Source organism: Arenibacter lacus, from assembly GCF_008711145.1.
GTDB classification, from domain to species: Bacteria; Bacteroidota; Bacteroidia; order Flavobacteriales; family Flavobacteriaceae; genus Arenibacter; species Arenibacter amylolyticus.
The window spans coordinates 1-42,337 of sequence record NZ_VVIN01000032.1; the positions used below are offsets into that span (position 1 = coordinate 1).

Genomic DNA, 42,337 nt, shown 5'->3' on the forward strand with positions numbered 1-42,337 from the left:
AATGCAAAATTTATCCTCAAATTCCTTGAAGAAAAAACTCTTGGTGAATAATGCGGCTTTAAATGCAGCAGCTGTCTGTATTATTGGAGAAAAAGTAGAGAAGAAATTATTCCCTGGAGAGAGTGCACTTGGCAAACAAATTAAGGTGAAGGATGTTTGGCTTAAGGTAATCGGTATTATTGAAGAGAAACTAATCTCCGAAAAAGCACAGGAAAACTTAGGCATCAGAGATCTCAATCAGGATATCTACATCCCTATTAAAACTTTCCTGGTACGCTACCAGGATCGAAAGATACTTACAGACCAGCAACCAGATTTTAGTGGTGGGGGAATGATTATTATGAGCGGAGGTGACAGTGGTCCCAAAAAGAGAATTCCGAGGGGCAATTACCATCAATTGGACAAGCTAACGGTTCAGGTAAATAATTCTAACGAATTAAAATCTACTGCAGAGGTGCTCAGTAAACTTCTTAAGAAGCGACATAATGAGGTGCTCGACTTTGAAATTAGTATTCCAATACACTTATTAAAACAACAGCAGAAGACTAAACAAATCTTCAATATTGTGCTCAGTGTAATTGCAGGAATCTCCCTTCTAATAGGCGGAATTGGAATTATGAATATTATGCTGGCCTCGGTCTTGGAGCGCACCAAAGAAATAGGAATTATGACGGCCATAGGTGCCACAAAACAAGACGTGATTCTACAATTCCTCTCAGAATCTGTATTGATCAGTTTGGGCGGGGGAATAATAGGTATCCTACTGGGTATCGTCTCTTCGTATGCTTTACAATTGGCCACGGGAATAGAAACCATACTATCCTTAAATTCTATTGTATTGTCCTTTTTGGTGGCCACGTTTATAGGACTCATTTTTGGGGTACTACCTGCCAAATCGGCCGCAAACAAAAATCCCATCGAAGCTATAAGACGGGAATGAGACTCCTTAAAACGAATGAAACCATTTTTTCCCACCCATCAAACCATTTAATATTATGAAGAAAAGTATTGTTCTATTATTCCTTTGCTCCAATTTGATGGTCGTAGGACAGACAAAAAAATTGCAACTCTCGGAAGCCATAGACATGGCTAAAAAGAATTCCCCGGAATACAAGGCGGTCCTTAACCAGTCGCAAGCCAGCTATTGGAGGTATCGGACCTTTGTGGCAGAGTATTTACCGCAGTTCCGACTAATAGCCACCCTACCCGAGTATTCCAATTCCATTAGAAGAATAACCAATGACGAGGGCCAAGATATATTTGTAAACCAAAATCAATCTAGGATAGATGGAAGGCTTGCCATTACACAGGCAGTACCGTTTACTGGAGGCTCCCTATCCTTGAGTTCCCAAATGCAGCGAATAGATCGTTTTGGCACCAATAAGACTAGCAACTACTCCTTAATTCCTATTTCTATTAACTATTATCAAAACTCCCTGTTCTACAATCCCTATAAATGGGCCCGTATGATAGAACCTTTGCGTTATGAAGAATCCAAACGCGGCTTTATTGAGCGAATGGAGGATATAGCTGTAAGCAGTTGTCGTCGTTATTTTGATTTATTGAAGGCACAAATGCGATTGGAAAACTCCCAAAAAAACCTATTTACCCAGGATACCCTATTGCAAATAGCTAAAGGCAGGTTCGAAATTGGAAAGATTGCGGAGAATGAATTGTTACAAATGGAATTAGGACACCTCAACTCCAAAAACGAAGTAACTACTAATACCATCCTACTAAAGAGAACTTCCCAAAACCTTGCCCGTTATTTAGAGTTGGAAACAGAGGAAATTGAATTGGAAATTCCAGAAAGTTTGGTAGATTTTGAGGTGAATATAGAAACCGCCCTGGATGAAGCTTCCAACAATAGGAAGTCTGTAATTGAATTTAGAAGAAGAAGATTGGAAGCAGAGCAAAACCTGGCAAGAATTAAAGGGAGTAATAGGTTGGAGATAAACGTAAACGCCAATTTTGGATTAAACAAAAGGTCTGAGGAGTATGAGGAGCTGTTTCACGATTTTGACAAACAACAGAACGTTTCCGTTTCCTTGGGAATACCTATTTTTGATTGGGGGGTATCCAAATCTAAACGAAAAATGGGCAAGGCAGATCTTGGCTTGGTAGAAACCAATATAGAGCAAGAAAAACAAGCTTTTGAGCAAGAAATCTACCTCCACATATTAAACTGGTCTAGTAAACGAGATTTCCTGGCAACTTCAGAGAAGGCGAGAGAAATAGCTACAAAACGGTATCAAATTACTAAGGAAAGATACATTTTAGGTAAAATCACCATCACCGATCTAAATCTGGCCCAACAAGAAAAAGACAAGGCCGAATATGATTATCTAAACTCCTTGGAAGATTTCTGGATAGATTATTACACCCTGAGAAAACTAACCTTGTACGATTTTATAAATGACAGGAAGATTGTAGCCGAAAACATTGAATTTGATTGATGCACCCTAACCCAACTGAGTGGTCCTTCAAAACAAACCCCATACTGTGTGGCCCGCAACTAAAGCAAAAACATAATAGGTATTGTTGATAGTTTTCATAATTTTATTGTTTTAAATAATACCGTATGACCATTACACAATTACAATATGTCCTTGCCGTAGCAGAGCATCAGAATTTTACTCTTGCAGCAGAAAAAAGTTTCGTGACCCAGCCTACCTTAAGTATGCAGGTGCAAAAACTAGAGGAGGAATTGGACATATTAATCTTTGATAGAAGTAAAAAGCCAATCGCTATTACAGAGGTAGGCCAAAAAATAGTAGCCCAAGCAAAAAACATTGTTAACGAAGCCAATCGAATTCAGGATATCGTAGATCAAGAAAAGGGGTTTATTGGAGGTGAGTTTACCTTGGGAATCATCCCTACGGTGATGCCTACCCTTCTTCCCATGTTTTTAAAGATTTTTATTAATAAGTACCCGAAAGTCAACTTGATCATCAAGGAGAAAAGTACGGAAAACCTAATTAGAAATTTGCAGGACGGCCATTTGGACGCTGCTATTGCTGCCACCCCTTTAGAAATAGAATATATAAAGGAGCGTCCCCTATATTATGAACCCTTTGTTGGCTATGTACCATCGTCTCATAGATTAGGCGCTGCCACCCAGCTAGTTCCAGAAGATCTAGACATCAAGGATATCTTATTATTACGGGACGGTCATTGTTTTAGGGACAACGTTTTAAATTTGTGCAATACCCCTAAAAATTTCAAGGATGACCATTTTCAACTACAAAGTGGCAGTTTTGAAACCCTTATTAACCTCTCCAATGAAGGCTTAGGCATGACCCTCTTGCCGTATTTAAATACCTTGGAATTGGATGAAAGCAAAAAACAAAACTTAAAAACGTTTCAAAATCCATCCCCTGCCAGGGAAGTGAGCCTTATCTATCACAAAAGCGAACTAAAGGTACAGATTACCAATGCACTATACGATGTTATTTCCAGTGTGGTGCGTGGGGCCATCGCCTTTCAGGATGTAAAGATCATTAGCCCCCTTAGTAAATAGCTGTAATCTACTTTTGTAGTTGTTATGGATTATAAATTAGATTAGAGAGGTAATGGAGAAGCCTGAACAATTAGTAGCACTAAACTTCTTTCTTAATGAAGGTCATCGAGTCAATGAGAAGTATGCAGTAAAATAATCAAAGCCCATTTCAAGAATAATAAAATTATAAATAAAAATGACGGTTCCCTGCCCAAATAGCTTTGGGATAATTTATAAAGCCCCTCACAGAAACATAAAAAACCCCCCTATAAAGGGGGTCTTGAATTATGTCTTTAAATAAATTAAACTTTGCTGCAATTCTGGTTTGTCAAAAATATAACGCTGTAACCAGTGTTTTAGTTCTTCCAATTCATTTGGTTGTAATCTTGTTACTGCTTTCTTCAATTCTTTACTGAATAATCTAGTGTCAAAACTAACCTTTTGCAGTACTGTTTTGGTGTATTCCAACATAGCATTTGCCATATTTAAATTTTGTTTTTGGTTGATAGGTCTAATATAACCCACATAAGGTATATAATATTACTCACAAATCGTTAAATTATAGTCAAATTGATGTTAAAAAGGATGAACTTGCATTTTTTGATCCCGTTTTGCCTCCCAAAAACGCATTTTTGGACGTTGGCATTTCTCCTATCGGTCTTTCTATTTACCAGCTGTAAGTCACTGAAAAACAACAAGCTTACCACCACGCTAAATAATGAAGTGAGCTCCTACAGCAATCGGGATTACTTTCAGGGAATTTTAATTTACGACCCTATAAAAAGTGATACGATCTATAGCCATAACAGCAATAAATACTTTACTCCAGCAAGTAATACTAAGATCTTCACCTTATATACTTCCCTTAAAACCTTACCTCCGAAAATCCCATCCTTAAACTATGCGGTTAATAAGGACACCCTGTTTTTGGAGGGCACGGGAGACCCCACCTTACTACATCCCTATTTTAAGGACTCCACCGCTATAAAGTTGGCCTCGAAATATAATAATGTTGCACTCTACCTCAACAATTTTAAAGAAGATAGGTACGGTCCAGGTTGGGCGTGGGAAGATTATGATACTTATTATAGTCCTGAGCGCAGCGGGTTTCCCCTATACGGAAATGTAGTGAACATTCACCTGGTGGATAGCCTACGCGTAGTTCCTCATTATTTTAAAGAGCACGTAGTCCCCATCTCCTATATCAGAAATAGGGAAGAGGATAATAATACATTCTATTTCAACCCCAGCAGAAAAGACACCCTAACCGTCCCCTTCAAGGTAGATACCACCCTAACGAAGCAACTATTAGAGTCCGTTTTGAGGAAGAAAATAAAAATAGTTTCAAAGATGCCTGAAGCTGAAAAACAGACCTTATATAGCATACCGTCGGACTCCCTATACAAACGAATGATGCTAGAAAGCGATAACTTCCTAGCCGAACAATTACTGATCCTGGTTTCTTCCACCCTTTCCGATACCCTTAACAGTGCTAAAGCTAGAAACTACGTTTTGGAAAACTATTTGTCAGATTTAAAGCAGAAGCCCCGTTGGGTAGATGGATCCGGGCTCTCCCGATACAATTTATTCTCTCCAGAATCCATGGTAGCCGTTCTTTCCAAGATGGTAGAGGAGTATCCTAAAGAACGAATACTTAATCTTTTCCCAGTAGGCGGAGTTTCGGGCACCCTAAAAAATAGATTTCCCGGGAACCCTACTCCTTATATTTATGCTAAATCTGGGTCTTTGGGTAATAATTATAGCCTAAGCGGATATTTGATTACCAATTCTGGGAAAATTTTGGTTTTTAGTTTCATGAACAACCACTTTGTAAAAAGTGGCAGTGAAGTAAGAAAGACCATGCAACGTATCTTTGAGCATCTAAGAGACTCTTACTAAGTGGCTAAGCTATTGGCATCAACAAACTGAGGGAATTGCTTTAGCAATAGCGCTATTTTCGGCGCGATATAACGTTTACAAAAAGGCTTTTGTGTATCCGTTAGATAATAGTTATAAAACTGGGGATCAGCACTTCTAAAAGCTACAAATGGGAGCACCTGGGTAATCAGTTGCCCGTTAAAAGAAGCTTGTAATTGCTGTAAGTATTCTTTAGACCTTATTGTATCTACCTCATTAAAGGTATAAATGGCAGACCTATATTTGGTACGCATGCTATGGGAAGAAGTGGAATGATGGGTATGTAGATGAATCAAAATCAAATGAAACAATCCAATGTGATCCTGGTTATACTCCACCACAACCGCTTCGGAAAATGAACTGGCCGCTCCCTCGGACGACACAAACCCCATTTTTACATTTACTACCCCTTTTAAAGTCTGAAAAACAGCCTCTGTACACCAATGACATCCACCTCCAAAAGCAATTTCATTTGTTTTAGACATACATCATCATTCGCCCTTATGTTTAAGAATCACATAAGGAATTAATCTGTGCATATTGAAGCAACAAAATGGTTTTAGCATCTTTAATTTCTCCAGTTGCTACCATCTTTAGGGCCTCTTTAAAGGACACCTCCATCACCTCAATATTCTCGGTCTCATTTTTGGCCCCTCCGCCCTCACCTACTTTCATATGTTCGTCATAGGCTCCTATGAAGTAATGAAGGATTTCTGTTACTGAGCCTGGGGACATATAGGATTCAAAGACCTTTTCTACCTGCTCTAATCGATACCCAGTCTCTTCCTCCGCTTCTTTTTTTATACACACTTCTGGGGAGTCACCATCCAATACGCCTGCGCACACTTCAATCATCATCCCATCCTTATTGCCATTTAAATAGGTGGGCATTCTAAACTGTTTGGTTAGAATTACCGTCCCCTTTTTCTTATTGTACAATAAGATGGCGGCGCCATTTCCCCTATCGTACGCTTCCCGTATTTGTTTTTCCCAAGTACCGTTCGCTTTCTTATACTCAAAGTCAACCTTCGTTAGCGTATACCAGTTATCGGAAAGCACTTCCGTTTGTATGTTTCTTACCTTTTCGTTTTTCAAACTCGTTATTTAATGGTGTCCTTTACAAAGCTATAAAATGTTAGGGTATAAAAGCCTTTAAACCTCCCAGATAGAAATCATAGGCTTAAAATCTATTATCCCCATCCAAAATATCTCCTAATCCCCCAAGAATACTACCTTCGCCCTTCTGCTTCCCTTTTCCGGGCACGGATGCCAGTACACGACCTGCAAGCCTACTAAAGGGTAAGGATTGAATATAGACAGTTCCAGGCCCTTTGAGAGTTGCGTAAAAAAGTCCCTCCCCGCCGAAAACGGTATTTCTAATGCCCCCCACAAATTCTATATCGTAATCTACGTCCTGAGTAAAACCGATGATACAACCAGTATCTACCTTTAAGGTTTCTCCCACCGCAAGTGTTTTCTTAGCCGTGGTACCCCCAGCGTGGACAAAAGCCATGCCGTCTCCTTCCAATTTTTGCATAATAAACCCCTCTCCTCCAAAGAGTCCACGTCCAAGTTTCTTTGAGAATTCGATACCCACAGAAACCCCTTTGGCGGCACATAAAAAAGCATCTTTTTGGCAAATAAACTTCCCTCCAAACGCGGTAAGGTCTATCGGAATGATTTTTCCTGGGTAGGGCGAAGCAAAACTAACTTGTTTTTTACCCTGACCAATATTTAGAAATACCGTCATAAACAAGCTCTCTCCGGTAAGTAAGCGTTTCCCAGCAGAGAATAATTTCCCTAAAACACCACTATCCTGATTGGAACCGTCCCCAAATATAGTGTCCATTTTAATTTCGCTGTCCATCATCATGAAGCTACCAGCCTCGGCAACAACAGCTTCTTGGGGATCTAGTTCAATTTCTACATATTGCATTTCTTCCCCGTAAATGTGATAATCTATTTCATGTGCATTCATTCGCTTTTAGATTTAAGGTTTTACAGTTATCAAGAGTGGCGCCTATACCCTTGTATTTTAGAATCCCAATTTACAATTTGAAAGATAAAAGATACGGGTGCCACCTTTATTTTTTTTGGTATAGGTAGCAGAAATGGAGATTTTGTTACACATTAAAGGGATTCACAAGCTTAGGAGTGAATCATAAAATAATGTATGGGCGTATGGGACAGGGATGGGAATAGCTAATTAGACAGATAAATAGCGTTAAACGACTAAGGGAATTTTAGTTTTTTGACAGGTAGTATTTTGGCACCGCCTAGCACTGGTAACTGCACCAGCTCCAAGTATCAAAATTGTGCTCCTCTAATTCCCTTAACCGTTACACATCTCTAAATATCTCCCAATGCTTTCGATAAAGTTAATGTGGAGTTCACTCTAAAGATCATAGGGAAGTGGTAATCCCTTTACAGTTTAAAAGTCATGACAGGGGTTTTCGCATGATTGGCTACATCCTCCCCGATACTCCCCATAAAAAATCGGTTAATACCTTTTCTTCCATGTGTTGGCAATCCTATAATATCTGCATTCCTACTTTCACCAAAGGCTAATATGCCGCGTTCTACCGTATAATCATTAAATATTTCCACTTCTAGGCTGACTTTGGCCTCGTGGAGAAAGTTATTGATTTTTTTAAAGGCATCCTTGGTACTCAGAAAATTATCTCCGGGAGTATTTACATTTACCAAAATCAACTCTGCAGCAAGTTTATCTGCAATAGCCTTTGCCTTATGGAAAGCGGGAAGATTCTCCAGTTCAAAATCGCAGGCGAAGACAAACCTTTTTACCTCAAAATCTACAATCTCATCCTTGATCACCAGAACGGGAATTTGGGCGTTCCTCACCATTTTTTCCGCATTAGAACCCACAAACAATCCTTTAAATCCCTCTGTTCCATGAGACCCCATCACAATTAAATCTGCATTGTGTTTTTCGGAAATGAGTTTTACCTCACTGTAAACCTTATAGCGTTTAACAATGGGCGTAACCTTTATTCCTTTTAAATAAGGCTTGTCTAAAAACTCCCTAAAGCGCGACTCTGCGAGTTTTATTAAGAATACGGCCTGTTGTTGCAGCACATCTTCATTAGTGGTCATCCAAGAATCGGACAATTCCAACATGTGTAATACAATAATCTCCGAGTCAAATTTTTTAGCAATGGAAGCTGCCGTTTTAAGGGCTATTTCGGAAGGTTCTGAAAAATCGACAGGTACAATAATGGTTTTCATAAGGCATTATTTAAAGGTTGATAATTAATATTATAGTTGTTGTTTTCTTAGACAGCTCTAAATAGTCATGGAAAACAGTCTGGTCTGGGGAGCTTTCCTATGCAACAAAAGATCAAAGGCCATGCAAATATTCCTGACAAAGGGTCGGCCTTTCTCCGTCACCAACATCCCGTCACTCTCTATTTTTAAAAGTCCGTCCCTCTCCATTTCATTCAATCTTTCCCGTACCTCTGCCAGCTCTGGGAACACCATATCCGGGGTATCCGTAGGAGTCTTTAGCCTACACATTAAATTTAGGATGTGTTGGCGAATTACCTTGTCTTCCTCTGTTAAAATATGTCCCTTAAAAATAGGGATGATATTGTTGTGCACAAGGTGTTCGTATTCTTCCAAACTCTTTACATTTTGAGCAAAACTCCCCCAACTATCACTAATACTAGACACTCCCAAGCCAATCATTACTTGGGTTTTTGAGGCCGTGTATCCCATAAAGTTTCTGTGAAGGTCTCCATTTTCCATAGCCTTGTATAAGTTATCGCTAGGTAAAGCGAAGTGATCCATTCCTATTTCGGTATAACCTACTTCTGCCAATAGGGCCTTTCCTTTTTCATATTGTCTCCGTTTTTCCTCTGGGGTGGGTAAATCTGCATCCTGGAATCCCCTTTGTCCGTTCCCTTTTATCCAAGGCACATGGGCATAGCTATAAAATGCCAATCGGTCTGGCATTAATTCCTTGGTACACATAATAGTTTCTTCTACGTGGGCCACTGTCTGAAAAGGCAAGCCAAAGATGATATCGTGACTTATTGAGGTATATCCAATTTCCCTAGCCCAATCCGTAACATTTTTCACATTTATAAATGGCTGAATACGATGAATGGCTAGCTGCACCTTCATATTATAGTCTTGCACCCCATAGCTCACGCGCCTAAATCCTACATCGTAAAGAGCTTGCAAATGTTCCTTTGTAGTGTTATTAGGGTGCCCCTCAAAACTGAATTCGTACACTTCTGCTTTTTTAGCCGTCTTAAAAAGCCCATTAATCAATTGGGTTAAATTATCAGGTGAAAAAAAGGTGGGGGTTCCCCCTCCTAGATGGAGTTCTTTAATAATAGGTTTCTCGGGTAGTAAATCACAGTAAAGCTCCCATTCCCTTAATACATTGCTGATATATGGGTTTTCTACTTCATGGCGTTTTGTAATTCGTTTGTGACATCCACAAAATGTACATAGGCTTTCACAAAATGGAAGGTGGATATAAAGACTAATTCCTTCGGAAGTATTGCTCGCAACAAAACTATCTACTAGGGTAGATTTCCATTGTGCACCAGAAAAGGTTTCCATATCCCAATACGGAACAGTTGGATAACTAGTATAACGGGGTCCAGGAATATTATATTTTTGAATTAAAGGGTTCATAAAGTTATTGTTGTGAATGATTAGGCAAAGTTAAGTGCGCCTCCCCACTTAAAACATGACGCTTATCAGGTAATGCACCGCCCAACCCATCAATAAGAAAGGAGTTTCCCTTATACTTTAAGGAATATATTAGCCCCAATCGTTATAAAAATGGATTTTTACCCCATTTTTCTTAAATACATAAATCTACTCCGTCATTAATTTTATAATCCATATTTTTGCAATCCTAAAAACAGCAAATTATGACATTACTTTTGATGGCCGCGGGAAGTGGCAGCCGATATGGAAAACTTAAGCAATTTGATACCTTGGGTCCTAAGGATGAATTCTTAATGGAGTTCAGTCTATACGACGCCATAAAAAATGGTTTTGAGCATGTTGTTGCCATTACAAAAAAAGAGAATGTAGAAGATCTTAAGGAGCATCTTTCCCAAAGGTTACCAAAGAACATAAAGCTAGATGTACTTGCACAGGAAATAGACGATTTACCAGAGGGAGTAACCTATACCGGTGACCGTGTAAAACCTTGGGGTACGGCACATGCCGTTTGGACCGCAAGAAATGTGATTGACGGCCCATTCGCCATTATAAATGCCGATGATTATTACGGGAAAAACGCCTATAAAAGTGCTTCCGATTTTATAAGATCCAATAATAATGAGTCTACCTACGGATTGGTTGCTTATACGCTAAAAAATACGTTGTCCGAGCACGGTTCCGTATCTAGGGGCGTGTGTAAATCTGAAAACAACAAATTAACCTCTATCCATGAACACATCCAGATTGAGAAAAACGGAGATGTTATTAAAGATTTGGATACTGGAACCGAATTTAACGGTGAGGAATTGGTGAGCATGAACTTCTGGGTATGTCAGCCTTCCATATTCCCCTTTATCACAGGTTATTTAACAGATTTCATCAATAATAACGACAACATTGCGAAGGGCGAAATATACCTTCCATTTGCCATTAAGGAAATGATAGATCAGGAGCTGATAGATGTAGATGTCCTTGCTTCGGACAGTCAGTGGTTTGGAGTAACCTATGCCAGTGATAAAGAGACTGCGGTTACAGAATTACAGAAAATGACGGACAATAACGAATATCCATCTCCAGTGTGGGATACCCTATAGAATTACCCATTGATGATTGAAGAAAAAACCGGCATGCTCAATAAGGTATTGGGCAATTTTAAGATAGATCAAAAGACCTATCAGTTCCAAGAAATAACCCAGGGGTATATCAATGACACCTATCTGGTACTGGACCAGAGCGGGCCGTTGTATATTTTACAGCGAGTAAACCGCAATGTCTTTAAGGATATTAAGGGGCTAATGGGAAATATTTCCAATGCCTTTAATCACCTTATAGATCAGGATTATACCCCTATTGCGTTATTAAGAACCCAGGAGGATGCTCCCTATTTTGAAGAGGAGGAAAAGGGGTATTGGAGGTTGATGACCTATATCAACAATACCGTTGCCTATGATAATGCTACCAACATCCATATAGCCCATGAGGCTGGAAGGGTGGTTGGAAAATTTCATCAACTTTTGGCGAAGGCCTCTTTGGACGACTATGTGGATACCATTCCACAATTCCACGATCTTGCTTTAAGGGAGCAGCAGTTTAATGATGCCATAAAATCTGCTGAGGCAGAAAAGTTGGAGGTTTCCAAAGCTTCCATCGAATTTGCCAAAGCCACCTTGGAAAAATTAAAAGTGATTAACAACTCCAAGCTCCCCCTACGTATCTGTCATAACGATACAAAATTGAATAATATTCTCTTCTCCAAGGAAAGTCAGAAGGCCTTATGCCTCATCGATTTGGATACTTTGATGAAAGGATATTTTTACTACGATTTTGGGGATGCCATAAGAACCGTTGCCAATACGGCCATTGAAGATGAGCAAGACCATAGTAAAATCACCTTTAAGCGCGACTTATTTGAGGCGTTTATAGATGGGCTAGAGGCCAACGGTCCCTTTTTACAAAAGGAGGAACTAGATACTTTGGCATGGGGAGCTGTTTTTATGCCCTTTATCCATGGTCTTAGGGCACTGACAGATTACCTGAACAACAACATATATTACAAGGTATCTTATGAAAATCAGAACCTAGACCGTTGCCTAAGTTTGTTCCATTTTACCAATAAAGCCCTACAGGAGATAGATTTTATGCAAGAGGTAATTAAGCAAAAGCTAACCCCCTTAACCAACAGCTAATAGCTCCATAGTAGATTATATTTTTTGGGTAGAGTCCCGCACTACCAAACTTGTTTTAATAGTTTGTGTAGCGAATTCCTTTGTGGTATTTTCTTCCATCCGTTCTATCAAGATATTTGCCGCTGTTTCGCCGAGGAATGTTCCATGTTGGCTAACAGCGGTTAAGGACGGGGTTACATACTGCGATAATTTCCCATTGGTAAAACCAATTATAGAAATATCCTGCGGAACTTTATACCCCCTACTCTTTACAATTCTTAAAACTTCTACCGCGGTAATTTCGTCTAACGCCATGATTCCGTCTATTTTTTGGTGACTTAACAAAAGGGACATCATCAATTCTAGATCGGTATTTTTAGAGAGGCGTACTACCAACTGATCATTATAGGGGATGCTAGCCTCCTCCAGTGCCTTTTTATAACCCGAGACCCGCAGTTTCCCTACGCTAGATTGATCGATAGCGGTTACTACGGCAATGCTGGCACAGCCCGTATCTAGGAAATACTTGGTGGTTCTAAATCCTGCTTCATAATCATCTACCACCACCTTATCACATTCAATTTCATGGGAGACCCTATCGAACATTACCATGGGAATTTGCTGCTCTAACAAATTGTGAATATGGTCTAACTTATTGTTAAACTGCGTTTCCTCTGCCATGGAGATGATGATACCATCTACCGTACCACCCCCTAAAAACCCGAGTGTTTTCACCTCCTTTTCATAAGACTCGTCACTAATACAACTCAACAGATTATACCCCCTATCATTGGCTACTTTTTCGATTCCAGAAAAAACCTGGGTAAAAAAGTAATTGAGGATATTAGGCACTACCACACCTATGGTTTTTGTCTTCTTCTGACGTAGGTTTAAAGCCAATTTATTGGGCCGATAGTTATTTTCTTTGGCAAACTGCTGAATCTTACTCTTTAGTTCCGCGCTAATTTCATGGCTATCATTAATTGCTTTGGATACGGTTGATACGGAAACATTAAAAGCTTGGGCTATCTTTTTTAAGGTCATTTTTTTCATGGACTACAAGATAGCCCTAATAAAAGTTAACAGTAATGGAGGTAATTACTATAAATTAAAGTTTCAGTCACAAATCCCTCCGTCTTCACTAAAGCGAAGCCACCTCCCTTTTCTAGGGGGAAGGTGCTTTTATTTATTGATTGCTTTTTCCTTAAAATTCATTCTAATTTCTTTTAATACCGATTCTAAGTTATCAAAAACCATCTTATTCTCGGATCGAATGACTGTGAAACCTAATCCACTTAAGTAAGCAGTTCGTCTTTCATCGTATTCCCATGCTGTAGAATTCTGATGTACTTCTCCGTCAAGCTCTATTATCAATTTATCCGATGCCAAATAAAAATCCACAATATAATTTCCAATACTATGCTGCTTTACAAAATTCTTTCCATCAAGTTTTTTTGCCCTTAGATACTTCCATAAAAATGCTTCCGCAGGCGTTAAGTTCATTCTTAAATCCTTTCTAGATTTTATTAACTCTTTTCTATTATGGATAACAATCTTCTTCATGGTTAATCACTTTAAAAGCTCCCCTCTTTTTAAAAGAGGGGTGTCCAACGCGTTGGACGGGGAGATTAGACTCGCCAATGTTTGAACTTAAAAAAATATTGGATCATCCGTAACAGTCTGCACCACCAATCCCTCCGTCTTCGCTATCACGAAGCCACCTCCCTTTAACCAAAGGGAGGAGCTTTAAACTATATTACCCAATTTCTTAACTCCCGTTCGATTGTCAAACCTTTACGTATTTAGATCCCATTTCTTCCTAGTTATTTTTCCACTCTATTCTAAAGAGGTGTATTCAATGCAATAGACGGGGAGATGAAGCAAGAACTGGTTTAATTTTCAATAAACCCTAGAACATCTCTTGTACCCTAGACCAAAACCCTAAATATACTGATTGATGATATTTTCATACAGCTCTTGTTTTCCACTGATCAAGGGCAATTCGCCGTTCTCCTTTGCCAATTCATACAAATCCGCTAGGGTGAGTTTTCCATTTTCAAATTCCCTTCCTTTTCCTGCGTCAAAGGAGCTATATCGTTCTTGGCGCATTTTTTCATAAGCGGAGGAGGACAAAATTTTATCGGCTGTTAATAAGGCCCGTGCAAAGGTGTCTGCTCCTCCTATGTGAGCGTGAAAAACATCATCCAGATCCGTGGAATTTCTTCTAATCTTAGCATCAAAATTTACACCTCCACCCTGTAGTCCTCCAGCTTTTAGGAATACCAACATGGCCTCGGTGGTTTCTTGGATATTATTGGGAAATTGATCCGTGTCCCATCCATTTTGATAATCCCCCCTATTGGCATCTATACTTCCCAACATGCCCGCTTTGGCAGCAACTGCCAACTCGTGCTGAAAGGTATGTTGGGCTAGGGTAGCGTGATTTACTTCCACATTAATTTTAAAATCTTTCTCTAGACCATACTCCCTTAAAAATCCGATGGCAGTTGCCGCATCAAAATCGTATTGGTGTTTGGTGGGTTCCATGGGTTTGGGCTCAATAAAAAAGCTGCCTTTAAATCCTTGGGAACGGGCATAATCCCTAGCCATCGTTAAAAACTGGGCCATATGATCCAATTCCCTCCCCATATCCGTATTTAACAGGGACATATATCCTTCCCTTCCTCCCCAAAAAACGTAATTTTCCCCATCTAGGGCGATGGTGGCATCCAAGGCTAATTTTATCTGTCCGCCTGCCCTAGCCACCACTCTAAAGTCTGGATTGGTGGCAGCCCCGTTCATATACCTAGGATGAGAAAAGCAATTGGCCGTTCCCCACAATAACTTAATACCCGAAGCGGCTTTCTTTTCCTTTATATATTCGGTAATAATATTTAATCGTTTTTCTGACTCTGCAAAGGTGTTTCCTTCTTGAATCAGGTCAAAATCGTGAAAACAGAAATAATCGAACCCCATTTTGCTAATAAACTCAAATGCGGCATCGGCTTTGTCCTTAGCAGCCTGTATGGGGTCTGAAGCCTGATCCCACTCAAAACGTTGTGTACCCGGTCCAAATGGGTCGCTCCCTTGTCCGCAGAAGGTGTGCCAATAAGCAATGGCAAACTTAAAGTGTTCTCGCATGGTTTTCCCAGCAACCACTTGTTCTGGGTTATAATATTTAAAAGCCAAGGGATTGTCTGACTCCCTGCCTTCAAATTTAATCTCTCCAATACCCTTAAAATATTCCTTGTTTCCTAGTAGTGCCATTTTCTTATTTATTGCTGTTCATAATTAATTCTAGTTCCTTTTTCCAAGCCTCATAGGCCTTGAGGTATTTACCGTTATCCTCACATGGTTTAAAAGTATGAAGGTGGTCATTATGGGTGATATAGGTACTAAACTTCTCAAATCCGCCTTCATATATACCTGCAGCACGCGCCGCGCCTATAGCCCCTGTGGTATCATAAATCTCGATTTCCTGATTAACCAAGCAGGCGAGGGTATTGGAGAATATTTCCGATCTAAATAGGTTATCGTTTCCGGCGCGCATGCTTTCAATATCAATTCCATCCTGTTTTAATATTTCCATCCCGTACGCAAAGGAAAATGCAATCCCCTCCAAAGCAGCTCTACATAAATGTCCTTTGTGGTGATTGTTTAGGTTTACATTTAATAAACGAGCACCTATATCCCTATTATTCAGCATTCTTTCTGCCCCATTTCCAAAAGGAATTAAACAAACGCCATCAGAGCCTACGGGAATTTCTTTAGCCAAGGCATTCATCTCGTCATAGGAGTCGACCTCCAAATTTTTTAACAACCACCGATACTGAATACCTGCGCCATTAATATTCAACAGTTTACCAATATGTGGGTTTTTCTTGGTATAATTAACATGCGCAAAATTATTCACCCGTGTACTTTCCTTTCCCGAAAGCGTATCGGTAACAGCATATACCACTCCTGAGGTTCCACCAGTTGCTGCCACTTCCCCAGGCTTAAATACGTTTAATGACAGGGCATTGTTAGGCTGGTCCCCTGCCCTATATAAGATTGGTGTACCCTGTGCCAATCCGCTTTCCTTGGCGCCCTGCGCATCTACTTTAGATTGAAGCCCAAAGGTATCTACGATGTCTGGGATTAGGGAGTTAGAAATTCCGTAGTGATCCAGTACTAAATGAGCCACCGAATCTTCCTTAAAATCCCATAGAATTCCCTCGGAAAGACCCGAGATAGTAGTATTCATCACGCTAGAGAAGCAATAAGCAATATAGTCTCCTGGCAACATAAGTTTATGGGCCTTTTGGTATGTTTCTGCTTCGTTCTCCTTTACCCATTTTAGTTTTGAGGCGGTAAAATTTGCTGGAGAGTTAAGTAGGTGTTTCTTACACTTCTCCTCTCCTATGGAGGCATAGGCGTTTCTACCGATTTCCACTGCCCGGCTATCACACCAAATAATGGCGTTGCGAACCGGATTCCCCTCTTTATCCAATAAGACTAAGCCATGCATTTGATAGGCAATCCCTATCCCCTTAATTTGATTTTGGGAAACCTTATATTTCTCTTTGATATTCTTTATTCCCTTACAGACATACCGCCACCAATCCCTTGGGTCCTGTTCTGCCCATCCATTTTTTAGGGCAATCATTTCCATTTCAGATGCTGGCTCCTGTACCACGCCTACCAATCTGCCATTGGCAATTCCAACTAAAGCAACTTTAATGGAAGAACTTCCTATATCCAATCCCAAATAATACATATATCAGTTTGTTTGAGGGACATACCTCCCTATTTGAAACGGCCCTTTGAGCCTCTCTCAAATATATTAAAAACAATCAGAATGAATTGGTTTTGCGGAAAAGGGAGTAAAACGCTGGGAGGGATGCTACTGGAATTGCCTTTACAAGATAAAGCGCAACAAACTCATCACTAGTAGATTACAGTCCACCCTCAGGAGGAAATTGTTTTTCGAAAACGGTATCGCAAATTGGAGTAATGAAATCCTTTGTTTATTCCTTCTTATTGATAAGTCCTTTGGTGAATTCGTTCAGTGTTTCTACTTTTTCCTCAAAATCACCTTTGATGGTTTTACGGAATTCGTTGAGATTTTTTACCAAATCATCTATATTATCCGGAATTACCTCTTCAAAAAACTGGCGTAGGCGTTTGGCGGTGGTAGGAGATTTTCCATTGGTAGAGATGGCTACTTTAACGTTGCCCTTGGTAACGATACTTCCCATATAGAAATCACAATATGGCGGATTATCGGCCACGTTTACTAGCGTGTGACGCTCCCTACAATCGTGATATACCTGCTGATTTACCTCGGTATTATTGGTTGCGGCAATAACTAATTGGCGTCCCTCTAAGTACCTACTATTATAAGAGTCTTTGGTTATTTTCACACTATGTTTACTAGCAAGGGCCAAGGTTTCGTCCAAAAAATGAGGCGCAAGCATTTCTACCTTTGCTTGGGGACTGGATTTTAACATAAAGCTCAATTTCTCCAAGCCTACATTTCCACCTCCAACAATGAGGATATTAAGCTGGGATACTTTTAAAAAAATAGGGTATAGTTCATTCCTTTCCATTGTACGCTCCTAATTTAAAATATGGGGTTGTCCATGAGGGTTAAAAAGCAATAATTACGGTTCCTAGTCAGTATTAAACCCATGTCTCACCACCCTACAAAGATAGGGCGTAATTAGAGAATATATGGCAAACCCCTTGTGCCTATCTAAAGGTTTATTACACCCACACTGCTTTTATAACCTTAAGGTAGCTCCTAAACTAAAATTGGCCACCCCCAATCCCAACTCGGCATAGGCTCCAAAATTATCCGTAAGGTACCACCTACCACCAACAAATGCACTTAGGGCCCATTCATTGTCATAGGTACCCGCGGCTACAAAAGTATTGTCATAAGACAAAATATTATAGGAAAGCATGGCGCCGCCGTAGAGGTCTAGATTATCTATTTCCAAGCCGCCATAATGATAGGCACCCCTAGCGCCCAATAGCGTATAATTCCATTTATCACCGTTATCGTATTTATAGGACTTATGTCCTAAATAACCTCCAACGCTCACCACACCGGGACCTGGAAGCTCCCACATTCCATATTCGTAACTAGCATTGATGGAGGCCTTTTGGTTTGGGGACCCTAAGGTGTTATAATGTCCTCCAAGTCCAAACCCTACGTTAAGGAGTTGTGTGCCCTGGTTAAACTCTTGCCCAATAGCAGCAAAGCCGACTAATAGTCCTGTAATTGTAAAAACAAAAATCTTCTTCATTAACCTAATCCAATTAAAATATAATAATCTCGAGAAATGTTGAACGAAGGTACTATATATTAAGGCAGACGTAAAACAACCAATCTTAAATCCTCCCCAATTTTTAAATCCGCAACGTTTCTAAATTTATATACCAAATTCTAAAAGGGTTCAAGGCAATTTAAACGGTTCATAATGCGAGTGCGCAAACACCACCTTTCCATTTTGTTTGGTATAGCAACAAAATAAAAACGGCAGTCTACAAACACTTATCCGTTTGTAAAACTGCCGTTATTATCTAGAGGCAATGAGAACTACCCAGTAATTACTCTCTTATCTGTCCATCGCCATAAACATAGTACTTATTGGTCACCAATTGCTCTAAGCCCAACGGCCCCCTATGGTGTAATTTATCGGTACTAATTGCCAATTCTGCACCTACACCCATTTGTCCCCCATCGGTAAACCTAGTGGAGGCGTTATGATATACTGCGGCGCTATCTACTTGATCCATAAACGCGCCAGCTACCTCCTTATCTTCGGTCATAATGGTTGCCGAATGGCCACCGGAGTATTTATTGATGCGATCTATGGCATCCTCCAGCCCTTCTACTGGAGCAACCACGCACTTCATCGCTAAAAACTCCTCGTACCAGACGGATTCCTCATTAACCAGTTTATTATCCTTTAGGATTTCTGCTGCAGATTGATCTACCAAAACATCAACTCCCTGCGAAGTAAGCACCTCATTTAGCTCCTTTAATTTATTAGGATAGTCTTGGATGCTAGCATTGATCAGAATTTTATCTAAAGCATTACAGGCCGAAATCTTATCGGTTTTTGCGTTTAGGATTACTTGTAAGCTTTGTGCCCAATCTGCCGATTCGTCTACATATAGAAAGTTGTTCCCTCTACCACTTACTAGGACCGCACATTTTGCGTGCTCCTTAACAAAATCGATTAAACGCTCACCTCCACGGGGAACAATCAAATCCAATTTTTCGGAAGGGTTCCTAAGGAACTCTTGGGTTTCCTGCCTATTCATATGAAGCAATTTAATCCAGTCCTTAGATAAACCATTTTCTTCTAGGGCCTCATGCCAACAAGCTTCCAATGCCAAATTACTATTTATAGCTTCCTTTCCACCTTTCAACAATATTTTATTATTGGCTTTAAATGCCAATACGGCAGCTTCTATAGTTACATCTGGCCTGGATTCATATATGATTAAAATGGTACCGAAGGGTGCTGTTTTATTTTGGATCTTAAGTCCATTTTCCAGATTTCGCTCCGATTTTATTTTCCCCACAGGATCGTCCTGACTCAGGATTTCCTCTATGGCACCGATCATACCATCCACTTTTTTTTCATCTACGATCAGTCGGTCGTACATTGCCCTATCGGATGCATCAAAAAGATTCAGGTCTTTTTTATTAGCTTCAATAATTTTATTTCTATTACGATCCAGGAGCTGCATCATGGACTGTAATACTTTATTTTTTATATCTGTATTTAATAATTTCATCTTCTTCTTTACTATTTAAAATAATTTCTAACCGTACTTATGCGGTAAACTTGGTTCCCACACTTTTTCCTTCTACAATATCCAAGATCACTCTTTTATGCTTTCCATTGGCTATAAAGGTCGGAATATTTTTGGAAGCAGTCTGTTTGGCGATATTCAATTTGGAACCCATGCCTCCTCTTCCTTCCGCTTCACCTTTTTCTATGGTCTGCACGTATTTTTCCACGTTTTGATCTACGCTAACGTTTTTAATCACCTCGGTTCCCTTTTCATCCGGGTGCCCAGTGTAGAGTCCGTTGGTATCGGTAAGGATAATCAACTTATCTGCATTAATGAGTTCGGCAACCAGACTGGCCAGTTCATCGTTATCGGAGAACATAGATTTCGTAAGCGAAACTGCATCATCCTCATTAGCGATGGGTATTACACCCTCGGACATTAATCCTTCATAGCAATTTACCATATTATCCCGATGGTTCCCAGGATTAAAATCTCGTTTTGTGGCCAAAACTTGGGCACATTTCATTCCATAATCCTGGAAAAGATTGTAGTAATGGCGCATCATTCTGGGTTGACCAATAGCGGAGAATACCTGACGCCGGGTCACCTTATCATCTATATGGCTCTCCCCCATTACTTCCATCCCCGCTATAACGGAGCCGGAAGACACCAATACGGTCATAATATTGCGTTCGTACAGTTCTGCGATTTGTTGCACCAAATGATCTAGAACAGGCTTTACAATCCTATTGTCCTTATTGGTAATAACATTGGTACCTACTTTTATAACTACTCTTTCTTTATACATATCCTATTGCTCTTTACCTAGTTCTACAGCCCTATTAAATGCAGAATAAGCTGCTTCTTTAATAAGTTCCTTCACATTATTGTCTTCCATGCTGTCTAATGCAGCCCTTGTAGTACCCCCTTTAGAGGCTACCCTTTCCATCCACGAATTGGGAGAAAGGTCCGACTGGTTAAAGAGATCTACGGCACCTTCAAAAGTTTTGCTCACCAACACCTTACTGTCATTTGGGGAAAAGCCCATTTTTAAGGCTGCCTCCATCATACTTTGCATAAAGTAAAAAACATAGGCCGGTCCGCTTCCGGAAATACCGGTAGAGGCATCAATAAACTTTTCTGAGCTTACAAAAATAGATCTACCTGTAGTGTCTAACAAGCTTTCAATGGTTAAGAGTTCTATTCTGGAAACCTGTTTGGAAGCTGTATAGGAGGTTACCCCCTTTCCGATCTGTGCCGGTAAATTTGGCATAGCTCTTACTATTTTATCGATTCCCAAAGCTTCCTGCATGGTGTTTATTGTAACACCCGCCATAATGGATATTATAATTTGATCTTCACTAATTCCGTTTTTTAATTTCTTAAAAAGATCTTCGCAATGGTAAGGCTTTACCGCAATAAAGATTAAATCTGCCTTAGGAAGACAGCTATCCAAATCGTCGTAAACCTCAAAATGTGAAATCTTTTTTAAGGAGGTGGTTTTTTCCGGGGAATTGTCGAAAATCATTAAATTTTTCTTTTTTAACAGTTTTGACTTTGACATAGACTCCGCATAGGTTAGTCCCATGTTACCCGCTCCAATTACTAATACTCTCATGTAAAATTTTTAGTTAATACTTAATTTACAGCTCTAAAGACTCAAAAACAGTGCGAAACCCCAATTTTCACTATAGAGTTTATCTGTAGAGATTACATTCTCATAGTCAGTGTCTATATGCATGGCCCAGCTCCCACTATAAGGGGGCTGAATAAATCCTACAATTACAAGAAAATTAGTGAAATACCCTAAAAGCGTTTGATTTCGACTGACAAAAAGGGATAAATAGCCCGACAAACTATCAATTTTCCACTTTTTGGCACGTACCCGACAAGTTGACTATCCAACTAAACAATAAAATTATTCCTACTCTAATGGTAAGAACGTTGCATAGACCTAGAAACACATTTGGAATAAAAATCTAAAAATGGGCTTCATTTCATCTTTGACAACCTAAACACGAGTAATTCTTATCTACCTAGTTGAAACCCGATCAATAATTCACGTACCACTACTGTGAAAGGCCCCTATTATTCTATTAAACCAAAGGCACGTGGCAACCATAGGGATAGCTCAGGGAAATAGGTTAAGAGCAACAAAACGAAAATCATGGCCCCCAATAGTGGCAATAATGGCTTTATCACCTTAGTAACTGGAACCTTAGCCACTCCACTACCAACAAACAACAGTGTCCCCACCGGGGGTGTACAAACTCCAATGCATAGATTAAGAACAATTACCATTCCAAATTGCACGGGGTGCATTCCCAAGGCCATTACCACTGGCAAGAAAATAGGGGTGAAAATAAGTACCGCCGGGGTCATATCCATAAAGGTACCCACCACCAATAGGGTTAAATTGATAAACAACAAGACCATAAGGGGGTTTTTTACCGACTCTAACAAGAATCCCGTGAATAACTGAGGAATAGATTCGAAGGAAAACAACCAGGACATGGCCATGGAAGCTGCAATGAGGAACATTACAATAGCCGTTGTTTTGGCACTGCGAAGGAGGATAGGTTTAAAATCGGAGAATTTCAGCTCTCGGTTTATAAATCCGAGTAAAATAGCGTACACCACCGCGATGGCAGCCGCTTCTGTGGCCGTAAAGATTCCGGCTACAATACCACCCACTACAATTACCAATAAGGTTAGACTTAGAATAGCATTCTTAAAATCGCGGAACAATTTTTTAAAACTTACCCGTTTCCCCTTTGGCAATCCTTTCCTTAAGGCATATACGTATACTACGGCCATAATAACCAACCCTACCAATATTCCCGGAATATAGCCTGCAATAAAGAGGGCCGCCACGGATGCCGTACCCCCACTGGCCAAAGCGAAAATAATTAATACGTTACTAGGGGGAATTAATAGTCCTGTGGTGGAAGAACTAATATTTACCGCTGCACTGAACTCCCTTGGGTAACCGTCTTTTGCCATTTTATCTGTTAGTGTACTTCCTATAGCGGAGGCTGCTGCAATAGCCGACCCCGATATAGCCCCAAATAACATGGCCGAAATAATATTTACATAGGCCAAACCTCCCGGCAAACTTCCAATAAGCGATTTGGCAAATTCAATCAATCTATTGGCAATTCCTCCCCTATTCATTATTTCCCCGGCCAATATAAAAAATGGTATCGCTAAAAGCGCAAAGTTATCAATCCCGATAGTCATTCTTTGACTTACCGTTGTGGTAGCTGGCAGATAGGCAATTTTTATCAAGAGGGTAATGGTTGTAGCTATCCCTATGGAGTAGGCCACTGGCACCCCATAAGCCAACAACCCTAGAAAACTTACGAACAATACAAGAATACTAATGGTTTCAATGCTCATGGTGACTGGGATTAAAAGTGATTTTGATATGATAAATGGAAAAGAATATTATTACGAGTCCGCAAAGGGGCACAATGGCATATACATACCCTAAGGGAAGCAACAAGGCCGGTGAAACCTGCCCTAGTTTAAGGGTGATATACACCAAATTTCCACCGCCGATCACCATCACTAGCAGTGCAAAAACAGCCATAATTAGTTGGATAACCCGATGTCTTTTATACTGTCTTTTAGGGGGAAGTTTCCCCAGTAAGAAGTCCATGGACAGGTGTCCTTCTGGTTGTCCGTTGATATAGGCGGCCCCCAATACGGTTAACCAGATAAGGGAAAAACGGGCAAATTCTTCGGTAAAGGAACTAGATTGTCCAATGATATATCTTGAAGCAACCTGCCAAACCACATCTAGCACCAATAGGCTAAATATAAGTACTAACATTCCTTCAATGATCTTGTTTAAGGTAGAATAAATGGTCTGCATTAATGGTCTTTAATTTGGTCGATTATTTTTTTCATGTTTGGGTCTTTCATCAACTCTTCCATGATGGGTTTGGTTTTGGCTATAAAGGGGCTTTTATCCGGATTGTAAATTTGTACCTTGGCCTCCTTAAGGACCTTCATGTTTTCTTGGACGGTCTCTTGCCAGTACACCTTTTGTTTAGCAACACTCTCATTTGCAGCTTCCTGCAACCATTCCTTTTCTACATCATTCAGCGTCTCCCAAAATTTGGTCCCTACCACTACCACGTCTGGCACCATGGTATGTTCGTCTATGGTGTAGTATTTACAAATTTCATAGTGGTTAGAGGTTACAAAGGAGGGGACATTGTTCTCGGCCCCATCTACCACTCGCTGCTGCAGGGCTGTATAAAGCTCTCCATAGGCCATGGGGGTAGCAGATCCACCAAGATCATTCACCATATTAACGGCCATTTGATCGTTCATTACCCTAATTTTCTTCCCTTTTAAGTCGTCCGGGGTTTTTATAAATCCGTCCAAGGTGTAAAAGCTTCTAGCCCCAGCATCGTAAAAACAGAGTCCTCGAAGCAGGTGATCGCTACCGCTTTCCAAGATTTTCTTACCCACTTCCCCCTCCAATACCTTAAACATATGCTCGGTATCTCGAAACAGGTAGGGGATTCCCAACACCTTGTATTCTGGTGCAAAACTGGACATGGAAGCAGCGCTCACCTTGGTCATGGCAAGACTTCCTATCTGCAACAATTCTAACATCTCCCGTTCTGACCCCAATTGGCCATCTGGAAAAATTTTAATCTGCAGCTTACCACCTGATTTCTCCATAAGTGTCTCTTGCATTGCTACTATCCCCTTATGCACCGGATGGGAAATGGGCAATGAATGTGCAAAAAACAATGTTTTATGGGAGGCACTTTCCGAGCAGGAAGTTATAAATAGGTAGGCCATTGCCCCCATTATTCCCAATAATTTCCGTCTTAAATAATTAGTTACCCACATATCTTTTTATTACAAATCTGTCTGCTAAAGATAACAACCTTAGCGTTTTAATATCAAAATCTCAAAAAAACACCCTTTAAAAGAACTGCTAGCCCCCTTTCCTAATGTTAACAGAATAGCTGCACCGCTTTATGCACCTTCTTTTAGAGGCGCTATGAAGGCTCACCATCTGGTAATAACAGCTCACGCAACCCTTTCTCCAAACCATAGAGTTGCGCCATCCCGATCCCCCTTCCTATAAGGGAGTATCCAGGATAAAACTCTTTCCTCCTTTTTTTATCTTCCAGTAATACATGGCCGTGATCTGGCCTCACCGGAATAGCCACCTCGCCCTTTCCACTTATATGTCTTCTTTGTTGCTCTCTAATAAGTGCCTTCATTATTTTCCCCATAGGGATAGCCCCATCCAGATGGGCAGCTTCGTAAAAACTGCCATCGGCTTCACGGTAAACATTCCTTAAATGCAAAAAATGAATATTGGGCCCAAAATCCTCTATCATCTTCAAAAGATTATTGGAGGCAATAGCCCCCAAAGAGCCTGTACAAAAGGTGATTCCATTATTGGGAGAGGGAACACAGTCTAAAACAAACCTCAAATCCTCATAGGTAGCGGCTATCCTAGGTATACCAAACACCGGGAAGGGAGGATCATCTGGATGAAGAGCCATTTTAATCCCCAATTTTTCGGCTTCAGGTAGTATAGCTTTTAGAAAATAGACCAGATTTTGCCGTAATTCATCTTTTGTTATTCCACTTATCTCACCTAGGGTCTTTTTAAATTGAGATATGGGTATGGTTCCGTTAGATCCCGGCATTCCTGCCAAAATAGCATCTAAAAGCCTTGCAGATTGTTGGGGATCTAAAGCGTGAAAGTAGGCTTCCGCTGCCTTACACTCTTCCTTAGTATACGCTTCTTTTGCTTTTTCCCTTTTTAAAACAAAAAGGTCGAAAGCTGCGATGGCCGTTGGATTGTAGCACAAACTAATAGCTCCATTGGGGAGTTTATAACTTAAATCGGTACGTGTCCAATCTATAAGCTGCATAAAATTATAGCAGACAATTTTTATGTCGTGAGCGGCTAAATTTTTAAGAGTTTCTATATAATTCTGGATATACCTATCACGTTCTGGCAATCCATATTTTATAGCCTTATGGACATTTACACTTTCTACCACAGACCACTCCAGTCCATGGGATGCAATTTCATCTTTTATGGCTCTAATTGCTTGCATGGACCACCCCTCCCCTATAGGAACCTCATGACAGGCCGTCACCACTCCTACTGCCCCAAGTTCTCGGATATCTTGCAAAGACACGCCAAAATTAGGGCCGAACCACCGTAATGTTCTTTTTAAATACTCCATGGATTACACGCCGGAGAAAGAGCTAAAACCGCCATCCACATCATATACAGCACCGGTAACAAAGGAAGAAGCATCACTTAAGAGGTAATGGACCATTCCATTAAGTTCTGAAGCATCCCCAAAACGGGCCATGGGGGTATTGCCTATTATTTTTTTCCCTCTTTCCGTAAAAGATCCGTCCTCGTTTGTTAGTAGGCGTTTATTTTGATTGCCAATAAAAAATCCAGGGGCAATTGCATTTACCCTGATTTTATCACTGAATTTGGATGCCAATTCGTTTGCCATCCATTTGGTAAAGATATCTACCCCCGCCTTGGCCAAGGAATAGCCCAGCACTCTAGAGATGGTCTGTTTAGCTGCCATAGACGATATATTTATAATAGATCCATACCCTTGGTTGGCCATTATTTTACTGAGAACAATAGTAGGCATCACCGTTCCCATTAGGTTAATGTCTACCACTTTTTGAGTGTCCCCAATTTCTATATCATAAATGGTCTGTTCGGGTTTTAAGGTAGCTCCTGGGATATTACCACCTGCGAGATTGATTAACCCATGCAGCTTCCCAAATTTGGCTACTATATTCTCCCGTACTTCGGTCAATGCCTCTTCACTCATTACATCCACCACATAAAAATGGGCGCTATCGGAATCCCTGCTATTCAACTCCTTGCATTTCGCTTCCAATTTATCCTGGGAACGGCCCAACAAAATTACTTTTGCCCCTTGTTCTACTAAATAGGTAGCAATGGATCCCCCTAAAGTACCAGTACCTCCAGACAGGGCATAAATTTTATCTTTTATCGAAAACAATTCACTCATCAATCTTTGTTTTAGGATGCTATATGCATCTATAATTACTAATGGTTATTATTTATAACTTTTATCCTCGTGATTAGGGTAGGGAAGCATCCTATTCCTTCTTCGCCATTTTATACCCTTCTATAGTAGTGTAATATTTGGTTAGCATGTTTGGCTCCTCCCAATTAGGTAATTGCCCCTGCTTTAAATATCGTAAATAATTTTGGGTTACTTGTGCGAAATGTGCTTCGTGTCCAATTTTATATTTCGCTGGGATATGAATCTTGTATAGTAGGTTATTTACTTTTTCTGCAGTAATTCCTGGATATATTTTAGCAATATCTCCCTGCAATGCCGCATTAATATCAGCTTCTAGATTCCCATTTTCTTTGAGACTTACATACAGGGTTGGCTTATAATCTTCTTCTGCTCCCTGTTTTATAATGAGATTACTTTTAGTTCCTCTCATTATACTGTAGTGGGTATCACCAGTACCTTCGGGAGCTTGGTAATTCCAAATCACCGAAACCTTGGCGTATTTACCTTTAATCTTATAAATCATTTCCCCATTGCAATACACCTTTAGCTTGTCGCCCACCAAATCTTTTTTAAGGTAGTCTGGAAAAGTATCCAAACCAGTCACTTTACTAAACTCCTCCAAAGTAAGATCTGTAGACCAGCGCTTGGCGCTTACCATCTCTATATCGGACTGGTTGATGATTTGCTCGGGGAATAGCTCCCATTGCACCAGATCTACCAAATGCGTGGTTACATCTACCATCCCCTCCCCTTCTTCGTTGATATCAAAGAACCATGCCGGACGTACTAGGGGCTCCCCGGAAACGTATTTATAAAAATGGTGTACACTTTCCTTACTGATAGCAGGAGTTTCCTGGCTTCCGTCTATCACCTTCCCAAATACCTTGGGAGAAGCAGATAAAAGTCGCTGTACATCCGTAGTCACCTCAAAACGTTCGGTCATGATATCATAGATCAACACCCCATTTTCCTTGGCCACCTTAAACGCCTCCTCCAGTTTTTGATATCCTTCTGGATTTATCACCAATGGCTTATCTGCATAAACATTAATTCCGGCTTTCACTGCGGCAAGAATATAGTCGATCTTTTTGGAGTTCTTCCCAGCGACGATCATAACATTCCCCGGTTTCTCGGCTATCATTTTTTTCAAATAACCGTCTCCCAAAAAAGTTTCTACCTGCCAATCCCTAGGGGAATCTGCTCTAGAATTATAAGCTTCTATCTTACTTAAAAAATCTTTTACCTCTGGCCCTTCTGGGGCATAGACATACATGGTGGAGTCTACCTCTGGATACATGGTTTTTTGCACCAGTGCGGCATGGAAATGCCCAGGGTCCAAGGTCATCAACCTCACCTTTTCCGTATCGGGTTCCTCGGTTAATTGTTTTTCTTTTTTGCTTTCCCCGCAGCTTAGACAAAGAATTAGGAAAAAGCTAATAGTACAGTATTTCATAGCTTAAAGTATAAACGCAATTACCCCCTCCATTGTTTGGTAGAATGTAGCAATAGGGAGGTACAATTTGCGATAAATTGGATTTAGGTTATTACACCTTTACATAGTTGGTTCCGTAGGGTGCTCTTTGCTCCCTCTGTAATAAGGCATTGGCTTCATCGTCATTTATAAACATTTCTTTTTCGTTGTCCCACTCTAGCTTTCTATCAAATTGCATGGCAATGTCACTAATTAAGCAGGTAACGCAGGCCTTATGTCCTTTTTCTACAGGAGAGATGGGAGTTTCCCTAGATTTAATACAGTCTAACCAATTTCCGTGTTGATCTTCTATTTTATATAAATGTGTTTCATTCTCACCTATTACAGATTCCAAAATCTTGGGATCTGAGGCATTTAATGCCTTGTTGCTTTTTTCTTTATCCACAGGGTCGGAGGCAGAGGCCTGGTAAGCCCCTCTGGACACAAATATCCATCCATCCTCACCAATGTATTTTATCCCATTGGGATACCCTCCACTGGTATAGACCGTAATATTATTTTCATACTGATGTTTCACAAAAAAATCGCCATGCACGTTCCAAAGACCAGATTTCGGGAATTCGGCCAAGGCCTCCACAGAGATTGGCCCAGTTAATTCCGTATTCATTCCCCAAGCTGCCGAATCGTAATGATGCTGTCCCCATCCGGTGATCATCCCTGCCCCATAGCTCCTAATTCGGAGCCAACCAGGTCTGCCATATCCTTGTTGCGGATGCACGCCAATTTCGGTATAGGGCACTTCTGGTGTTGAACCTTGCCATGCCTCAAAATTAAGATTTGAAGGTATAGGCATTGGGGGTGCCTCTGGTCCGGCTGGATCCCCCGGCAGTCCAATCTTAACGGTATGCAACTTTCCTATCCTCCCATTACGCACCAACTCTGCAGCAATTCTAAATTGGGGCATTGCCCGTTGTTGGGTTCCAACCTGTAGAATGGCTCCAGTTTTCTGAATTACTTCTCGAAGCTGCTGCCCCTCCCTAACCGTTAAGGAGGTGGGTTTTTGTAGGTAAATATCCTTTCCTGCCAAGGCAGCTTCCATAGCGGGTTGGGCATGCCAATGATCGGGCGTACTTATCACTACGGCGTCTATATCTTTATTGAGGAGCATCTCCCTATAGTCGTCGTAAACCTTGGTATCCATATAATTATCCTGTCCCGTTTTCTGCTTATAGAAATTATCTACCAATATTTTGGCATCGGCAGCCCTATTGGCATCCACATCACAGACGCCTACAAAACGCGTCTGCTCGTAACGGATGGTATCGCGGATATCATGGTCGCGCGCAATTCTTCCACAACCAATCTGCCCAATATTTATCTTGTTACTAGGAGCATTTTTCCCGAATACACTTGCGGGAACTATAGTGGGAAATGCCACTGCCGCCGCTGTACCCAAGGACGATTTCTTAATAAAACTTCTTCTTTGCATTGGTAATTATAATTTAGTTTGTTATTTCTTCTACTTGTGGCGGATTTGCAAATGACTGCCAATAAGCTTCCGCTTCCCCTTTGGTCAATTCACCCTCAAACACTAGCATTCTATAATTTAATGTATACTCTTTATTTGGTTCTATGGTCCACTCTTCATGTCTGATAGGGCAAAACTCAAAAAACATATCCCCACGACCACCGTTCCCATCTATGGGCCAAACCCGCATAGGTTCTGGATGGGCCCTATTTTTTGGATAACTCATAAACAAAATACCATTGGTACCTTTACCATTGGCAGATGCACCTGTCACCATACACCAACGGGCATTGGTCCCATCTGCCGTGAGTCGGTCCTTCCCCTCCGAGGTGAGTACCGTAACATTGTCCTTATGCCAACGTTCTGAAAAAAGCATTCCGAGTCCACCCCCATAGCGATAGGCTTCAAAAAGAATTCCAGACCCTAGTGGGGTATTAAAAGTTGTGGTATAATCTACCATATAGTGATCTGGTCTACCCAAATCCCAAACCCTTACCGCTAGATTTTCGTTTAGGGCTATTTGTTTTTCTGGCTCGGTTGCCGTTAAGTTGATGTGCTGTTGTTGTGCTGAAAACCCCGCGTAGATAGCGCCTTGGTACAGTTCATTAAACTCTTTAAAAAGCACCGTCCCTTGCTTCTCTCCCAAATTCCAAAAATCTACCTGCTCCCCTTTAATCCGGGTTCGGGTCCACGGACCCCAGATACCATAATGATGATAGTGGTCTGGAGGTTGAATACGACTAAGCGTGTCCCCAGAGGGGGAAAGTAAGGGATGAATATATCCAGATTTCCCAAAGACCGAATCTACTCCCTCTGGGGGATAAGTCATTCCAAACCTATAGGTTAATAAAGGTAAAGTCCCTTTTGTTAAATTAAGATCTCCTTTACTCTTAATGACCCTTACTCCTGCATCTAGTTCGTTTTCATCCACTACCTGTTTAAGCGTATACTGCTCCCCATTTTCGGCAGTGTGAACAAACCACAGTTTACTCCTATTCTTGTCTAATTGGAAGGGGATTATACGGCCCTCATTTAGCAGTATCAAGTTTTCTGGATCGTGCAGAGAATTGTTCCCCAATTTCTCCAAATCCAAAGCGAACGGGGAGGTATGTAAAACGCCTTCATTATTGAGTACGGCAAACTTATAGACGCTGTTGTCTTTACAGGATAGGGTGATCATCAATACACAAGCAATAATGACTTGTTTCATTTTAATGGGTTAATTATAGAACATTTCCATAAAGCTACTAATTCCATTAGACCCCTTCTCTTGTTGTATTCTAGGAACAAATTCTTGATTATCCTCTCCCCATTACAAGCTCCATCCTCTTACGCAACCGATTGCATAAAAAATCCTTACCGACCTCTTTTATTATATCCTAAAATATCGCAAATTATAGCGTTTATCCTATGAAACCTTAACATATAGTAGCTTTTATGATGCCTAAGGTATAAAAATATTGCTTACTTTTACTGCAACAATTGCGCAACTTTTCAATAAACCACATGAATAAGAGGATTACCATCTATGATTTGGCTAAAATGCTTAATGTATCCCCAGGAACAGTAAGTAGAAGTCTTAACGACCATCCATCCATTAGCAAAAAGACTAAGGAAAGGGTAATTGCCAAAGCCAACGAATTAGGCTATAAGTCCAATAAGTTTGCAGCTAACCTCAGCAAGCAACAAACCAACACTATAGGGATCATTGTCCCTAAGCTAGACTCTTATTTCATGTCTTCCATGCTTGCAGGGATAGAGAAAACGGTAAATGAAGCAGGATATAATTTAATTATCAGTCAGTCTTTAGAGTCCATGGAGAAGGAAAAGCTTAACGCTGCGACCTTATTTAGCAGTAGCGTAGATGCCTTATTAGTATCCTTGGCATACGACACCTCTAGCTTTGAACATTTCACTCCTTTTATCCAGCACAATATTCCGCTATTATTTTTAGATCGTGTGCACCATATCCCCAACTGCGCCACTCTAATAATAGACAATAGATTAGCTGGAGAGGAAGCTACGGAACATCTGATACAACAAGGCTGCAAGAACCTGTTATACATAGGAGGCAATCCACAAAGGAATGTATATTCTGACCGATTTAAGGGATTTAAAGACGCCCATTTAAAAAACAATTTTACGGTTGACGCTTCCTATTACTTGGAATCGGATTTGAGTCGAGATTCCATAGGGATGATCGTAGCGCATCTAAAAAGCACCAACAGAAAGATTGATGGGCTTTTTGTAGCCAGTGATACCTTTGCAGCGCATTTAATTAAGGCGCTGGTACAGGGAGGTTATAAAGTTCCAGAGGACCTAAAAATAATCGGGTTTAATAACGATCCCGTTTCGGAGCTGGTAACCCCCACCTTGAGCACCATAGATTATCCTGGATACGAGATGGGCGTCTTGGCTGGCCAAAGTGTAATCAGTCAACTAAAAGGAAGTATCAATTTTAAGTCGGCCAACACCATTACCCTTAGACACCAACTAATTATTCGCGAATCTACCTTAAACAATAAATAACAATCATGAAAAAAACTATTATCACTTGTCTATGCGCTCTCTTAACAGGCTCCTTTTGGGCCCAGAGCTTGGAGTCCTTTCCGGTAACGGATGAATGGCTCGCCAAAATAGAAAGCATAGCTCCTTCTTCCCCACGTGTTAAAGCCAGTACAAAAAAGGTACTTGTATTTTCGCAACACACCGGTTTCTACCATTGGACCACCCCGCACAACAATGAAATGCTAAAAATATTAGCAAGGAAAACTGGTGCATTTGAGGCAACTATAGCTTATGACATAAGTAGTTTCGATAAAAAAAACCTAAAGCAATACGACGCTATCATTCTGAACAATTCTAATCCGGCCGGACCTAAGCGCGACTTGTTCTGGGATCTTCTTAAAAAGAACAGCAGCCTTCCGGATAAGGTCATAGAACAACGAGCAGCTATTTATGAACAAAACTTATTGGATTTTGTGGCCAAGGGTGGCGGTCTAATGATCTTACACGGAGCAATTACCGTACAGAATAACTCCGTAGCCTTTAGCAAAATGACCGGAGGTAGTTTTGATTACCATCCCAAGCAGCAAGAAATGCACCTGAAGGAGGTAGATCCCAAGCACCCTTTGGTACAGGCTTTCAACGGCAAGGGTTTTACCCATGTAGACGAACCCTACTTTTTTAAGAATGCCTATTTCGACTATAATTTTAGGCCGCTTCTGTATATAGAGGCAGATAAACTGGAAGATGTACGCCACAAAGTAGAAAACAACACCATTTATGTATCTTGGATAAAACGCCATGGAAATGGCAGGGTGTTTTACAGTTCACCTTCCCATAACGCTCAAAGCATGGACAATCCGGCATTGCTACAGTTCTTCTTGGATGGCTTGCAATATGTAGTTGGGGATCTAAAAGCAGATGACAGCCCTATAGGCAAACCCTAGTTTCGCACCGTATAAACAGTATTTAACAAATGAAAATGCGCACCATTTCTGGTGCGCATTTTTTTATAACCATTCAAAGCGCCCCCTAGCGTAGGCTAGGAAAACAAGCTATTTATTAAAATCGAAATAGGATTTGGCATTGTAATAGGAGATATCCGAAACAATCTTGCCCAACCATTTTTCATCAGCAGGCAATTCCCCATTTACCACATCCTGTGCCAAAAGGTTGCACAATATTCTTCTAAAATACTCGTGCCTAGTAAAGGAAAGGAAACTTCTAGAATCTGTTAACATACCCACAAAGCAACTTAAAAGGCCCATATTAGACAAGGTATTCATCTGCTCTTCCATACCTTGTTTTTGATCTAAGAACCACCAACCGGAACCAAATTGCACCTTCCCTTTTACCGAACCGTCATTAAAATTCCCAACCATAGTAGCTATGACCGCATTATCTGCCGGATTAAGGTTATAAATGATGGTTTTTGCCAATTGGTCCGTGCTATCCAAGGCATTTAGAAAACCACTTAACGCCCTAGCCTGTGAAAAGTCGCCAATAGAATCGAATCCCGTATCTGGGCCCAATTGGGACAACAGCCTTTTATTATTATCCCTAATAGCCCCCAGATGAAACTGTTGCGCCCATCCCATTGCATGGTATTTTCTCCCCAAGAACAGCAATACTTGAGATTTAAAGTAGTTTACCTGGTCTTGTGGGATAGGCCTTCCATTCTTTACCTTTAAGAAGCATTCCTGTATGTTGTAGGTGCCTTCCTCAAAGAAATATAGTTGTTCCAACCCATGGTCTGCCAACCTGCAGCCCTGGTCGTGGAAAAACTGAATTCGGTTAACCAAGGCCTCCAATAAATCTTCATAATTCTTGATCGCAATCCCAGATACTTCCGACAATTGCTCCAAGTACAGAACATAGTCATCGCCTCCCTCTAAGGCAAAGGCCTTATCTGGCCTAAACGTGGGAAAGACCTTTGGTGAAACCCCTTGCTTCTTAATACTTCTATGATATTCCAAAGAAGCAATTGGCTCATCTGTTGTACACAGGGATTCTACTTGCTGCTGCTGTAGCAACCCTTGGGCATAATGCGATTTTTGCGCCAATTGCGCATTGGTATTTTCATAAATTTCCTCGGCCGTATCCGGTCCTAAAAGCACATGTATTCCGAAATAACGCTGTAACTCCAAGTGCGTCCAATGGTACAATGGGTTTCTGACGGTAAACGGAACGGTACCGGCCCATTTTAAAAACTTTTCCTTATCACTTGCTTTCCCAGTAATATAGTCTTCATGGATCCCCAGGGTCCTCATAGCCCTCCATTTGTAATGATCCCCAGCCAGCCAGGCCTCACTAATTGTATTGAATTGATAATTCTCCGCGATCTCCTTGGGAGATAAATGGTTGTGATAATCTATAATCGGTAAATCCTTGGCATACCCATGGTACAATCGCTTAGCAAAATCGCTCTGCAGTAAAAAGTCATCATCTAGAAAGTTTTTCATAATATATAGGTATTAATGCCGGTGTTTACGGTTATGCTATTTATAAAATTTCCGCCAAGGTTTTAAAATACATTCTCATTTAACGCGCCTCTTCGATCAATTGGTTTAGCTCCTCCTCGGTATATTCCATCCCGCTTTTTGATTTTTGGTCTCGCAGCGTTTTAATCTTGGATGCATTAAGCGACCTAGGATGATTGGAAAAGGCATTGGTGACATAGGAAATAATATCGGCTATATCCTGATCCGAAATATTGCTGTTATTCATAAGACCTGGCATTTGGTGGTTCTCATCATATATTTCCCCGTTTATTTCCAAGGGTCCTTTTAAACCGTGCAATATAATTAACCCCAATTGCTCCACATGTTTGGAAATATACTTGGAACTAGTCAGCGACGGAGCCAATCCGGTAATCCCTTCCCCACTAGGAGCATGGCAAGCAGCACAAATTTGTCTAAAAAGCATCGCCCCTTTTGTCCTAGAGTCGGTTTTAGGCATTTGCTCGGAATAGATATAGTTTGGACGCTCCTTAATTTTTCGCTCCTTGGTGGCCGCCAACAGGGAGCCTATACCAGAGGTCGCCTCCATTCCCTTCCTTAGCACATAGGCATCCAAAGAATCTAACACCGCTTCAGATCCACTAACTATGGCCTCCTGCACCACCTTATTATCCTGATATTTTTGGGCTAAACTATGAAGTAATGGAAAGAACAAAGCTTGGTCTTCCTTGGCCCAAACTCCCAGTGTAGAAGCAAGGTAGGTGTCAAGGACAGCTTCCTCACGACCAAGCAGCTCCTTGAAAAGTCGATGAGCTTCCAGCTTGTTTTTACCGCTCGCAAACCCCTCCATGAGCACCAGACCATGTGCGGCTACCTCTGCTCCGGAATTCAACACCAGCTGTTGTAGCAACCCGAAATTAAGTTCCTCCAAGCCTTCCAAGGTGTATAGCGCGTGTATTTGCCCCAAAGGTTCATTTTCATTCCCTAAAAGGTGCTGTAAAGACGGGACAAGCTTCTTATTATTTCTGTGTATCAACAATTGCTGGGCTCGGTCCCGCACCCAACCGTTGGCATGGGTCAATAATGACACAAGCTCTTCCCCCTCTATATTACTGAGGTCTACAGGTTTACCATCGGGTTTATTTGCATTTTTAACTCTCAAAATTCTTCCATAGTCCAATATGGTATCCAATTGTTTCTCTGCCGAGACCTTTTTAAGGTAAGGGCTTAGGAAGGCGTAATGTTGAATTACCCCACGGTGCATATCTACCACATACATATTCCCATCCGGGCCATTGGCGAGATTAACAGGTCTAAACCCCTCATCTGTGGAGGCCAAAAACTCTTTCCCTTCCCACGCTTGCTTGGCGGTTACCCTCCCATTATTAAAGCTAAGAACATTCCTTTTTATGGCATTCACTTCTGGGATACACACAAAGACATTTTGATCATAGTCCTCTGGGAACATTCCGCCCCTGTACACCAGGGGACCGCAAGCAGCAGTTACATTAATCAACAGGCTATCTTGGTTAAGCACCCCTTTCTCATAGCCTCTATTTACCGATGCGGCATGAACTGGGTATACCCGTTGGTCCAGGGTGAGCACCTGAGCTACCCCGTGTTTCGGCACCATATATTTATTGCGGACCAGCCTATTGGGCAAAACGTGATCTCCCATTAACTGGGTAGAATTATTATTGTAATAGAGTCGGCCAAAATTATCATGGCTAATTCCCCATTGGCCTCTAAGGGTAGTAGGCTCCTTTATCCATTCTCCGTTTTTTCGCCGGTATCTGAAATTGGATTTGGCATTATAGATCCAGTTATCCACATTCATCCTTAAACCATTGGGCTGATGTTCCGGATTGCCCACCGTGGCATATAAGGAATCTACCAAGACCTTATTTACAGGCTTATCTCCTGCTATTTCCACAAACCACAAGTTGGGAGATTCTACATACAACAGCCCTCCATAAACTAGGGCCAACGCTCTTGGCATCACCAAACTATCCAAAAAGGGAATGGCATGATCCATTACTCCGTCCCCATCTTTATCTTCCAATATTTTTATAGCACCCGAACGCTCTTCTTCGCCTGTACCTTCTAGGTTTTGCATAAACCCAGGCATTTCGGCAACCCAAATCCTTCCACTCTCGTCAAAATCCATCGCCACGGGAGCCACCAGTAGTGGTTCCGAAGCCACCGCTTCTAGTACAAAGCCATCTTCCAAGATATAATCCTCCAGAGAAATTACTGGTTCTTCATAGGTGGGTTTACAAGAAACAATAATCAATAACATTAAAAAATATCGCATTACGCTCACATTGTTTTTATGGGAGGACGCGTGTAAAACCACCTAAGCTCCTCAGATTTATAGTTCATAACGGACCATAGGCAATTCCGGAAAATCCCCTAGGATCCTAATTTTAAGCATACTAAAATACCACAGCACCTTTAAAATTACTAACCTAACAAAGATTTTTAATTTAATCTGGAAAAGATTGGAAAAAGGGGAAGAATCCAGCTGTTTTTTTTAAGCATTGAGCATCAAGGCTTTAAGCTGGAAATGAATACGCTATACTTATAACTACCACCAAGGTTATTTCTCAGCGGTTTTCAATTTATCTTTTAGCAGCCTAATTTTTTCCTTTGAAAGTGGTTTTTCAATAAAATCATGAACCACATCGTAGGACTTAATCCTTTGCACCTCTTTGGGGTCTATGGTAGAGCTTACTACAAAAATTGGTTTCTTGTCTATTTTAGACAATTTACTTACTTCATCCAGAAATTCCCAGCCGTCCATTACCGGCATATTCAGATCTAAGAAGATAACATCGGGAGCATCCTCATTTTCCTCACCACCTGGCATAATATGCTCCAATGCTTCTTTTCCATTTTTATAGACTTTAACATCCGAGCAAAAGTCATTTTTCCTGAGCAATATTTTTGCACCAAAAACAAAGACTGGATCGTCATCAATAATACAGACTTTTTTAACTGTTTTCATGTCTAAAATAGGTTATAAAGTTCGTCCCCCTATCCACTTCACTTTCTACAACAATTTTACCCCCCATGGCTTCTACTTGGTTTTTACAGAGGAATAGCCCCATACCACGGGCATCGGGATGATCATGAAAGGTTTTGTACATTCCAAACAATTTAGAACCGTGCCGTTCCATGTTAATTCCCAATCCATTATCCTTGACACTTAAGAAAACAAAGTCTCCTTCCATACCTGCCGTAATCACAATCAGGAGTGGACGATCTGGAGATTTATATTTAATAGCATTGGTTAAGAAGTTGAGTATAATACTCTCCAAGTAGGCATGTACCGCCAGTACATTAATATCTTTATCCACGTTGATTTCTATCTTGGACCCTGCTTGTTTGGCCAAGGACTCTATGGAATTTACTGCGTTTTGTACGTTTACCAGTAAATTTTGGGAACTTAGGGTATTGCTTACTTTGGAGTTGATCTCTACTATTTCATTTAAATGGCAGATGGTATCATTCATACTATCCGAAACCATTTTGATATTTTTAAAATACTCGTTTTCAGATATAGCTTCATCGTCTTGCTCTGCCAAATCTAGCAACATAGAAATATTACTGGTATGGGACCTTAGGTTATGGGATACAATATGTGCAAAATTCACCAATCGGTTATTGTGTTCGGTAAGGTTATCGGTCAGTAGTTTTTTGTCTGAAATATCCTGAATTTGGGACACCAAATGGGTAAATTCTCCAGAATCGTTCCTCGCCGCCGCCAGGGCAACCTGCACCCAAACATACCTTCCACTCGCGTGGATGTACCGCTTTTCTACTCTATAGCTTTCCCGTTTCCCCTCTGAAATTTCCTGCAATAAGCCAAAGGTCATCTCCCGTTCCTCCTCATGGGTAAGCTGAAAAATGGTCTTGTTCAGGATTTCCGGCTCTGTGTATCCTAGGATCTCACAGATTTTAGGGTTTACTTTCTGCAGTTCCCCGTCCAAATTAAGCACCATCATTCCTATAGCGGCATGCTCAAAAGTCTTTCTAAAAACCTCCTCGCTAAAAATAAGGTCTAGTTGCGTTCGCTTATTTTCATTAATATCCTGCACCAAGCCTGATAAGCGTACGCATTTCGCATTTTTAAATTCGGGAACCCCAATCATCCGCATCCACTTCAGGTTACCTACCCCTGTCTTCAACTCCAACTCAAAATCGAACTTCTCCCCATTATCGATCGCGTATTGCAGGGTCTTGAACATCATTGCCCGATCCTTTTCCTGCACAAAGGTGTTAACTACATACTCTATTCCCTGTGGCAGGTAGTCATCTACCTCCAATATTCGTCTTAGGTTATCACTCCACACCACAATTTTAGATTCCGGATCCATTTCCCAAGACCCCAATCTTCCAATTACATGGGACTGCTCTAGGCGATTCTTATAATTTAACAAGAGAATTTGATCCTTTTTCCGTTGGGTAATATCCTCTACTTGGGAGACGAAATGTAGCGCCTCTCCTTTTTCATTTTTTACGGCAGCTAGGGAAACATTGGCCCAAATAACTTGTCCATTTTTATGAATATACCGTTTTTCCATCTTATAGGAATCCCTTTTTCTTTCCATAAGTTCGGCCATCAGCTCTGCCGTCCTTTCTATATCGTCTGGATGGGTAACGTCGTAAAAAGACAATTCTTTCATTTCCGATTCGGAATAGCCCATGATGTTGGTAAGGGTAATATTGGCCCTTTGCAGCCTCCCTTTTAGGTCTATGACAGCCATCCCAAAAGGAGCATGTTCAAAAGTGAGTCGCGACTCCTCTTCCTTAATGGCCAATTCTTTTGCTGCCACCGTTTCTTTATCCACATCCTGAAAGAAGCCGTACAATCGCGTACATTTTCCGTTCTTATAATCGGGTATCCCAATGGTTCTAGACCAAAAGATTTTTCCGGTAGTATTTATCACTTGAAGCACATGATTAAAGCCTTTTCCCTCTTCCATGGCCATTTTCATGGCCTTTTTCATCGTTTCCCGATGCTCCCCCTCCTTAAAGAAATCGTAAACATCTTCCAAGGTGGGAACGTAGTCCTCTGGCACTCCGGCCATTTCTTTAATCATTGGACTCCAATACAGGGTGTTTTCATCAATATCCATTTCCCAAATCCCGATATTAGCTACATCATTGATCCTACTGATAAGTTCGGCATTGTGCTGCAATAAGAGTTCATTCTGTTTCCGCTTGCTAATATCCTGCACCTGGGAAACAAAATGCATAATCTCCCCCTCTTCATTGGTTATGGCAGACATGGAAGTATGGGTCCAGACAACCGTTCCTTGTTTATGGATAAACCTATAATCCATTTCTATATGTTGACGTTTGCCCTGTATCAATTCGCCTATCCGATCCTTATAGCGTTCTAAATCTTCTGGGTGGGATACATCCGTCAGATTCATTTGCTGTAACTCTGCCTCAGTATACCCATAAATGCTACAAAAACTAGGATTGGCGTGCATCAATTTAACATCCTTACTTACAAAAGCCATCCCTATGGTAGAGTGATTAAAGGTTTGTCTAAACTGCTCTTCCCTAAGTTTTATTTTTAACTGCGCCTTTTCTATATGGTCTACATCCTGCAAAAGCCCATATACCCTTCGGCAACTTCCCTTGGAAAATTCGGAAAGCCCTATAATGCGCACCCATTTCACCACTCCATCATTGGCCTTTAAACGGACCAATTCTTCAAACTCTATAGGTTTCTCCATCGCCTTCTCTATGAGCGCATCTATTCGGGACCTATTTTCTCCTTCCACTATAAAGCTTAGCCCATTTTCTATAGAGGGGTTATAATCTGCAGAGACCCCATGTATTTGTCTGGTGACCTTACACCAATAAATTTTGCTGTTCTGAAGATCTATTTCCCAATGCCCCACTTTTGCTGCCTCATTGGATCGCTCCAAGAGGTCTTTGTATTTTGCCAGAAGTAGTTCATTTTTCTTTCTTTGGGTAATATCGTAGTGCATCCCAGAAACCACTTCTGCTTGCCCGTAAGCGTCATACTTAGTGATTTCCCCACGACAAAGTATCCAAACCCAATGCCCCATTTTATGACGCATGCGATACTCCAATTCGTAGGCACCATTTTGCTTTATGTGATTCTCCAGACTTAATTTAACATCCTTTCTGTCCTCCGGGTGCACAAGATTATGGAAAACCTGGACGGTCGTTGGTGCTAATTCTTCAAGGGTATAACCAATCATTTCGGCCCATCTCTCATTACACACTACAGCACCCGTTTTTAGATTTCCTTCCCAAATCCCCAGCTTTGCCCCTTTTATAACATTATGGTACTGGTCGTTTTTTTGTGTGAGCTGCTCCTTACATTCCAAGTATTTATCCAAACAAATGGCCATCCCCATTAACCGGTTGGGTTTCCCCGCCTCATCGTATGCAATGGCTCCCTTAAAATTCACCATCAAGGTGTGCCCCCTTGCATGTTTGCAGACAACATCTACGTTAAATGGAAACTGTGTAGGGTTACTCTGGTGTTTTTGATAAGCCTCTAAGATTAGCTGAAGGTTATCCTGATCCAAAAGTAAGGACCATTGAAAGGGTTGGTCTTCTACCGGGGCAGTATCATAGCCTAGTAGATGCCAAAGTTTATCGTTTAAGTAGCCAAGCTTAGGATTCTTAAGATCCCAATACCATAAACCATCGAAGGCATTTTGCCCCAATAAATTAAAGAACTGGGACTCGCTCCCTATCCATGCGTCAAATTCCCTCTTTAAGCCACTCATAAAAGATGTGTAAATAAAACCCTAAGTTTATAAATATATTTAATTTTAATAGATTAAGTTGCCAAAGAATCGCAAATTTTCACAGCTTCTGTACCCACTTACAGATCTAAAATCATTTAAAACACCTTGTCAAACTTTCATCTTTAAAACGGCGTATTCCTAGGCTTATAAAGTGATATAAAAATCCCTTTGCCCCCTATTTTGGCAAAGTTGCGTAATAATAAAGCGCAAAGCTGATTTTAATCGACGAACTACTTAATCGGACCAATCATCGGAGGAAAAACAGGAAAGAAGATTCATACAAAGCCATCCCTCCACAAGCTCCTTTGTTTTAATTTTTCAAATTACTTTGAACTCAGCAGCGGCATAAATTACCATTCTACCCTCTATTGATTCTAGCACTACGGGCCTCATTTTCTTGGGAAATCAATTTATTCCTTAGCTATGCACCGAATATAAAAACTTCTTATAAC

Annotated in this window: 35 protein-coding genes; 8 read left to right on the top strand and 27 right to left on the bottom strand. The window is 40.8% G+C overall.

Translation table 11 applies throughout. The features are described from left to right. The 3 genes from F1E73_RS10480 to F1E73_RS10490 all read left to right on the top strand — a co-directional run. Positions 1-940 (top strand): ABC transporter permease (locus F1E73_RS10480; RefSeq protein WP_150451872.1); only part of this gene is annotated, 940 nt, incomplete at its 5' end. Positions 941-995: 55 nt separating this feature from the next. Next, positions 996-2,456, top strand: a complete 1,461-nt coding sequence (locus F1E73_RS10485; RefSeq protein WP_150451873.1) for a TolC family protein — start codon at positions 996-998, stop codon at positions 2,454-2,456. Positions 2,457-2,581: 125 nt separating this feature from the next. Next, the gene (locus F1E73_RS10490) at positions 2,582-3,520 is read left to right on the top strand and encodes a LysR substrate-binding domain-containing protein (RefSeq protein WP_150451874.1); all 939 of its coding nucleotides are present in this window, start codon (positions 2,582-2,584) and stop codon (positions 3,518-3,520) included. A gap of 264 nt (positions 3,521-3,784) precedes the next feature. On the opposite strand, the gene F1E73_RS10495 is transcribed toward F1E73_RS10490, so the two are convergent. After that, positions 3,785-3,982 (bottom strand): hypothetical protein, encoded by a 198-nt coding sequence (locus F1E73_RS10495; protein WP_086475580.1) that lies wholly within the window; start codon positions 3,980-3,982, stop codon positions 3,785-3,787. Between the two features lie 102 nt (positions 3,983-4,084). Between F1E73_RS10495 and F1E73_RS10500 the strand changes: the two genes are divergently transcribed. Further along, positions 4,085-5,398 (top strand): D-alanyl-D-alanine carboxypeptidase/D-alanyl-D-alanine-endopeptidase, encoded by a 1,314-nt coding sequence (locus F1E73_RS10500; RefSeq protein WP_150451875.1) that lies wholly within the window; start codon positions 4,085-4,087, stop codon positions 5,396-5,398. On the opposite strand, the gene F1E73_RS10505 is transcribed toward F1E73_RS10500, so the two are convergent. The 5 genes from F1E73_RS10505 to hemN form a co-directional block, all read right to left on the bottom strand. Next, a complete protein-coding gene (locus tag F1E73_RS10505) occupies positions 5,395-5,901 on the bottom strand; it encodes a peptide-methionine (S)-S-oxide reductase (protein ID WP_150451876.1) in 507 nt (168 codons plus the stop codon). The two genes, F1E73_RS10500 and F1E73_RS10505, sit on opposite strands and share 4 nt — an antisense overlap. Positions 5,902-5,923: 22 nt before the next feature. Next, positions 5,924-6,511 carry a GDP-mannose pyrophosphatase NudK gene (nudK, locus tag F1E73_RS10510; RefSeq protein ID WP_086475554.1) on the bottom strand — a complete coding sequence of 196 codons (588 nt, stop codon included), beginning with the start codon at positions 6,509-6,511 and terminating at the stop codon, positions 5,924-5,926. A gap of 85 nt (positions 6,512-6,596) precedes the next feature. Further along, the gene (locus F1E73_RS10515) at positions 6,597-7,394 is read right to left on the bottom strand and encodes a TIGR00266 family protein (RefSeq protein ID WP_086475555.1); all 798 of its coding nucleotides are present in this window, start codon (positions 7,392-7,394) and stop codon (positions 6,597-6,599) included. A 446-nt stretch (positions 7,395-7,840) separates the two neighbouring features. Then, the gene (locus F1E73_RS10520) at positions 7,841-8,662 is read right to left on the bottom strand and encodes a universal stress protein (protein ID WP_086475556.1); all 822 of its coding nucleotides are present in this window, start codon (positions 8,660-8,662) and stop codon (positions 7,841-7,843) included. 57 nt (positions 8,663-8,719) lie between these two features. Further along, entirely contained in the window at positions 8,720-10,081 is a 1,362-nt protein-coding gene (hemN, locus tag F1E73_RS10525) for an oxygen-independent coproporphyrinogen III oxidase (RefSeq protein WP_086475557.1), read from the bottom strand. Between the two features lie 242 nt (positions 10,082-10,323). On the opposite strand from hemN, the gene F1E73_RS10530 reads away from it, so the two are divergent. Beyond that, the gene (locus F1E73_RS10530; RefSeq protein ID WP_223883410.1) at positions 10,324-11,214 is read left to right on the top strand and encodes a nucleotidyltransferase family protein; all 891 of its coding nucleotides are present in this window, start codon (positions 10,324-10,326) and stop codon (positions 11,212-11,214) included. Positions 11,215-11,226: 12 nt separating this feature from the next. Continuing rightward, positions 11,227-12,306, top strand: a complete 1,080-nt coding sequence (locus F1E73_RS10535; RefSeq protein WP_223883411.1) for a phosphotransferase enzyme family protein — start codon at positions 11,227-11,229, stop codon at positions 12,304-12,306. 15 nt (positions 12,307-12,321) lie between these two features. Here the strand turns inward: F1E73_RS10535 and F1E73_RS10540 are convergent, their stop codons facing one another. The 17 genes from F1E73_RS10540 to F1E73_RS10620 form a co-directional block, all read right to left on the bottom strand. After that, positions 12,322-13,329, bottom strand: a complete 1,008-nt coding sequence (locus tag F1E73_RS10540) for a LacI family DNA-binding transcriptional regulator (protein ID WP_223883412.1) — start codon at positions 13,327-13,329, stop codon at positions 12,322-12,324. Positions 13,330-13,467: 138 nt separating this feature from the next. Then, positions 13,468-13,848, bottom strand: a complete 381-nt coding sequence (locus F1E73_RS10545) for an endonuclease domain-containing protein (RefSeq protein ID WP_150451878.1) — start codon at positions 13,846-13,848, stop codon at positions 13,468-13,470. A 378-nt stretch (positions 13,849-14,226) separates the two neighbouring features. Next, positions 14,227-15,552 (bottom strand): xylose isomerase, encoded by a 1,326-nt coding sequence (xylA, locus tag F1E73_RS10550; protein WP_086475560.1) that lies wholly within the window; start codon positions 15,550-15,552, stop codon positions 14,227-14,229. Positions 15,553-15,556: 4 nt separating this feature from the next. Continuing rightward, positions 15,557-17,044, bottom strand: a complete 1,488-nt coding sequence (locus tag F1E73_RS10555) for a xylulokinase (protein ID WP_086475561.1) — start codon at positions 17,042-17,044, stop codon at positions 15,557-15,559. Positions 17,045-17,294: 250 nt separating this feature from the next. After that, positions 17,295-17,876 carry a precorrin-2 dehydrogenase/sirohydrochlorin ferrochelatase family protein gene (locus tag F1E73_RS10560; protein WP_150451879.1) on the bottom strand — a complete coding sequence of 194 codons (582 nt, stop codon included), beginning with the start codon at positions 17,874-17,876 and terminating at the stop codon, positions 17,295-17,297. 174 nt (positions 17,877-18,050) lie between these two features. Further along, positions 18,051-18,578, bottom strand: coding sequence for a hypothetical protein (locus F1E73_RS10565; RefSeq protein WP_150451880.1), 528 nt, complete (start codon positions 18,576-18,578; stop codon positions 18,051-18,053). 304 nt (positions 18,579-18,882) lie between these two features. After that, the gene (locus F1E73_RS10570; protein WP_150451881.1) at positions 18,883-20,082 is read right to left on the bottom strand and encodes a glutamate-5-semialdehyde dehydrogenase; all 1,200 of its coding nucleotides are present in this window, start codon (positions 20,080-20,082) and stop codon (positions 18,883-18,885) included. A gap of 37 nt (positions 20,083-20,119) precedes the next feature. Beyond that, positions 20,120-20,890: a glutamate 5-kinase gene (gene proB / locus F1E73_RS10575; protein WP_086475565.1), complete on the bottom strand. Its 771-nt coding sequence runs from the start codon at positions 20,888-20,890 to the stop codon at positions 20,120-20,122. 3 nt (positions 20,891-20,893) lie between these two features. Continuing rightward, complete coding sequence (gene proC / locus F1E73_RS10580; protein WP_086475566.1) at positions 20,894-21,700, bottom strand: pyrroline-5-carboxylate reductase; 807 nt, start codon at positions 21,698-21,700, stop codon at positions 20,894-20,896. A 470-nt stretch (positions 21,701-22,170) separates the two neighbouring features. Then, on the bottom strand, positions 22,171-23,481 hold the full coding sequence (locus F1E73_RS10585) for a TRAP transporter large permease (RefSeq protein ID WP_191089006.1): 1,311 nt from the start codon (positions 23,479-23,481) through the stop codon (positions 22,171-22,173). Beyond that, positions 23,471-23,959, bottom strand: a complete 489-nt coding sequence (locus F1E73_RS10590) for a TRAP transporter small permease (RefSeq protein ID WP_086475567.1) — start codon at positions 23,957-23,959, stop codon at positions 23,471-23,473. The genes F1E73_RS10585 and F1E73_RS10590 overlap by 11 nt, the downstream gene beginning before the upstream one ends. Continuing rightward, positions 23,959-24,954, bottom strand: coding sequence for a TRAP transporter substrate-binding protein (locus F1E73_RS10595; RefSeq protein ID WP_086475568.1), 996 nt, complete (start codon positions 24,952-24,954; stop codon positions 23,959-23,961). The genes F1E73_RS10590 and F1E73_RS10595 overlap by 1 nt, the downstream gene beginning before the upstream one ends. Positions 24,955-25,106: 152 nt before the next feature. After that, a complete protein-coding gene (gene uxuA, locus F1E73_RS10600) occupies positions 25,107-26,318 on the bottom strand; it encodes a mannonate dehydratase (protein WP_150451882.1) in 1,212 nt (403 codons plus the stop codon). A 3-nt stretch (positions 26,319-26,321) separates the two neighbouring features. Further along, positions 26,322-27,140, bottom strand: coding sequence for an SDR family oxidoreductase (locus F1E73_RS10605; RefSeq protein ID WP_150451883.1), 819 nt, complete (start codon positions 27,138-27,140; stop codon positions 26,322-26,324). Between the two features lie 91 nt (positions 27,141-27,231). Beyond that, positions 27,232-28,611 (bottom strand): putative oxidoreductase C-terminal domain-containing protein, encoded by a 1,380-nt coding sequence (locus tag F1E73_RS10610; protein WP_150451884.1) that lies wholly within the window; start codon positions 28,609-28,611, stop codon positions 27,232-27,234. Between the two features lie 91 nt (positions 28,612-28,702). After that, on the bottom strand, positions 28,703-30,079 hold the full coding sequence (locus tag F1E73_RS10615) for a Gfo/Idh/MocA family protein (RefSeq protein ID WP_150451885.1): 1,377 nt from the start codon (positions 30,077-30,079) through the stop codon (positions 28,703-28,705). A 13-nt stretch (positions 30,080-30,092) separates the two neighbouring features. Continuing rightward, positions 30,093-31,328 (bottom strand): DUF6807 domain-containing protein, encoded by a 1,236-nt coding sequence (locus F1E73_RS10620; RefSeq protein ID WP_150451886.1) that lies wholly within the window; start codon positions 31,326-31,328, stop codon positions 30,093-30,095. 296 nt (positions 31,329-31,624) lie between these two features. Between F1E73_RS10620 and F1E73_RS10625 the strand changes: the two genes are divergently transcribed. Next, positions 31,625-32,647 (top strand): LacI family DNA-binding transcriptional regulator, encoded by a 1,023-nt coding sequence (locus F1E73_RS10625; protein WP_150451887.1) that lies wholly within the window; start codon positions 31,625-31,627, stop codon positions 32,645-32,647. 5 nt (positions 32,648-32,652) lie between these two features. Then, positions 32,653-33,570 carry a ThuA domain-containing protein gene (locus F1E73_RS10630; RefSeq protein WP_150451888.1) on the top strand — a complete coding sequence of 306 codons (918 nt, stop codon included), beginning with the start codon at positions 32,653-32,655 and terminating at the stop codon, positions 33,568-33,570. A 108-nt stretch (positions 33,571-33,678) separates the two neighbouring features. Here the strand turns inward: F1E73_RS10630 and uxaC are convergent, their stop codons facing one another. From uxaC to F1E73_RS10650, 4 genes are all read right to left on the bottom strand, one after another. Next, positions 33,679-35,085, bottom strand: a complete 1,407-nt coding sequence (gene uxaC, locus F1E73_RS10635; RefSeq protein WP_150451889.1) for a glucuronate isomerase — start codon at positions 35,083-35,085, stop codon at positions 33,679-33,681. Positions 35,086-35,164: 79 nt separating this feature from the next. Continuing rightward, positions 35,165-37,396, bottom strand: coding sequence for a DUF7133 domain-containing protein (locus tag F1E73_RS10640; protein ID WP_086475577.1), 2,232 nt, complete (start codon positions 37,394-37,396; stop codon positions 35,165-35,167). 285 nt (positions 37,397-37,681) lie between these two features. Then, positions 37,682-38,089 carry a response regulator gene (locus tag F1E73_RS10645; protein WP_150451890.1) on the bottom strand — a complete coding sequence of 136 codons (408 nt, stop codon included), beginning with the start codon at positions 38,087-38,089 and terminating at the stop codon, positions 37,682-37,684. Beyond that, entirely contained in the window at positions 38,076-41,864 is a 3,789-nt protein-coding gene (locus tag F1E73_RS10650; RefSeq protein WP_150451891.1) for a PAS domain S-box protein, read from the bottom strand. The genes F1E73_RS10645 and F1E73_RS10650 overlap by 14 nt, the downstream gene beginning before the upstream one ends. Positions 41,865-42,337: the final 473 nt, after the last annotated feature.

Excerpts from the sequence above, each read along its gene's own strand:
- F1E73_RS10485 (WP_150451873.1), top strand. The coding sequence starts at position 996 with ATGAAGAAAAGTATTGTTCTATTATTCCTTTGCTCCAATTTGATGGTC.
- F1E73_RS10490 (WP_150451874.1), top strand. The coding sequence starts at position 2,582 with ATGACCATTACACAATTACAATATGTCCTTGCCGTAGCAGAGCATCAG.
- F1E73_RS10495 (WP_086475580.1), bottom strand. The coding sequence starts at position 3,982 with ATGGCAAATGCTATGTTGGAATACACCAAAACAGTACTGCAAAAGGTT.
- F1E73_RS10500 (WP_150451875.1), top strand. The coding sequence starts at position 4,085 with ATGAACTTGCATTTTTTGATCCCGTTTTGCCTCCCAAAAACGCATTTT.
- F1E73_RS10505 (WP_150451876.1), bottom strand. The coding sequence starts at position 5,901 with ATGTCTAAAACAAATGAAATTGCTTTTGGAGGTGGATGTCATTGGTGT.
- F1E73_RS10515 (WP_086475555.1), bottom strand. The coding sequence starts at position 7,394 with ATGAATGCACATGAAATAGATTATCACATTTACGGGGAAGAAATGCAA.
- F1E73_RS10520 (WP_086475556.1), bottom strand. The coding sequence starts at position 8,662 with ATGAAAACCATTATTGTACCTGTCGATTTTTCAGAACCTTCCGAAATA.
- hemN (WP_086475557.1), bottom strand. The coding sequence starts at position 10,081 with ATGAACCCTTTAATTCAAAAATATAATATTCCTGGACCCCGTTATACT.
- F1E73_RS10530 (WP_223883410.1), top strand. The coding sequence starts at position 10,324 with ATGACATTACTTTTGATGGCCGCGGGAAGTGGCAGCCGATATGGAAAA.
- F1E73_RS10535 (WP_223883411.1), top strand. The coding sequence starts at position 11,227 with ATGATTGAAGAAAAAACCGGCATGCTCAATAAGGTATTGGGCAATTTT.
- F1E73_RS10540 (WP_223883412.1), bottom strand. The coding sequence starts at position 13,329 with ATGACCTTAAAAAAGATAGCCCAAGCTTTTAATGTTTCCGTATCAACC.
- F1E73_RS10545 (WP_150451878.1), bottom strand. The coding sequence starts at position 13,848 with ATGAAGAAGATTGTTATCCATAATAGAAAAGAGTTAATAAAATCTAGA.
- xylA (WP_086475560.1), bottom strand. The coding sequence starts at position 15,552 with ATGGCACTACTAGGAAACAAGGAATATTTTAAGGGTATTGGAGAGATT.
- F1E73_RS10555 (WP_086475561.1), bottom strand. The coding sequence starts at position 17,044 with ATGTATTATTTGGGATTGGATATAGGAAGTTCTTCCATTAAAGTTGCT.
- F1E73_RS10560 (WP_150451879.1), bottom strand. The coding sequence starts at position 17,876 with ATGGAAAGGAATGAACTATACCCTATTTTTTTAAAAGTATCCCAGCTT.
- F1E73_RS10565 (WP_150451880.1), bottom strand. The coding sequence starts at position 18,578 with ATGAAGAAGATTTTTGTTTTTACAATTACAGGACTATTAGTCGGCTTT.
- F1E73_RS10570 (WP_150451881.1), bottom strand. The coding sequence starts at position 20,082 with ATGAAATTATTAAATACAGATATAAAAAATAAAGTATTACAGTCCATG.
- proB (WP_086475565.1), bottom strand. The coding sequence starts at position 20,890 with ATGTATAAAGAAAGAGTAGTTATAAAAGTAGGTACCAATGTTATTACC.
- proC (WP_086475566.1), bottom strand. The coding sequence starts at position 21,700 with ATGAGAGTATTAGTAATTGGAGCGGGTAACATGGGACTAACCTATGCG.
- F1E73_RS10585 (WP_191089006.1), bottom strand. The coding sequence starts at position 23,481 with ATGAGCATTGAAACCATTAGTATTCTTGTATTGTTCGTAAGTTTTCTA.
- F1E73_RS10590 (WP_086475567.1), bottom strand. The coding sequence starts at position 23,959 with ATGCAGACCATTTATTCTACCTTAAACAAGATCATTGAAGGAATGTTA.
- F1E73_RS10595 (WP_086475568.1), bottom strand. The coding sequence starts at position 24,954 with ATGTGGGTAACTAATTATTTAAGACGGAAATTATTGGGAATAATGGGG.
- uxuA (WP_150451882.1), bottom strand. The coding sequence starts at position 26,318 with ATGGAGTATTTAAAAAGAACATTACGGTGGTTCGGCCCTAATTTTGGC.
- F1E73_RS10605 (WP_150451883.1), bottom strand. The coding sequence starts at position 27,140 with ATGAGTGAATTGTTTTCGATAAAAGATAAAATTTATGCCCTGTCTGGA.
- F1E73_RS10610 (WP_150451884.1), bottom strand. The coding sequence starts at position 28,611 with ATGAAATACTGTACTATTAGCTTTTTCCTAATTCTTTGTCTAAGCTGC.
- F1E73_RS10615 (WP_150451885.1), bottom strand. The coding sequence starts at position 30,079 with ATGCAAAGAAGAAGTTTTATTAAGAAATCGTCCTTGGGTACAGCGGCG.
- F1E73_RS10620 (WP_150451886.1), bottom strand. The coding sequence starts at position 31,328 with ATGAAACAAGTCATTATTGCTTGTGTATTGATGATCACCCTATCCTGT.
- F1E73_RS10625 (WP_150451887.1), top strand. The coding sequence starts at position 31,625 with ATGAATAAGAGGATTACCATCTATGATTTGGCTAAAATGCTTAATGTA.
- F1E73_RS10630 (WP_150451888.1), top strand. The coding sequence starts at position 32,653 with ATGAAAAAAACTATTATCACTTGTCTATGCGCTCTCTTAACAGGCTCC.
- uxaC (WP_150451889.1), bottom strand. The coding sequence starts at position 35,085 with ATGAAAAACTTTCTAGATGATGACTTTTTACTGCAGAGCGATTTTGCT.
- F1E73_RS10640 (WP_086475577.1), bottom strand. The coding sequence starts at position 37,396 with ATGCGATATTTTTTAATGTTATTGATTATTGTTTCTTGTAAACCCACC.
- F1E73_RS10645 (WP_150451890.1), bottom strand. The coding sequence starts at position 38,089 with ATGAAAACAGTTAAAAAAGTCTGTATTATTGATGACGATCCAGTCTTT.
- F1E73_RS10650 (WP_150451891.1), bottom strand. The coding sequence starts at position 41,864 with ATGAGTGGCTTAAAGAGGGAATTTGACGCATGGATAGGGAGCGAGTCC.